Origin of the sequence: Kaistia soli DSM 19436 (genome assembly GCF_900129325.1) — a bacterium.
Lineage (GTDB): Bacteria > Pseudomonadota > Alphaproteobacteria > Rhizobiales > Kaistiaceae > Kaistia > Kaistia soli.
Map to the genome: position 1 here is coordinate 359,556 of NZ_FQUP01000002.1, position 55,628 is coordinate 415,183.

The window sequence follows — 55,628 nt, forward strand, 5'->3', positions numbered from 1 at the left end:
GTTGCCGCCATCTCGCCGAAGCTGCGCTCATGCCCTTCGGGCAGGAACATCGGATCATAGCCGAAGCCGAGCGAGCCGCGCGGCGGCCAGATCATCGTGCCTTCGATTTCGCCGCGATAATAGCGCAAAGTTCCGTCTGGAAAGGCGAGGCAGAGCACGGCGACGAAGCGGCCGGTGCGCTGCTCAGGAGTGTGGGCACCCGCCTGATGAAGCTTCTCCTCGACATTACGCATCGCGCGCGAAAAGTCCTTGTCGGGCCCGGCCCAATCCGCCGAATAGACGCCCGGATCGCCATCAAGCGCATCGACGCACATCCCGGAATCATCCGAAAGCGCGGGAAAGCCCGAAGCGGTCGTGGCGGCGATCGCCTTGATCGCGGCGTTTTCCTCGAAGGTCGTACCGGTTTCGGCCGGCTCAGGCAGGCCGAGTTCGCCGCCCGAGACGGTCTTGAGGCCGAAGGGCGCGAGCAGATCGGCGAACTCGCGCAGCTTGCCCTTGTTGTGGCTGGCGATGACGAGCGTATCGCCGCGCTTGAGGCGGTGGGTCATGGCGTCCTCTGCCAGCGTCTCAAGCCAGCGTCTGCTTCTGCAATTCGACGAGCTGGCCGATACCGGCCTTGGCCAAGCCGAGCATCGCAGTGAGTTCGGCCTCGTCGAAGGGCTTGCCCTCGGCGGTGCCCTGGATCTCGACGATGCCGCCCGAGCCGGTCATGACGAAATTCGCGTCGGTTTCGGCTTCCGAATCCTCGGCATAATCGAGATCGAGAACCGGCTTGCCACGATACATGCCGACGGAGATCGCAGCGACATGGTCGCGAATCACCTTCGGGCCGACCATGTCGCGCGCCTTCATCCACTGGACGCATTCATAGAGCGCGATCCAGCCGCCGGTGACCGACGCGGTGCGCGTGCCGCCATCGGCCTGCAGGACGTCGCAATCGATGGTGATCTGCTTCTCGCCGAGATGGACGAGGTCGACGACCGAGCGCAGCGAGCGGCCGATCAGCCGCTGGATTTCCTGCGTCCGGCCGGATTGCTTGCCGGTCGCGGCCTCGCGCCGCATGCGATCGCCCGTCGAACGCGGAAGCATGCCATATTCCGCGGTAACCCAGCCCTTGCCCGAGCCGCGCAGCCAGGCCGGCGGCTTTTCCTCGAGGCTTGCGGTGCAGAGGACATGGGTATCGCCGAAGCGGACGAGGCAGGAACCTTCGGCATGCTTGGCGACGCCCCGTTCGAACGAGACCGAACGCATGGCGTCTGCAGCGCGCTTGGAGGGTCGCATGGGCTATCCTTGTCGAGTGTGATGCGACAGCTTGTAGCCGTCACAAGGCGTTGACGCAAAGCCCCGCTTGAAGCCGGCTCGAAAATCGACACTTAATCTCGATGTGCATCGAGCGATCGCGCTGGTGCCGTGACAGAGGACTCACCTAACCTGACCGGCGAACGACCCACCTCCGATAGTTCGGCGTCGACCTTGGCGCGGCTCGACCGCCGCTCGCGCGAGATCTTCCGGCGTATCGTCGACACTTATCTCGAAACGGGCGAGCCGCTTGGGTCGCGCAACCTGTCGCGCATCCTGCCCATGGCGCTGTCGCCGGCCTCGATCCGCAATGTCATGGCTGATCTCGAATATCTCGGGCTGATCTATTCGCCGCACACTTCGGCAGGGCGCTTGCCGACCGAGAGCGGGCTCCGCCTTTTCGTCGATGCGATGCTGGAGGTCGGTGATCTCACGGCCGATGAGCGCCGCGACATCGAAAACCGCGTCGCAGCCGGAGGTAGTGGTCGCCCCGTCGACGAGTTCCTCGCCGATGCGAGCCGCATGCTGTCGGGCCTCTCGCGCGGTGCCGGCGTCGTGCTCGCCTCGAAGATCGACCAGCGCCTGAAGCAGGTCGAATTCCTGCGCCTTGAACCGACACGGGCGCTGGTCGTGCTGGTCGGCGAGGATGGTTCGGTCGAGAACCGCCTGATCGATATCGAGCCGGGCACCAGCCCCTCGGCGCTGATCGAGGCGTCCAACTACATCAATGCCCACCTCCGCGGTCGCAGCCTCTCCGAGGCGCGCACGGAGCTTCTCCATCGGCAGACCGAGATGCGTGCCGAGCTCGATCAGCTGACCGCGCGCCTTGTCGATCAGGGGCTGGCGAGCTGGGCGGGCAAATCCGCCGGGCGGCTCGAAACACTGATCGTGCGTGGCCAGGCCAACCTGCTCGAGGATGTCCGCGCCGCCGAGGATCTCGAGCGGATTCGCCTGCTTTTCGACGATATCGAGACGCAGCGCGAACTGGTCGAGCTGCTCGGCAGCGCCGAGGCCGGCGATGGCGTGCGCATCTTCATCGGGTCGGAGAACAAGCTGTTCTCGCTCTCTGGTTCCTCGCTGGTCGTCTCGCCCTATCGCGACCAGGAAAACCGCGTCGTCGGCGTGCTCGGTGTCATCGGCCCGACGCGGCTCAACTATGCCCGCATCGTGCCGATGGTTGATTACACCGCCAAGCTGGTTGGCCGGCTGATCCGCTGACGTTCCGGCCGCTTCCGCGACCGGATGGCGCCTGTACACGCCCCGCGCCAGCCAGTATGGAAAAGCACCACAGAAGGCAGGAGACAGGCATGACGGCGGACAGGGGCAAGCTGGTCACGATCTTCGGCGGCTCGGGCTTCATTGGCCGGCACGCCGTTCGGGCGCTCGCCAAGCGCGGCTGGCGTATCCGCGTCGCGGTCCGCAGGCCCGATCTCGCCGGTCACGTGCAGCCGCTCGGCGCCGTCGGTCAGATCATGCCGGTCCAGGCCAATCTCCGCTATCGCTGGTCGGTCGACCGCGCCGTCGAAGGTGCCGATGCGGTGGTCAACCTCGTCGGTATCCTCTCCGAGAGCGGCCGACAGACCTTCGGGGCCGTGCAGGGCTTCGGCGCCCGCGCCGTCGCGGAAGCGGCCCGCGGCGCCGGCATTTCGAACCTGATCCAGATGTCCGCCCTTGGCGCGACGGCGAATTCGGAATCGCTCTATGCGCGCAGCAAGGCCGAAGGCGAGGCGGCTGCGCTTGAGACCGTGCCCGGCGCGGTCGTCTTCCGGCCGTCGATCGTGTTCGGCCCCGAGGACCAGTTCTTCAATCGCTTCGCCAATCTAACGCGCTTCATGCCGTTCCTGCCGCTGATCGGTGGCGGCACGACCCGGCTGCAGCCGGTCTTCGTCGGCGACATCGCCGAGGCTATCGCGCGTGCCGTCGACGGCGCCGTGCCGGGTGGACGCGTCTATGAGCTCGGCGGGCCCGAGGTGAAGACCTTCCGCGAATGCCTCGAACTGATGCTGAAGGAGATCGAGCGCAGCCGTCCGCTGCTGCCGCTGCCCTGGAGCGTCGCCCGCCTGCAGGCCTCGATCATGGAGTGGCTGCCGAACCCGATGATGACGCGCGACCAGCTCAAGCTGCTCGAGGTCGACAATGTCGTTTCGCACCACGCCATTGCCGAGGGCCGGACGTTGCAGGGGATCGGCATCACGCCGACCAGCCTCGCAGCCGTGCTGCCGTCCTATCTCGTGCGGTTCAAGCCGCACGGCCAGTTCAACGACAAGCGCGTCGCCTGATCGGCCTGATAATCGGATAGAATTGTGCGGCGGGGCCTCTCGGCCCCGCTTTTCTTTTGCGCGTCAGCCGAAGGTGATGACCGCGGCGAGCGCGATCGCGCCGACGACGATGCGCCAATAGGCGAAGGGCGCGAAGCCGCGCTGGCTGACGAAGTCAAGCAGGTGGCGGACGACGAACACGCCGGCGATGAAGGCCGCGATGAAGCCGACGGTAATGTTGAGCCAGGCGGCCCCCGTCAGCGCATCCTTGTTCTTGTAGAAGTCATAGGCGAAGGCGCCGACCATGGTCGGCATGGCGAGGAAGAACGAGAATTCCGCCGCCGCCCGCTTGTCGCTGCCGAACAGCATCGCCGCCACGACCGATGAACCGGAGCGCGAGACGCCGGGGATCATGGCCAGGCACTGCGCGATGCCGATGCCGAGATAGACATGAAGCGGATAGTCCATCGCGTCACGATAACGCGGCTTGAGGTCCAGCCGGTCGACGATCAGCAGGATGAACCCGCCGATGATCAGCATCACCGAGATCAGCATCGGGCTTTCGAACAGCACGCGCTTGATGAAATCATGCGCTATGACGCCGATCACCACGGCGGGCAGAAAAGCGAGCAGAATGCCGAGCACGAAACGCCGCGTGCGTGGATCGCTTGGCAGGTCCTTCGCCATCTTGATGAGCCGCGCCGAATAGACCGTGAGGATCGCGAGAATGGCACCGAGCTGGATCAGAACCTCGAAGGCGCGACCGGGGCTCTCGAAGCCGAGAAAGTGGCCGGCCAGCAGCAGATGGCCGGTCGAAGACACAGGAATGAACTCTGTGAGGCCTTCGAGCAGGCCGAGGATGAGCGCGTCCAGCACACTGTGCAGATCCATAAGGGAACCCTTGGACAGGAGAAGCGGGGATGCGCCGCGAATCGGCTTGATCCCCATTGCAATGGCAGCCTATATGCGGGCCGCAAAGCTCCGGGAGCAATTGGACGAACTGCCGCAAAATCGCTTCGATTGCCCGCCACACCTCGCCGCGTGACAATGCCCAAGCTTCACCATCACCCGTTTTCCGCCGCGTCCCGCTATGTCCGCCTCGTTCTGGCGGAATATGACGAGACGGCCGAGTTCATCGAGGAAAAGCCGTGGCTGCGCGTTCCAGCGCTGCTGCAGCTCAATCCGGCTGGCACGCTGCCGATCTTCATCGATGATAACGACACGGTTGTGAGCGGCGGCGCGGTCGTCGCCGAATATCTGCTCGAGACCAAGGGCGCGCGCATGGGCGAGGTTCGCCTGATGCCTGAGCACGCTGCTGATCGCGCCGAGGTTCGCCGCCTCGTCGAATGGTTCTCGCAGAAGCTTCATGGCGAGGTGACGAATTATATGGTCACCGAGAAGGTCTACAAGCGCCGCATGGGCGCCGGCGAGGGCAACAATTCGCCCGATCCGGCCGCGATCCGCGCCGCCCGCGCCAATATCCGCTATCATCTGCAATATATCGGCTATCTGGCTGGCCGCAGGAACTGGCTCGCCGGCCGTGAACTCTCGCTGGCCGACTTCGCGGCGGCGGCGGAGCTGTCCTGCATCGATTATCTCGGCGAGGTGCCATGGGAGGCCGACGAGAGCGCGAAGGCCTGGTACGCACGGGTGAAGTCCCGCCCGTCCTTCCGCTCGCTGCTGAGCGACACGCTGCGCGGCGTGCCGGCCTCGACCCATTACGCGGATCTCGACTTCTGAACGAGGCCGGCCTCCTGGCCGAAAAGGCGCGGCTCGTCGCCGACGCCGCCGGCGAGGGCTTCGATGCCCTGCGCATCACCACGCCGGACGCGATTCCCGAGGCCGCTGGCCGTCTTTCGACCTTTCTCGCCGACGGCCATCACGCCAGCATGGACTGGATGGCGGAAACCGAAGCGCGCCGCGCCGATCCCCGCATTCTCTGGCCCGATGTGCGCGCCGTGATCATGCTCGGGCTCAACTATGGTCCCGAGAGCGATCCTCGTGCCATCCTGGAGCAGCGCGATCGCGGCGCGATCTCGGTCTATGCGCAGAACCGCGATTATCACGATGTCATCAAGGGCAAGCTGAAGCTTCTGGCCGGCCGCCTGGCGGCGCGTACGGGCGCCGAGGTGAAGGTGTTCGTCGACACGGCACCGCTGATGGAAAAGCCCCTCGCCGCTCGCGCCGGCCTCGGCTGGCAGGGCAAGCATACCAATCTGGTGTCGCGCGAATTCGGCTCCTGGCTGTTTCTGGGCGCCATCCTGACGGCGTTGCCGCTGCCGCCGGATAGTTCCGAGCGCGATCACTGCGGCTCCTGCCGCGCCTGCCTCGATGCCTGCCCGACATCGGCTTTCCCGGCCCCGTACCGGCTCGATGCGCGCCGCTGCATTTCCTATCTCACGATCGAGCATGCCGGCCCGATCCCGGAGGAATTCCGCGCCGCGATGGGCAATCGCATCTATGGCTGCGATGATTGCCTCGCCGCCTGCCCCTGGAACAAGTTCGCCCGTGCCGGCGCCGAGATGAAGCTGAAGGCGCGGCCCGACCTGCAGGCTCCCCGCCTTGCCGACCTCGCCGCGCTCGACGATCAGGCCTTTCGCGCTCTCTTTTCGGGATCGCCGGTGAAGCGCATCGGTCGTGACCGGTTCGTTCGCAACGTGTTGATCGCCATCGGCAATTCAGCCGACAGCAGCCTCGCGCCCGCCGTTCTCGCCCGCCTCGACGACGAGGCGGCCGTGGTTCGCGGCGCAGCGGTCTGGGCGCTCGGACGGCTGTCGCCGGAGCGGGCGAGGGAGGAATGGATGACGAGGAAGGGGCGAGAGAGAGACGCGGCGGTGATCGACGAGTGGATCGCCCTCAGCCGGCTCGCCGCAGATGACGCGACGGAGCAGGAACGGCATGACCAAGATCCTGCGCCGCCTCGATCCAGCTGACGATGGCATCCTGAACATTGGCCACGGCTTCTTCGGGTGAAGCGCCGTCGCTCATGCAACCCGGCAGGTCGGGGACCGTCGCAAGAAAGCCGCCACCGTCTTCGTCGGAGAGCGGCTCGATCACGATCGGATAGAGAAGAGCGGTCATGCGGAAGCCCTCAGTCGATCGATGAATGCCACCAAGCTTCGAACATATATGGGCTTTATCGGTCTCTTGAAAGGAATGGTGAGCTTCTCGGCCAAAGCAGCGTGACCGATCTTGTAATGCGAGCCACCACCGCGCGGCGGCTCGCACAAAGCGCCGAACTCCCGGCACAAGGCTGCGACGTCGCCGATTGTCCAGCCTCCTGCCGGGTTCCGACGCATCGCCTCCAGCCGTTTGCTCATCTACCCCTTCAGAACCTTCTTCTCGGCGACTGTCGTGTCGGCGTTGAGACGGTAGAGGATCGGCACGCCGGTCTCGAGTTCCTGCTTCAGGATTTCCTCGGGCGAAAGGCCTTCCAGCGCCATGATCAGCGCGCGCAGCGAATTGCCATGTGCAGCGACCAGCACCTTCTCGCCGCGCATCACGGGGGGGAGGATGTTGAAGAGATAATAGGGCCAGACGCGGGCGCCGGTATCCTTCAAGGATTCGCCGCCGGGCGGGGGCACATCATAGGAGCGGCGCCAGATATGGACCTGCTCCTCGCCCCATTTCGCGCGGGCGTCGTCCTTGTTGAGGCCGGAAAGCTCGCCATAGTCGCGCTCGTTGAGCGCGACGTCGCGGACCGTCTGAAGATCGGGCTGGCCAACCTCGTCGAGGATCAGCTTCAGCGTGTGCTGGGCGCGCGTCAGTTCGGAGGTGAAGGCGAGGCCGAAGGAAAGGTCGAGCGCCTTCAGCCGCTTGCCGGCCGCGCGCGCTTCCTCGACGCCCTTCGGCGTCAGGTCGGGGTCGCGCCAGCCGGTGAAGAGGTTCTTCAGGTTCCAGTCGCTCTGGCCGTGGCGCACGAGCACGAGGAGGCGGTCCATGCGGGGTCCTTTGGATCGGGGGTCAGGTTGTGGTGAAGCCGAGCACGTCGGCCATGGAATAGCGCCCGGGCTTGCGACCGCGCGCCCACAGCGCGGCCTTCACGGCACCTCGAGCGAATATGGTGCGATCGGCCGCGTGATGCGAGAGCGTGATCGTTTCACCCTCGCCGGCGAACAGCACGGAATGATCGCCTGCGACCGAGCCGCCGCGTAAAGTCGCAAAGCCTATGGCGCCTTCCGGGCGCGGGCCGGTATGGCCGTCGCGCGTGCGGACCGCCGCCTCGGCAAGCGCGATGCCGCGGCCTTCTGCGGCGGCCTGGCCGAGCAGCAGCGCGGTCCCCGAGGGCGCATCGACCTTGTGGCGATGGTGCATTTCGGCGATCTCGATATCGAAATCAACGTCGAGCGCGCGCGCGGCCTCGCGCACCAGCAAGGCCAGCAGATTGACGCCGAGGCTCATATTGCCGGATTTGACGATCACGGCATGGCGCGCGGCGGCATCGATCGCTGTCTCGTCTGCCACCGAAAGTCCGGTCGTTCCAACGACATGAACGATGCGGGCCTGCGCCGCGATTTCGGCGAAGGCGAGCGTCGAGGCCGGCGTCGTGAAGTCGACGACGCCTTCAGCCCGGGCGAACAGCGGCAACGGGTCATCCGACACTGTGACGCCGAGCGACGGCAGGCCGGCCAGCGTGCCGGCATCGCTGCCAAGCGCCTCCGAGCCGGCGCGCTCGACAGCTCCGACGAGATGGACACCGTCCGTCTCGGCAATGGTGCGGATCAGCGTGCGGCCCATGCGGCCGCCTGCTCCGACGACGACGAGGCCCATATCGGTCATGGCGTGCGTTCCAGCTTGTCGGCGCCATATAGCAGGCGCCCGGTCGCGGCGGAAAGGGCTGCTAGCGCGAAAGCGCCAGCTCGATCTCGGAGAGGATCGATTTGGCGACGCTGCGCGGGTTCGATGCCGCGATGACGGGCCGGCCGACGACGAGATGATCGGCGCCGGCGCGAATGGCATCGGTCGGCGTCGCGACGCGCTTCTGGTCGCCGCTCGCGCTGCCGCGTGGCCGGATGCCCGGCGTCACGATGGTCATGCCCGCGCCGACGATGGCCCGCATCGCGCTGGCCTCCTCCGGCGAGCAGACGATGCCATCCATGCCGGCGACCCGTGCATCGGCGGCGCGCCGGGCGACGAGTTCGGCGATGCTGCCGCCATAGCCGGCATTCGCGAGATCAGCCTCGTCCATCGACGTCAGCACGGTGACGGCGAGCAGGCGGAGATCATTCATGCCCTTGCCAGCGACAGCGGCGCGCATCGCCTTCGGATAGGCGTGGATGGTGCAGAAGGTCATGCCGAGCTTGGCGATGTTCTCGGTCGCATGCGTCACGGTATTGTCGATATCGAGCAGCTTGACGTCGAGGAACACCTTCTTGCCGCGATCGCGAAGCCGGCGGGCGAAATCGAGGCCGCCGGCGAAATGGAGCTGCAGGCCGACCTTGTAGAAGGTCACGTCGTCGCCGAGTGTCGTCACCATCGCCTCGGCGTCGGCAACGGTCGGAAGATCGAGGCCGACGATCAGTCGGTCGCGCATGTCGAGGAATGGCATCGCTTCGAAATACCCCCTGTTTAACGTCGGCGGATCAAATTTCGGGTGCGAGCCGGCGGCTCGCATGAACGAGTTCGCGCGCCAGCGCCTGCAGCGCGGCAGCGAGGTTGGGATCATCGAGGCGCCCCTGCGCATCGAAGGCCAGCGAGGCTTGCCCGACGGCGAGCCCGCCACCGACGAGCGTCGCGCCGAAGCCGCGCGCTATGATGCGTTCGAGATCGGCAAGGGCCGCGGCGGCACTGATATCGTCGTCCGAGGCAGCCGCAAGCGCGAAGAGCGGCGCCGCTTCGCCGCGCGGCCGTCCGCCGAGGGGTCGAAGCCATTCGAGCGCGTTGCGCAAAAGCGCGGGCATGCCGCCGGCAAGACTGGGCGTCGCCAGGAAAACCGCGCTATGGCCGCGCAGCAGCCCGCGCAGCTTCTGCACCGCGCCGGGCAGTGACGTCTCGGCGCGGTCGGCATCGAATTGCGGCAGCGGATAGTCGGCCAATGCGATCAGCGTCGCCTCTCCATCGAGAAAAGCGATCTCGCGCGCAAAGGCCGCCGTGAGCCGGCTCGCCGGCGAGGCGGGTGCGGTCGAGCCGGCAAGAAGGAGAATGCGGGGCGGCGCCATCGGAATCCTATCCTGGCGAAGCTCTATCAGGCTGCATGGGCCATTGGCCAGCCGCCGCATGGGGTGGCGGCTAGAAAGCCCTGCGAGAGCCGGCATCCTCCATGGATTGCCAGGGGCTGACCAGCCGAAACGGCGGATGCTCGAAGACGAAGACATTGCCGCCGCCGCCAGACTGGTCGTGCTGGCGACCGATGGCATGGCCTGCGCAATGGCAGAGCAGCAGCGTGCCGACACCGCCGTGACCCACAAACAGCGTCACTCCGGCATCCTCAGGCGGCTCATCCAGAATGGCGCTGACAGCCACCACGATCCGGCGCTGCGCGTCGGCCGCCCGTTCCCAGCCGCGGATGCTCGTGTGTGGCGCGGCGAAGAAGCGGTCGGCCGTCGCCTCGAATTCATCCGGTGGTAGGAAGCCGGTCGCCGAGCGGTCGTTCTCGTGCAGATCGTCGCGGATCTCGACCGACAGTCCGTGCGCATCGGCAATGATCGCGGCTGTTTCGATCGCTTTCCGTTCGCGGCTCGCAACAATCCGGCTCACCCGAGAAAGAACCGAAAGGGTAGCGAATGCCTCGGTGCGGGCCCTGCCGAGCGGCGACAGTCCCCAATCCGGCACCGGCACGGCGGGATCGATGGCGACCTGCGGGTGCGAAAGGTAGATGACCCGCATCATCGTTTCAGCCGGTGCGGCGGTAGAGCCAGACCCGGGCCGGCGGCAGGTTCATCACCACCCAATGGGTGTGTTCGACGGTGAAGCGGCCGGGCTCGGCCGGAACGGGCGGCACCAGAGCATAGGAGAACTGGATCAGCGGCCGTCCAATCGGCATGCGTTCCAGCGCCTCGATGATGAGCTGGCGACGCGCTTCGGGCGGCCGCGTGAATAGCGGCAGGCTCGAGACAACCGCAGAAACCGGCCCCTCGACGGTGCCGAGCAATGTTCTGTTGAAGCTGTACGCGTCGCCCTGGATGATCCGGACACCGGGAAAACGGCGACGCAATAGGCCGCAGAAATCGGGATTGAATTCGATGGAGGCGATGCGGCCGGGTGCGACACCGCGTTCAAGCAAGGCTTGCGTCACGACGCCGGTGCCCGGTCCGAGCTCGACAACGGGCAGGTCGTCAAGGGGGTCGACGAAGCTCGCCATCAGCTTGGTGAGGGCCTTTCCCGACGGGCTGACGGCGCCTGTGGTCAGCGGGCGGCCGATCCAGTTTCGCAGGAAGCGGACCTCGTCAGCGACCATGGCCTTCAGCTTGCGCTTCTCGATCGACGACATGGCGCCCCCTTGATGTCGTGTCACGCACGGCGGGCAATCTTGCCGCCGATTTCAAGGCAATCCTGTGACAGAGCCGCTCAGGCGCCGCCGAAGAAATCACGGATACGCGCGAAGAAGCCGGCCGATTCCGGGTTGTTCTCCTCGGAGGAGGCCTGCTCGAACTCCTCAAGGAGTTCGCGCTGCCGGCGGGAAAGGTTGCTCGGCGTCTCCACGACGACCTGGATATACATGTCGCCCATCTGCGCCGAGCGCAGCACAGGCATGCCCTTGCCCTTGAGGCGGAACTGCTTGCCTGTCTGGGTTCCGTCAGGAACCTTGACGCGCGTCTTGCCGCCCTCGACCGTTGGCACGTCGAACTGCCCGCCGAGCGCCGCGGTGGTGATCGAGATCGGCACGCGGCAGAAGATGTCCGCGCCCTCGCGCTGGAACAGCTGATGCGGCTTTACCGACAGGAAGAGATAGAGATCGCCGGCCGGACCGCCACGCAGCCCCGCCTCGCCTTCGCCGGACAGGCGGATGCGCGTACCATCCTCGATGCCGGCCGGGATATTGACCTGGAGGGTGCGCTCCTGGGTCTGGCGGCCCGAACCGCCGCAGGTCTCGCACGGATCGGAAATGATCTCGCCGCGGCCACCGCAGGTCGGGCAGGTCCGCTCAATCGAGAAGAAGCCCTGCGCCGCACGCACGCGGCCATGGCCGTCGCAGGTGGTGCAGATCTTGGGATGCGAGCCTGGCTTGGCGCCGGTGCCCGCACAGGCCTCGCAAGCGATCTTGGTTGGGACGCGGATTTCGGCCGTCTTGCCCGAATAAGCCTCTTCGAGCGTGATTTCCATGTTGTAGCGCAGGTCCGCCCCGCGCTCGCGGCCACCGCCGCCCTGGCGCTGGCCGCGCCGCCCGCCCATGAACTCGCCGAAGATGTCGTCGAAGATATCCGACATCGAGGAGCCGAAATCGCCTGAAAAGCCCTGCGGACCGCCACCGCCGCCATCAAAGGCCGCATGGCCGAAGCGGTCATAGGCGGCGCGCTTCTGCGGATCGCGCAATTTCTCGTAGGCTTCGTTGATTTCCTTGAATTTCGCTTCGGCGCCGTGATCGCCCGGATTGCGGTCCGGATGAAACTGCATGGCAAGCTTGCGGAACGCCGCCTTCAGCGTCTTGTCGTCGGCGTCGCGCGCGACGCCCAGCACTTCGTAATAGTCGACCTTGGCCATGGACGCTCGTGGTGGTGTGCTGGACGGAACTAGTCTGAAGAGATGAGAGACGACATCATCGAAGACCCGGCGCGTTGCCGCGCCGGGTTCGAAGTGCAGTTATGCAGGACTATGCCGACTTCTTCTTGTCGTCGTCGACTTCCTCGAAGTCGGCATCGACCACATCATCCTTCTCAGCGGTGGCGTCGGTGCCTTCGCCATCCTCGGACTGCGAGGCGGCGTACATCGCCTCGCCCAGCTTCATCGAGACCTGCGCAAGGGCGCCGACCTTCTGCTGGATCGCTTCCGCGTCGTCACCCTCGAGCGCGGTCTTGACGTCGGCAATTGCGGTCTCGATCGCCGAGCGGTCGGCGGCCGAAATCTTCGAGCCGTAATCGGCCAGCGACTTCTCGGTCGAATGAACGAGGGCCTCGCCCTGGTTCTTCGCCTCGACGACCGCGCGGCGCTTCTTGTCCTCGGCGGCATGCGCCTCGGCGTCCTTGACCATCTTCTCGATATCCGCGTCGGAAAGGCCGCCGGAGGCCTGGATGCGGATCTGCTGCTCCTTGCCCGTGCCCTTGTCCTTGGCGGAGACATTGACGATGCCGTTGGCGTCGATATCGAAGGTGACTTCGATCTGCGGCACGCCGCGCGGCGCCGGCGGCAGGCCGACGAGGTCAAACTGGCCGAGCATCTTGTTGTCGGCCGCCATCTCGCGCTCGCCCTGGAACACGCGGATCGTCACAGCCGACTGCGAGTCCTCGGCGGTCGAGAAGACCTGGCTCTTCTTGGTCGGGATCGTGGTGTTACGCTCGATGAGGCGCGTGAACACGCCGCCGAGCGTCTCGATGCCGAGCGAAAGCGGCGTCACGTCGAGCAGCAGCACGTCCTTGACGTCGCCCTGCAGTACACCCGCCTGGATGGCGGCGCCGGCAGCCACGACTTCGTCCGGATTGACGCCCTTATGGGGCTCCTTGCCGAAGAACTGCTTCACGATCTCCTGGATCTTCGGCATGCGCGTCATGCCGCCGACCAGAACCACTTCGTCGATCTCGCCCTTGGCGAGGCCGGCATCCTTCAGCGCCGCAATGCACGGCGCCACCGTCTTCTGGACCAAATCATCGACCAGCGCCTCGAACTTCGAGCGCGTCAGCTTGATGGCGAGGTGCTTCGGGCCCTTGGCATCGGCGGTGATGAAGGGGAGGTTGATCTCGGTCTGCTGCGAGGAAGAAAGCTCGATCTTGGCCTTCTCGGCCGCTTCCTTGAGGCGCTGCAGCGCGAGCTTGTCGCCCCGGAGGTCGATGCCCTGCTCGCGCTTGAACTCGTCGGCCAGATAGTTGACGAGGCGCATGTCGAAGTCCTCGCCGCCGAGGAACGTGTCGCCATTCGTCGACTTCACCTCGAAGACGCCGTCGCCGATCTCGAGGATCGAGATGTCGAACGTGCCGCCGCCGAGGTCATAGACCGCGATCGTCTTGCCGTCGTTCTTGTCGAGGCCGTAGGCGAGCGCCGCTGCCGTCGGCTCGTTGATGATACGAAGGACCTCGAGGCCAGCGATCTTGCCGGCATCCTTGGTCGCCTGACGCTGAGCGTCGTTGAAATAGGCCGGGACCGTGATGACGGCCTGATCGACTGTGGTGCCCAGGAACGCCTCGGCGGTCTCCTTCATCTTCTGCAGGATGAAGGCGGAGATCTGCGCCGGCGAATACTTCTCGCCATCGACCTCGACCCAGGCGTCGCCGTTCGGACCCTTCACGATCTTGTAGGGAACGAGATGCTTGTCCTTCTCGACCATCGGGTCGTCATAGCGGCGGCCGATAAGGCGCTTCACCGCGAAGAAGGTGTGCTCGGGATTCGTCACCGCCTGGCGCTTGGCCGGCTGGCCGACGAGCTTCTCGCCGCCATCGGTGAACGCCACCATCGACGGCGTCGTCCGCGCGCCTTCGGCGTTCTCGATGATCTTCGGCGCTTTGCCGTCCATGACGGCAATGCAGGAATTGGTCGTTCCGAGGTCGATACCGATGACCTTAGCCATTATGCTCTCTCCTTTTCGGCGGGCCGTGCGGACCCTCAAGAGGCGTCCGCGAAACCGGGCCGGAATTCCGAACGGCCCCCATCGACAGATTTGATACGAAGCTGCTGCCTACGGGCGGTAGCCTCGGGTTCTGCGCGTATATAAGAAGATGCGGAAAAGGCCGCAAGGCGGCAGAGAACTTGAACTTGCGACGCTTTGGCCGAGTCTGGCAGCTGAAAGCCTCTGCCCAGGACCCCGAATGAAGAACGCTCCGCTCCCCGAAGGGATCCGACTGATCGACGGTTGGTTCGACCGCGACGGCCAGGTGGCCCTTATCGCGGCGATCCGTGCCGTTGTCGCGGAGGCTCCGCTTTATCGGCCGGAGATGCCGCGCACGGGCAAACCGTTTTCGGTGCGGATGACCAATTGCGGGCCGCTCGGCTGGGTCTCCGACCGTGCTGGCTACCGCTATCAGCCACTCCATCCGGTCACCGGATGCCCGTGGCCCGCCATTCCCGAGGTGCTGCTCGCGCTTTGGGGCGAGGTCGCGGACTATCCGCATCCGCCGGAGGCGTGCCTCGTCAATTTCTACGACGAGACGGCGCGGATGGGTCTGCATCGCGACGAGGACGAGGCGGCGCTGGACGCGCCCGTCGTCTCGGTGTCGCTTGGCGACAGCTGCCTGTTCCGTATCGGCGGGCGCGAGCGCAGCGATCCCACCCGCTCCTTTCGTCTCGCCTCAGGCGATGTCTTCGTCCTCGGCGGTCCATCGCGTCTCGCCTTTCACGGCGTTGACCGCATCTATCCCGGCAGTTCGACGCTGCTCGAACGGGGCGGGCGGATCAATCTGACGCTCCGCCGCGTGACCTCGCCGGGTTGACGCCCGGACAACGCGGGGCTTTGATCAACTCTCCAGCAGAAAATGAGGCGCGCCTTGACGGATTCGACCAGCGTTCTGATCGTCACTGACATTCAGAACGACTTCCTGCCCGGCGGCGCGTTGGCGGTGGCCAACGGCCACGAGATCATCCCAGCCGTCAACGCCGTCGCCCGCCGCTTCAAGAATGTCATCATCACGCAGGACTGGCATCCGGCCGGGCACATCTCCTTCGCCTCGACGCATGCAGGCCGCGCGCCTTTCGAGGTGATCGACCTTCGCTACGGCCCGCAGGTGCTGTGGCCGGACCACTGCATCCAGGGCACGTCCGGCGCGGCGCTTGCCGATGGGCTCGACATACCGCATGCGCAGATGATCATCCGCAAAGGCTATCACGCCCATACGGACAGCTATTCGGCCTTCTTCGAGGCCGACCGCAAGACGCCGACAGGTCTCACCGGCTACCTGTTCGAGCGCGGTATAGAGACGGTCTATGCCGTCGGCCTCGCTACCGATTTCTGCGTCAATTGGACGGCGCTCGACGCGCGCACGCACGGCTTCGAGACGGTGGTGATCGAGGATCTCTGCCGCGCTATCGACACCAGTAATTCGCTCGCCGCCGCCATCGCACAGATGGACGCCGCCGGCGTCCGCAGGATCCAGTCCGCCGCGCTCTGACGGCAACCTTCTGCGCCCCCGAAGGGCCGGACGCGTTATGTCATCGCAGCCGGGACCATCCAGCCCTGCATCGCGCCGCCGGGAATCGTGACGATCGCGATCATGCCGACGCCCGGCACCTCGAAGGGCGGCTGCGTGACCGTCCCACCCTCGGCTGTCAGCAGTGCCAGTCGCTTGTCGAGATCATCCACCTCGATATAGCTGAACCAATGGTCGGGCACGCCTTCGAACATCGGGCCCGACATCTCCATGATGCCGCCGACCATGGTCTCGCCCATCATGGCGACGTGGTAGTCGCCCATTTCGCCCATCGGCATGGAGTTGAAGCTCCAGCCGAGCGTCCGCGTGTAGAAATCCATTGCCCGCGCGGCGTCGCGCGTCATCAGTTCGTTCCAGTAGAACGTTCCGTTTCCGGCCATGGTCGCCTCCTCCGCTCAATGGCGAGCGAAGGCTATCACAATCCGGCGGGCCGGGGCATCCGCCGTTCGGCCGGATCAGCCACCCACATTGAAGGCAGCAAGCGCTGCCATGTTGACGATGTCGCTGTCGCGCGCGCCGAGCGAGAGTATCTGCACCGGCTTGTCGAGGCCGACAAGAAGCGGTCCGATCACCGTCGCCCCGCCGAGCTCCTGCATCATCTTGGTCGAGATCGAGGCGGAGTGGAACGCGGGCATGACCAGAACGGTCGCCGGCCCCGAGAGGCGGCAGAACGGATAGGCCGCCATGACTTTCGGATTGAGCGCGACATCGGCTGCCATCTCGCCGTCGAACTCGAAATCGACGCGCCGCCGCTCAAGGATTTGGACCGCTTCGCGTACATGCCGCGACCGCTCGCCCTCGGGCTGTCCGAAGGTCGAATAGGCGAGCATCGCGACGCGCGGATCATAGCCGAGCCGCTTGGCGAAGCTCGCGGCTTCCTCGGCGATATCGGCCAGCTCCTCGCCGGAGGGCATGTCATGCACCGCGGTGTCGGCCACGACGACGGTGCGGCCGCGCACGAGCACGATCGAGACGCCGATCACGCGGTGTCCCGGCCGCGTATCGATGACCCGTCGGACATCGGTGAGTACGGTCGAATAGTTGCGCGTGACACCGGTCACCATCGCGTCGGCATCGCCGAGGGCGACCATGGTGGCGCCGAAATAGTTGCGATCGGTGTTGATGAGGCGCTGGCAGTCGCGGAAGAGCAGACCCTTCCTCTGCAGCCGGGCATAGAGGAAGTCGATATAGTCGGCGTTGCGGCGCGACAGGCGGGCGTTGTGGATCTCGATGCCGTCGCGGATCTCGATGCCGGCATGCGCCGCCGTGTCGCGCACGATGTCCTCGCGGCCGATGAGGATCGCCGTGCCCAGCTTCTGCGCGGCGAAGCTTGCCGCGGCGCGGATCACCTGTTCCTCCTCGCCCTCTGCGAAGACGACGCGCTTCGGATTGCGGCGCACACGCTCATAGATGCGGGCGAGCGTGCCGACGATCGGATCGCGCCGCGCCGACAGCTGGATCTTGTAGGCAGCCATGTCGGCAATCGGCTTGCCGGCGACGCCCGAATCCATCGCCGCCTGCGCCACCGCCGCCGGAATCTCCGACAGGAGACGCGGATCGAACGGCACCGGGATGATGTAGTGAGCCCCGAAGCGCGGCCGCACGCCCTGATAGGCGGCGGCGACCTCGTCCGGCACGTCCTCGCGGGCGAGGGCGGCCAGAGCCTTGGCGGCGGCAATCTTCATCGGCTCGTTGATCGTCCGCGCCCGCACATCGAGCGCGCCGCGGAAGATGTAGGGGAAGCCAAGGACGTTGTTGACCTGGTTCGGATAGTCCGAGCGTCCCGTCGCCATGATCGCGTCGTCGCGCACCTCGGCGACCTCTTCCGGCGTGATCTCGGGATCGGGATTGGCCATCGCGAAGATGATCGGTCGCGGCGCCATCGAGCGCACCATGTCCGGCGTCAGCGCGCCCTTGGCGGAAACGCCGAAGAAGATGTCAGCGCCCTTCATGGCGTCTTCCAGCGTGCGGGCGACTGTGTCCGTCGCATGCGCCGTCTTCCACTGGTTCATGCCTTCGGTGCGGCCCTGATAGACCACGCCCTTTGTGTCGCAGAGCAGGACGTTCTCGGACGGCATGCCCATCGCCTTGACCAGCTCGATGCAGGCGATGCCGGCTGCGCCCGCACCATTGCAGACCAGCTTGGTGGTCTTGATGTCGCGTCCAGTCAGATGCAGTGCATTGATCATTCCCGCTACGGCAATGATTGCGGTGCCATGCTGGTCGTCATGGAAGACGGGAATGTCCATCAGCTCGCGCAGGCGGCTTTCGATGATGAAGCAGTCCGGCGCCTTGATGTCCTCGAGATTGATGCCTCCGAAGGAGGGTCCGAGATAACGAACCGAATTCACGAAGGCGTCGACATCCTCCGTGTCGATCTCGAGATCGATCGAATCGACATCGGCGAAGCGCTTGAAGAGGACGGCCTTGCCTTCCATCACCGGCTTGGACGCGAGCGGCCCGAGATTGCCGAGGCCGAGAATGGCCGTGCCGTTCGAGATAACGGCGACGAGATTGCCACGCGTCGTATAGTCGAAAGCAAGGCTCGGATCGGCGGCAATCGCCTTCACCGGCACCGCGACGCCGGGCGAATAGGCGAGCGACAGATCGCGCTGCGTCGCCATCGGCTTCGTCGGGGTGATTTCGAGTTTGCCCGGCCGCCCGCGGGCGTGGAATTCCAGCGCCTCCTGGTCCGTGACGGCGGGACCGCTGCGCGCGGGCTTCTTCACTTCGGTCATAGGTGACGGCTCTGGGTCAGGCGTTTCCGAAAGGTGGACGGCTCTTCAGGGCCGTCTCGAAGGCGGAGGGCGACGATAGCATTGGATGACTGAATGTGAAGCGGCGAGATTGATGCCGGACGGGTGAAACAGCTTTCGCGCTTTGCTAGGGTCAGGCCATGTTGGACAATGCCAAGACGGATCCGGCGAGCGCCCGCGCGACGCCCATGATGGAGCAGTATCTGGAGCTGAAGGTCGCCCATCCGGGCACCCTTCTCTTCTACCGGATGGGCGACTTCTACGAGTTGTTCTTCGGAGACGCCGAAATCGCATCGCGCGCCCTCGGCATCACGCTGACGAAGCGCGGCAAGCATCTCGGCGAGGACATCCCGATGTGCGGCGTGCCGATCCATGCCGCGAACGACTATCTGCAGAAGCTGATCGCGCTCGGCCACCATGTTGCCGTCTGCGAGCAGACCGAGGATCCCGCCGAAGCGAAGAAGCGCGGCGGCCGCTCCGTCGTGAAGCGCGACGTCGTGCGCATCGTGACGCCGGGCACTATTACGGAAGAAACGCTGCTGCGTTCCGGCGAGAGCAACTATCTCGCGACGCTGGCGCGCGGCCGCGGCGTTGGGCCGGGCGGCAGTGATCGCTGGGCGCTTGCCTTCATCGATATCTCCACCGGTGAATTCCGCGTCGTCGAGACCGATCGCCAGCGTCTTGCCGCCGATGTTGCGCGTATCGATCCGCGCGAACTGCTGGCGCCGGATTCCCTCTTCGCTGACGAGGAGGCCGGCGCCCTGCTACGCGGTTTGCCGTTGCAGCCGAGCCCTCTTCCCGCCGCCTTCTTCGACGGCTCGACCGCCGCGAGCCGGCTCGCGGGCTATTTCGGCGTCGGGACGCTCGATGGCATCGCAGCATTTTCGCGGGTTGAGCTGGCGGCCGCCGCCGCTGCGCTTGCCTATGTCGAGAAGACCCAGATCGGCGCGCGCGTGCCGCTTGGCCGGCCGCTTCGCGAGACCGAAGGCGGGCTGCTGCTGATCGATGCGGCGACGCGCGCGAATCTCGAACTGACGCGCACCTTAACCGGTGAACGGCGCGGCAGCCTGCTCGCCGCGATCGACCGCTGCGTCACCGGTGCCGGCAGCCGCATGCTCGCGGCGCGCCTCGCCGGCCCGATTACCGATCCGGACGAGATCGGCCGCCGGCTCGATGCGATCGACTGGCTGATCGCCGCCCCCGATCTTCGTCGCCGGCTGCGCGAGCAACTGGCGGCCTGCCCGGATCTCGCCCGCGCGCTCTCGCGCCTCGCGCTCGATCGCGGCGGCCCGCGCGACCTGGCCGCCATCGGTGCGGGGCTCTCCGCCGCCGCGGCGATCGCGGAGCTGCTCGGCGACGCCGAGGGGCTGCTGCCCGACGAGATCGCCGAGGTGGCCACGGTGCTCGTCGCCTTGCCGCCCGGCTTTGCCGAGCGCATCGGTGCCGCGCTCGATGACGAACTGCCGCTTTTGAAGCGCGATGGCGGTTTCGTCCGGCCCGGACATGATGGCGAACTCGACGCCACGCGGGCGCTCCGCGATGAAAGCCGACAGGTGATCGCGGCGCTGCAGGGCCGCTACGCCGCAGAGACGGACGTCAAGACGCTGAAGATCCGTCACAACAACGTCCTCGGCTATTATATCGAGGTGCCGCAGCTTCATGGCGAAAGGCTGCTCGGCGCCGATTTCGCGGGACGCTTCATCCACCGCCAGACGATGGCGGGCGCGATGCGCTTCGTCACCACCGAGCTCGCCGGCCTCGAAGCGCAGATCGCCTCGGCTGCCGACAGGGCGCTGCAGCGCGAGCTCGGCGTGTTCGACACGCTTGCCGTCGCCGTGAAGGATGAGGACGCCGCGATCCGGGCGGCGGCCGGGGCGCTCGCCCGCCTCGATGTCGCGGCTGGCCTTGCGACCCTCGCCGAAGCGGAGGGCTGGTCACGGCCGCTTGTCGATGGCTCGCTTGCCTTCGAGATCGAGGGCGGCCGTCATCCGGTCGTCGAGCAGGCCCTGAAGCGGGCCGGCGAAAGCTTCGTCCCGAACGACAGCCGTCTCGGGGATGCAGGCGCCGAGGCTGGCCGCATCTGGCTCATCACCGGGCCGAACATGGCCGGTAAATCGACGTTCCTGCGCCAGAACGCGCTTATCGCCGTGCTGGCGCAGATCGGCAGCTACGTGCCGGCGCGGCGGGCGCAGATCGGCGTCGTCGACCGCCTGTTCAGCCGCGTCGGCGCCGCCGATGATCTTGCACGCGGCCGCTCGACCTTCATGGTCGAGATGGTCGAGACCGCGGCGATCCTCAACCAGGCGACGGCGCGCTCGCTCGTTATCCTCGACGAGATCGGACGGGGCACCGCGACCTTCGACGGTCTTTCGATCGCCTGGGCGGCGATCGAGCATCTGCATGAGGTCAACCGGTCCCGCTCGCTGTTCGCGACGCACTATCATGAGCTGACGGCGCTGGCGCAGCGGCTGGACCGTCTCGAAAACGCCACCGTCCGCGTGCGCGAATGGCAGGGCGACGTTGTCTTCCTGCACGAGATCGTGCCCGGTGCGGCGGATCGCTCCTATGGCATCCAGGTGGCGAAGCTCGCGGGCTTGCCACCATCCGTGGTGGCTCGGGCCCGCGCGGTGCTTGAGCGGCTGGAGGAAGGCGACAGAAAGTCGCCGGCGACCACCCTGATCGATGACCTGCCGCTGTTCGCGGCTGCTCGGGTCGCCGAGATGCCGAGCGTTCCGGCCGTCGAGGATCCGCTCGGGCCGGCGCTCGATGCGCTTCTTCCCGACGAGATGACGCCGCGCGACGCGCTCGAGGCGCTCTACCGGCTCAAGGCGTTGCGGGCGCGCCCGCAGCGCATCTGACCGCACAGAGCCGCTGCGTTGGATCGCCAGCATGGCGCCGTAAAGCGAAGTGGATTAGCCTTCTCCGTCAAACGCCGTATCCGGATGCCGTCCCCTTGATGAACCGTTCCGAATCCGCCCTCATCGATGGGCGCAAGCTCTCATCCGAATTGCAGGCGCTGGCCACCGCCGAACAGGATGAGGGCCGCCGCAGGCCACTCGTGCTCGCGCGCCTGAAGGAAGTCCTGCGCGAGGGTCGCGCCCGCGCCGAGGAGCGGCTTCTCGCCGGGCAGCAGGGATCCGCCTGCGCCCGCAGCCTCTCCGACATGATGGATGAGATCATCCGCGCGACTTATGATGTCGGCGCTCATGTCGTCTATCGCGTCGACAAGCCCTCAACGGCGGAGCGGATGGCGGTCGTCGCGGTCGGCGGCTATGGCCGCGGGATGCTGGCGCCCGGCTCCGACATCGATCTCCTCTTCGTGCTGCCCTACAAGCAGACGCCCTGGGGCGAGAGCGTGGTCGAGTTCATGCTCTATATGCTCTGGGATCTCGGTCTCAAGGTCGGCCATGCGACGCGCAATGTCGACGAGTGCATCCGCCTGTCGCATGGCGACATGACCATCCGCACCGCCATCCTCGAGTCCCGCTTCCTCTGGGGCGAGGAAAAGCTCTTCGCCGATCTCGAACAGCGTTTCGACAACGAGGTCGTCAAGGGAACCGGGCCGGAATTCATCGCCGCCAAGCTTGCCGAGCGGGACGAGCGCCATCGCCGCCAGGGCGCCTCGCGCTATCTGGTCGAGCCGAACGTCAAGGAAGGCAAGGGCGGCCTCCGAGACCTGCACACGCTGTTCTGGATCGCCAAGTATTTCTATCGCGTCCGCTCAGGAGATGCGCTGGTCGAGGCCGGCGTGTTCTCGCGCAGTGAACTCGCGCTGTTCCGCAAGGCGGAGAACTTTCTCTGGTCGGTCCGCTGCCACCTGCATTTCCTGACAGGACGCGCGGAGGAGCGGATCTCTTTCGACGTGCAGCGGGAAATGGCGGTACGGCTCGGCTACACCTCACATCCCGGCATGAAGGATGTCGAGCGCTTCATGAAGCACTACTTCCTTTACGCGAAGGATGTCGGCGACCTGACGCTGATCTTCTGCTCTGCCCTCGAGGAAGAGCATGCCAAGCAGACGCCGCTGCTCAATCGTCTCTTCGGCGTCTCGCCGCGCCGCCGCCGCCGCAAGATCGCCGGCACGACCGATTTCGTCGTCGAACACGATCGCATCAACATGGCGGACCCCCATGTCTTCGTGCGCGATCCGGTCAACCTGATCCGCCTGTTCCACCTCGCCGACAAGCATGACCTCGCCTTTCATCCCGACGCGATGAAGGCCGTAACGCGGTCGCTGAGGCTGATCGATGCCGATGTGCGCGAGGACAAGACCGCCAACCGCCTGTTTCTCGACCTGCTCTCCTCGCGCAACCAGCCGGAGATCGTTTTGCGGCGGATGAACGAAGCCGGCGTGCTCGGCCGTTTCGTGCCGGATTTCGGCAAGATCGTCGCGATGATGCAGTTCAACATGTATCATCACTATACGGTCGACGAGCACCTCATCCGCTCGATCGGCGTTCTCGCCGGGATCGATCGCGGTGAGCGCAGCCAGGACCATCCGCTCGCGAATTCGCTGATCGCGACGCTGCAGGATCGCACCGTGCTCTATGTCGCGATGCTGCTGCACGACATCGCCAAGGGACGGCCGGAAGATCACTCGATCGCCGGTGCGCGCGTCGCCCGCAAGCTCGGGCCGCGTTTCGGTCTGACGCCGGCCGAAACCGAGACGGTGGCGTGGCTGGTCGAGCATCACCTCCTGATGAGCATGGTGGCCCAGTCGCGCGATCTCGGCGACCGCAAGACGATCCAGGATTTCGCCGCCGTCGTGCAGAGCCTCGAACGGCTCAAGCTGCTTCTGATCCTCACCATCGCCGATATCACGGCGGTCGGGCCGGGCGTCTGGAATGGCTGGAAGGGCCAGTTGCTGCGCACACTTTATTACGAGACCGAGCCACTGCTCACCGGTGGCCACAGCCAGATCTCGCGCGACAAGCGGGTCGCCGCCGCCAAGGCGGAGCTCGATCAGGCACTGGCCGGCTGGCCGGACGCGGAGCGGGAGACCTATCTCGAGCGCCACTACCCAGCCTATTGGCTGCGTGTCGACCTCGCCCGCAAGATCGCCCATGCCGAGCTGATCCGGGAGGCCGATGCGACCGGCAAGTCGCTGGCGACCGCAGTGGCGGTCCGCTCTTTCGAGGGCGTCACAGAGATTACGGTTCTAGCGCCCGATCATCCCCGGCTTCTGTCGATGATCGCCGGCGCCTGCACGGCGGGCGGCAGCAATATCGTCGATGCGCAGATTTTCACGACGACGGACGGACGCGCCATCGACACGATCTTCATCGCGCGCGAGTTCGAGACCGACGAGGAGGAGACGCGGCGCGCGCTGAAGGTCGGCGCCTTGATCGAGGACGCGCTGTCCGGCAGCGTCGCTTTGCCCGAGGCGATCGCCCGCAAGGCCAAGCCGCGCGCCCGCATCAAGGCTTTCACCGTGGAGACGCGGATCCTCTTCGACAATTCCTGGTCGAACCAGTTCACGGTTATCGAGGCCTCCGGCATCGACCGGCCGGGCCTGCTCTATGATCTGACGCGCTCGATCTCCGATCTCAACCTCAACATCGCCTCGGCCCATATCGCGACCTTCGGCGAGCGCGCCGTGGATGTGTTCTATGTCACTGACCTCATGGGTAGGAAGGTGACCAATGCCGGGCGCGAGGCCGGGATCCGCCGCCGCCTCGCGGAAGTATTCAACGGTGCGATGGCAACTGAGAAGTCGCCCTTGAAGAAGGTCGGATGACGCCCGCATGTCGCTGATGCGGAACTTCATGACCGTGGGCGGCTCGACGATATCGAGCCGCATCCTCGGTTTTGTCCGCGACATGTTCATGGCGGCGGCGCTCGGGACCGGGCCGGTTGCCGATGCCTTTCTCGTCGCCTTCCGTTTTCCGAACCTCTTCCGCCGTCTCTTCGCCGAAGGCGCCTTCGCGTCCGCCTTCGTGCCGCTCTTTGCCCGGACGCTGGAGGGCGAAGGCGTCGACGCGGCCCGGCGCTTCGGTTCGGAAGCCCTGTCCGCCCTGTTGGCGCTGCTGATTGCGATCACGCTTGTCGCCGTGATCGGCATGGTGCCGCTGATGTATGTGATGGCGCCGGGATTCGTGTCAGATCCGGCGAAGTTCGACCTGACGGTCATGTTGACGAGGATTGCCTTTCCCTATCTGACGCTGATCTCGTTGCTGGCCCTCTATAGCGGCGTGCTCAACGCCCGTGGGCGCTTCCTCGCCGCCGCGATGGCGCCAGGACTTCTCAACGTGGCCCTCGTGGCGGCGCTCGCCTTCATCCTGCTCTCGCACCACGACACCACGGCCGAAGCGGGGATTCTGCTCGCCTGGGCGACGCTGGTCGGCGGCGTATTGCAACTTGGGCTGGTCGTTGGCGCTGCCTGGCGCGACGGCATGGCGCTCCCGCTCCGCTGGCCGCGGCTGACGCCGGGTGTACGGCGGCTGACGGCGCTGGCGGTCCCCGGCCTCATCGCCGGCGGCGCCACGCAGATCAACATCGTCATCGGCACAATGATCGCCTCTTTCGCGCCAGGTGCGATCGCGGTGCTCGGCTATGCCGACCGCCTCTACCAGCTGCCGCTCGGCATCGTCGGGGCCACCATCGCGGTGGTGATGTTGCCCGATCTCTCGCGGCATCTGCGCGCCGGGCGCGCCGATCTTGCCGATCACACCCAGAACCGCAGTCTCGAATTCGCCATGGCGCTGACATTGCCGGCGGCGATCGCGCTGTTCGTGCTGGCGAAGCCGATCGTGCAGGTCATCTACCAGCGCGGCGCGTTCGGTCCTGACGATACGCTGGCGACGGCGGAAACGCTGATGGGCTTCGCGGTGGGGCTGCCCGCCTTCGTGCTCATCAAGGTTTTCTCCCCCGGCTTCTTTGCCCGCGAGGATACCAAGACGCCGATGTGGTTCGCGGCGGTCGGCGTCGCGGTCAACATCGCGCTGTCGCTGGCGCTCTTTCCGAGGTTCACTTATGTCGGCATCGCTGTCGCCACCAGCGTCTCCGGCTGGCTCAATGCCGGCCTGCTCGGCTGGATGCTGCACCGGCGCGGCCACTTCCTCTTCGACGCAAAAGTCAGGCGCAGCCTGCCTCTGTTGCTCACCGCCGCGCTCGCCATGGGCGTTGGCGTCTTCTTCGCCGCCTGGTGGGCCGAGCCCTTTCTCGCCGATCGCCGCGTGCTGATGCGTGCCGGCGCCATGGCGGCGATCTGCCTTGCGGGGCTGCTGCTCTTCGCCGCCTTCTGCCAGGCTGTCGGAGTCGTCGATTTTCGCGGCCTCGTCGCGACGCTCAGAAAACGCAAGGGCTGAGCCGTCCGCCGCTTGCGCGCCACGCCTCACCGCGCGATAAGGCGCCCGCGCAAAAAGGGTGCCCCATGACCGAATTCCAGCCGCGTGTCTTCTCCGGTGTCCAGCCGACCGGAAATCTCCATCTCGGCAATTATCTCGGCGCGATCGTCAATTTCGTCGCGCTGCAGGACAGTCATGACTGCATCTATTGCGTGGTCGACATGCATGCCATCACCGTCTGGCAGGATCCGGCCGAGCTTTCGCGCCAGATCCGCGAGGTGACGGCCGCCTTCGTTGCCGCCGGCATCGATCCGGTGAAGCACATCGTCTTCAACCAGAGCCAGGTCTCGGCCCATGCCGAGCTTGCTTGGGTCTTCAATTGCGTCGCGCGCATCGGCTGGATGAACCGCATGACGCAGTTCAAGGACAAGGCGGGCAAGGACAAGGAAAATGCCTCGCTCGGCCTGCTCGCCTATCCGAGCCTGATGGCGGCCGACATCCTCGCCTACAAGGCGACGCATGTTCCCGTCGGCGAGGACCAGAAGCAGCATCTGGAGCTGACGCGCGATATCGCGCAGAAGTTCAACAACGACTATGCCGGATCGATTGCCGGACATGGCTATGGCGACGCCTTTTTCCCGCTGACCGAGCCGCTGATCACCGGACCGGCGACGCGCATCATGAGCCTGCGCGATGGCACCAAGAAGATGTCGAAGTCCGATCCATCCGATTACTCGCGCATCAACCTCACCGACGATTCGGACCAGATCGCCCAGAAGATCCGCAAGGCCAAGACCGACGCCGATGCGTTGCCCGGCGAGACGGAGGGCCTCAAAGGTCGTCCGGAGGCGGACAATCTCGTCGGCATCTATGCAGCTCTCGCCGGGCTCTCGAAGCAGGCTGTGTTGGACCAATTCGGCGGCCAGCAATTCTCGGCGTTCAAGCCGGCTCTGGCCGAGCTCGCGGTGCAGAAGCTCGGGCCGATAGGCGCCGATATGCGCCGCCTGATGGCCGATCCGGGGCATATCGACCAGATCCTCGCGAACGGCGCCATCCGTGCCGATGCGATCGCGCGGCCGATCCTCGACGGCGTCAAGGACGTTGTCGGCTTCATCCGCCGCAATTGACCCGCCGCTTGCCGTCCGTCCGGCGCGGTGGCAGCATCGCGCCATGCTGAAACGGCGCAGCACAGAGGCCGGTCACCGGCGCAAATTCCTGGCGGTCCTCGATGACACGCCGGAATGTTCGCGCGCGGTGATCTATGCCGCCCGCCGCGCCGAACGCACCGCGGGCGGTCTCACCATGCTCTATGTGATCGAGCCGTCGGGTTTCCAGCACTGGATCGGCGTCGAGAACATCATGCGCGCCGAGGCGATGGACGAGGCCGAGGCGACTTTGGCCCGTTTCGCCGATATCGTCCGCCGTCATTCCTCGGTCGAGCCGGAACTCGTCATTAGAGAGGGCAACAGGGCCGAGCAGATTACCGGCTTGATCGCCGATGACGAGGATATCGCGATCCTCGTGCTCGCTGCCGGTACCGACAAGGACGGTCCGGGTCCGCTCGTGACCGCGATGGCAGGCCGCCATGTCGCGCATTTTCCCGTGCCGATCACCATCGTGCCAGGCACGCTGACCGACGACGACATCGCCGCGATCGCCTGAACGAAAAAGGGCGCCCGAAAGCGCCCTTCACGATGTCGATCGTAATCGGCTTACTTCGCCGGTTTCGCCTTGGCAGCCGCCTCGACGATCTCGAAGGTGATGTTGCGGCCGTGCTGGCGGGTATAGAACACGCGCCAGCCATTTTCGAACGGGGTCGGCACGGCCGTGCCGATCAGGCCCTCGACGGTCGGGTCGCCGTTCGAGACGTGGATGCCGGTGATTTCGTTGTCGCCGTCATTCTGGAAGCCATTGTCGGCATTGCCGATCGACGCGTCGATCGTCGCCATGTCGTCGCGGGTCTGCGACAGGAAGCGGATCGGATCGGGTGTCGATGCCTTGGCATAGTCGGCCGTCACGTCGGCGATATAGCCGGAATCGACCGCATTGCGCTGGCCATGCAGCTTGTCGCCACCATCCTCGACCACCATCAGTTGGGTGTCGTTGAGGAAGGAGAGATTGTCGAAGCCGGTATGGGTGACGTCGCCGCGCCAGATGATGGCGAGGCGTCCCTTTTCGGCCGAAGGCGAAGCCTGCGTCACGCGGAACACGCCGCCGAAGCCGCCGAACTCGGCACCGGCCTCGGTCTTGGCGTTGGTGTCGCCCGTGGCGGTGAAATAGAACTCCTCGAAGCCGGTGCCGGGCCGGAACTGACCGTTCTCGGGCCGCTTCATCGGCGTCGCCTTCGCCTGCTTGGCGAGCTCGTTGGCGTCGAAGGTCTCCGTCGCGCCGGCGGCTGTTTCCTTCAGCGTAATCCAGCGCGTCGGCAGTTCGTTGCCATAGGCGTAGATCAGCTTCTGTTCGGGCGCGAGGATGTCCTGATCGGTCTGGCCGTCATGGAAGACGATCGGATTGTTGTACGCGTCGAGAACCTGCAGCGCCTGGAGCTTGCCGCCCTTGGTGAGGTCGCTCTTGTCGGCCGGCACAAAGCGATAGACGAACGAATTCGGCTGCTTGGCATTCTTTGTCTTGGAACCGCCCTTGCCGCCCTCATCCTCGACCAGCCAGAGATTGCCGTCCGAATCGACTTCGACGCCTTCGTAGGAGGCGCGGCCGGTGAATGCCGAGATGTCGGTCACCTTGGACGGGAAATCCGCCGTGGCGATCCAGACTCCGCCATCCTTGCCTTCCTCGGAGGTCAGCAGAAGCATTTTCGCGAAGGGGTCCCAGGCCGAACCGTCGATGAGCGGCAGCGCCTTGCCGTCGACATCGGTCGAGGCCATCAGCGTGACGCGGTGGGCCTTGGCGGCGTCGAGATTGATGCGCGTCAGGCCGCCATGGATAACGCCCTCGGCGTCCTTCGGGCCGTTCTCATGGCCCTGAAACAGGAAATGCGTACCGTATTTCACGCCCTTCGCCGGACCTGTCGCGCCCGACATGACCAGATAGGTGTTCTTGTCAGGCTCGGTCTTGGTCGCCTCGACATTATGGCCCGGCGACTGCACGGCGCCCTTGGCAGGAGCCAGCGGGCCGTCCTTGCCATAGCCGTAGTAGCCGAGATCCTTCGAGGGATTCTCGAGCTTGAAGGCGCCTTCCGCGACGGGAACCTCGGCAAGGCCAGGCGCGAGCACATCCTCGGCCGGCTTGACGACGGCTGAGGGAAGCTTGACCGGGTCGGCGAGAGCGGGAAGCGACAATGCAAGGAGTGCACTGGACGTCAGAAGGATGCGTTTCATAATCGGTAGCCCCGTGGTGATGAGGGAGCTTTCCGTTAGGCCCGGCCGATTGCGTTTCGATGACAGCCTTTCGCTGCAACCTGCCGGCAACAGGCGCTTGAATCATGACTGTCAAAGTACGATTTCTACAGCGACGGGCGTGATTCCGCTTGAAGCGGCCCCGCCGATCGCCCACAACACTCTTAGAAGAATTCCAATTAAGCTTGCGGCGAGGCCCCCCGATGTTCATACAGACCGAAGCGACTCCCAATCCAGCGACGCTGAAGTTTCTCCCCGGACGCCCTGTGCTCCCCGAGGGAACGGCGGAATTCCGCGATCCGGCCGAGGCCGGTCGTTCGCCGCTCGCCGAGCGGCTGTTCTCGGTCAACGGCGTGTCCGGCGTGTTTCTCGGCCACGACTTCATCAGCGTGACCAAGGCGAATGGCGAGTGGCAGCATCTGAAGCCGGCGCTGCTCGGTGCCATCATGGAGCATTTCATGGCCGGCGTTCCGGTCATGGTGCAGGCTGGTCCTGCCCAGGCGGCGGCTGGCGAGGCCGGCGCCGAGTTCTTCGAGGAGGCTGACGGCGAGATCGTCGAGACCATCAAGGAGCTGATCGAGACGCGTGTTCGCCCGGCTGTGGCGCAGGATGGCGGCGACATCACCTTCCAGGGCTTCCGCGACGGCATCGTCTATCTGAACATGCGCGGCTCCTGCTCCGGCTGCCCGTCCTCGACGGCGACGCTGAAGAACGGCATCCAGAACCTGCTGCGCCACTTCATCCCGGAAGTGCGCGAAGTTCAGGCGGTCAACTGAGCCCGCCACTGCTCCGAATGAAATGAGAGCCCGCCTTTGGCGGGCTCTTTTGTTTCAGGATGGCGGTGTCGCCTGACGTTCAGGGACGGATCAAGCGCCGCCTACCAGCGCTGGTGTACGTGCGGCCGGATATCCTCGTCATAGATCGTCTTCAGAGCCGCCATGGTCGCAGCGTCGAGAGGCGCCAGCGTTGCGGCCTCGGCATTGGCGCGGGCCTGTGCCTCGTTCTTGGCGCCGGGGATGGCGACCGTTACCGCGTCGAACATCAGGATCCACTTCAGCGCGAACTTGGCCATCGTTGTGTCGCCCCCGACCAGCGGCCGAATGCGTTCGACCGCCGCGAGACCCGCTTCATAAGGAACGCCCGAGAAAGTCTCGCCGACATCGAAGGCCTCGCCATGGCGGTTGAACTGGCGATGGTCGGAACCGTCGAAATGCGTGTCCGCCTTCATCTTGCCGGTGAGCAGGCCGCTCGCGAGCGGCACGCGGGCGATGATCGCAGTCTCGCTTTCCAGCGCGCGCTGGAAGAGCCGCTCGATCGGGCGCTGGCGGAAGATGTTGAAGACGATCTGGATGGAGACGACGCCGGGATATTCGAGTGCCTTCAGCCCTTCCTCGACCCGCTCGACGCTGACGCCGTAATTCGCGATCTTTCCGGCCGCGACGAAGTCGTCGAGCGCAGCAAAAACCTCGGGGCGGTAATAGACATCGGTCGGCGGGCAATGAAGCTGGACGAGATCGAGCGTCTCCATTTCCAGATAGTCGCGGCTGCGATCGATGAAGCCTTCAAGTGCCTCGGCGGTATAGCCGGCGGCGACATGCGGCTGCAGCCGGCGGCCGGCCTTGGTGGCGACGAACGGCCGCGCGCCGCCGCGTTCGCGCAGGACGCGCGCAATCAGCTTTTCTGACCGGCCGTCGCCGTAGACATCGGCGGTGTCGATGAAGGTCACGCCCGCGTCGAGGGCGGTGTTGAGCGCGGCGATCGCATCGCTCTCGTCGACATGGCCCCAACTGGCGCCGATGGCCCAGGCGCCGAAGCCGATCTCGCTGACCTGTCGGCCGGTTCGTCCGAATGTCCGCGCGCGCATGTCTCAACCTCCAAACTGTCTGTCGCGGAGGTTATCGGTCTCCGGCCGCCTCCTGACAAGGGCGGGCCGGCGGCGAATGCGCGGTCAGTCCGGCTCGAACAGGGGCACGAGCGCCATGGCGGGCACGGTGACGAGGCCGCGATCGGTGATGCGAATCTCGGGGATGACCGAGAGCGGGATGAGATTGAATCCCATGAACGGTATCGAGCAGCCGGCCTCGGCCCAGGCGGCTTTCAGCGCCCGCAATTCCTCGGCGACCTCCGGCACGCGCTTGTCGGACAGAAGCCCGGCGATAGGCAGCGCGATATGCGCCTTGACGACGCCGTCGGCGACGACGGCAATGCCGCCTTCCGTCTCGGCGACCGCAGCGAGCGCGAGGCGCATATCGGCCTCGTTGGTACCGGCGATGATGATGTTGTGCGCATCATGCCCGACACTCGAGGCCACAGCGCCGCGCTTGAGGCTGAAGCGTGACAAGACGCCGTGGCCGACATTGCCATCGCTCTTGCCATGCCGCTCGACGACGCTGACGAAGCAGAGGCCGTGCCGATCGAACAGTGTCGACCAGTCATTGGCCGGCTCGATCGCAATCCGGTCATGCGTCAGCGTGATGCCGGGCAGCTCGGTGCGGATGGCGTTGAGGATCCCGGGACCCGCCGGAAGATCAGGCGTCAGCTTGAGCGCGGCGGGAAGATGGACCGTGTGATAGGCCGCGTCCGGATAGCGATAGCGATCGGAAAGCGCGGCATCGAGCAGTGGCGTTATGCGACGCCCGTCGACGACAAGCGCACCGCCATACCAGGTCGATTGCGGCTCCAGCTCATCGTTCATCAGGACAAGATCGGCCCGCCGGCCACCCCCAAGTCCGCCTATTTCTCCGTCCTGCCCGAAACGCGTCGCGCCATGCAGCGAGCCCATTGCCCAGGCGGTCTCGGGTTTCACGCCGGCGCGCACGGCCTCGCGCACGACGAAGTCCAGCCCGAAATCGGCGAGGTCGTCAGCGTCGCGATCATCGGTACAGACGGCAATGCGCTTGGTCGAGGCACCAAGTTCCGTCACGGTCTTGATCGCCTCGGGCAACGAATGCCAGGCGGTGGTCGGCGGCCCACCGCGCAGGAAGATCCAGATGCCGGCTTCCAGAAGGTCGTCGGCAATGTCACGGTCGATCGCCTCATGCGTGTCCGTGATGCCGCTCGCCGCATAAGCGGCGACGAAGTCGCGGCCATAGACATGGCCCGAGACGGGACGGCCGCGCTGGAGCGCCGCCTTGAGGATCGCATGGCTGCGCTCGTCGCCCATCGTGACCGGGACGAAATCCATCTTCTCGCCGAGCGCGACCGCCTCCGGCCAGCGATCGAACAGGCCGGCAATTTTATCGGGCGTCAGGTCGCCGCCGGCCGTTTCCAGCTCGGGCGAAGTCGCGGGGACGGTCGAGGGCACGGTGAGGAAGATGGAGAGCGGCGCGGCGCGCGCGTCCTCCAGCATCGCCTCGATGCCGGCGACGTCCATGACATTGCCGATCTCGTGGCTGTCACAGAAGATCGTCGTCGTCCCGTTGAGCAGCGCCGCCTCGGCATAGGCCGACGCAGTCACCATCGCCGATTCGATATGGATATGCGGGTCGACAAGGCCCGGCCCAATGATGCCGCCACGCGCGTCATAGCGCACCGCGTCGCCCCGATAACTGCCGGAAGGCTTTACGGCGGCGATGCGGCCACCCGAAATCCAGATTTCCCGTTCCGGCAAAATGCGCTCGGAATAGGTCGAGAGCACGCGCGCTCCGGTGATGACGAGGTCGGGCGCCGCACGCGCAGAGGCGACGGCAGCAAGCTGGCGCGTCATGCCTGAAAGCGGCGCCACGGAAAATCGGGTCAGCCGCGTCATCGCGCCCTCCTCAGTGATAATCCGGAATGCCCGGCATCGTGATAAAGCCCGGGATCGTGCGCATGCGTCGCATCCAGCGGCGGAGCGCGGGATATTCGTCATGGTCGATACCGAAATCGCGCGACAGCGCAATCGGTGGGAACAGCGCGATATCGGCGAGCGTCGGGCGGTCGCCAACGAACCACGTCGCGCCGGAAAGATGCCGCGTGGTCATGTGATCTTCCATGACGCGAAAAGCGGCGCGGGCCTGTCGCTCGAGGGCCTCCGGATCGCCGGGCGCCTCCAGCATCGCCGTCAGCCGCGCCGCAGTCGCCGCGCCGAGCGGCCCCCGCACGAAGAACAACCAGCTCACTACCTGCCCGAATTGGGCGGCTTCTTCCGGGAGGAAGGCGCCGCCCGCGGGTTCGGAGCGGGCGAGATAGCAAAGGATCGCTTCCGCCTCGGCGAGCACGAGGTCGCCGTCGACGAGGATCGGCAGGCTGCCTCGCGGGTTGAGCGCCAGATAGGTCGGCGACCGCTGCTCATGGCCGGGATGCACATCGACAGCGATCTTCTCGGCTGTGATGCCGAGGATCGAAAGCAGCAGGCGCACGGTGTAGCAATCGGCGTCCAGCTCGTAATCATGCAGGGCGAGGCTCATTCTGCAGCCTCCAACACGCTGTGGGGCGCGGCTTCGAAGCTGTTGCGCAGCGCCTCGCCGGCAGCGGAGACGGCAACCGCATCCCCCGGACCGGCCAGAACCAGATGCAATGCAGTCCGAGATGCGGTGAAGGGCTGCAGGAATATGAGGACCGGCACGCCGGCGAGGGTTCCGGCATAGCTGCCATCGTCCTGTCTCGTGAAGCCTTTCGATAGCTCCGCAGCGACCGATCGCAGCGGGAGATCGACATAAAGGCTGCGAAGGGCGCGGCCGGACGGCACTGGCGCAGGCGGGGGCGGTGCCTCGGCGCCGAGGGCAGAGTGAACGAAAATAAGGCCGGCCGCCTCGGCGGCGTGATAGGTCGCGACCTTGATCGTCTCGGGCACGGCGAGATCCGGATGAGCCGGAATGGCGCGGCACTGGCCGGCGGTGTCATAGGCCCAGCCATGATAGAGGCAGGCGATGTGGTTGCCGCGCACGAAGCCGAAGGAAAGCCGCATGCCACGATGAGGGCAGCGGTCCTCCCAGACATGGCTGACCCCGGCGAGGTCGCGCCAGACGACCAGCTCCTGGTCGAACAGCCGTGTGCCGGCCGAGGTGCCGGGCTCGATATCGTCGGCGACCGCGACGGCGTACCAGCCTTCCGCAAGGCTCATGATCAAAGTCCCCGATTGAACAAAGATGAGACCGACATCAGCGGCCTTGCTCCAGGCGATAGGCCTCGCGGACAAGGCAATCGATCGGCCCGAGGCTGCACGCCATCTCGAACATGTCGACGAGCGCCGGCTCACCCTCCACCGCAACATCGACGCGGGTGGCGTCGATGCGTCTGGCATCAGCTGAGATCGACAGGCGGCGGGCGCGATGGCGCATGAATTCGGCGAAGCTGTCGGGTTCGAAGTCGCCGAGAAACACCATCTCCACCCGCTCCCGCATACGCCTTATCCCGCCTGAACGTTCTCGCCGCGCCCATCCGGTCTTGCGCGTCAGCCCAACAATCAGGCATGTCTAGCGTCTGGGCAACGCGACATCAACACGCGGTGGATCGGAGAACGGTGACATGGCAAGACCGGCGGAAAAGGCTTCGCTCGACAATTGGTATGTGATCGACGCGCTGGCCGACATCCCGGCCGAGCTGCGACCGAACCGCCTGCTCGGGCGCGATCTTGTCGTGTTCCGGGACGGTGACGGCGTTCCGGTGGTGCGCGAGCGCCTTGCAGACGGCTCACTCGGGGCGCCGCTGCCAACCCGCGAGCGCTGGGGCTATCTCTGGACGACGCTGGGCGCGCCGCCGCGCGAACTCTTTGATATCCCCGAAGCCGATGAGCCGGACCGCCGCCATGTCGTCTGTGGCTCGGTCGCCGTGCGCGCTTCCGGCCTCCGGATCGTCGAGAATTTTCTCGATATGGCGCATTTTCCGTTCGTCCACACCGATATCCTCGGTGCCGAGCCGCATACGGAGGTGCACCACTACACGACCGAGATCCGCCGCGACGTGGACGAGGTCTGGGCGACCAATTGCGAGTTTTTCCAGCCGCAAGCGGCACTCTCGGCGCAGGGCGGCATCATGACGCAATACATGTATCGCGTCGCCGCGCCGTTCCAGACGCTGCTCTACAAGACCTGCCCGGCGGCGGCGAACCGCTGGGACGTTATCTGCCTGTTCGTGCAGCCACTGGACCATGATCGCTGCCGCGCGCATCCGGTGATGTTCATCGTCGATGACGAGAGCACCCTCACCAGCATGATCCATTTCCAGCAGCTGATTTTCCTGCAGGACCGCATCATCCTCGAGAACCAGCGGCCGCGCCTCTTGCCGCTGGAGCCGCGCGCCGAAATCCCGACTCGCGCCGACATCTCCTCCGTCGCCTATCGGAGATGGCTGAAGGAGAAGGGCGTCACATTCGGAACCGCGGAGCGCGCGGCCTGAGCGATCGAAGGTTTTGCCTCAAGGCTCGATCTCGATCACGCATTCGATCTCGACCGTCATGTTGCCCGGCAGGGTCGACATGCCGACAGAGGAGCGAGCATGGCGCCCCTTTTCGCCGAAGACCTGCAGGAAGAGGTCGGAACAGCCATTGATGACGCCGGGCGTATCGCCGAACTCTGGCACGCAGTTGACCATGCCGAGCACCTTGCCGATGCGCTTGACGCGGTCGAGATCGCCGAGCGTCTCCTTCATCACGGCAATCAGATAGAGCCCCGTGAGCCGCGCGCGGTCGTAACCCTCAGCGACGGAGACGCCGTCGCCGAGCTTGCCAAGGGCATTCTCTCCTGTGGGCAGCAATGGCCCCTGCCCGCCGAGAAACAGCAATCCGCCCATCTGCACGGCGGGAATATAGGTTCCAACGGGCGTTGGAACCTTCGGCAGGGTGATGCCGAGGTCTTCGAGGCGTTTTTCGATCAGCATGGAGGTCGTTCCAGAGCGGGTCATCGGCCCGGGTCCGGGCGCGTCGGCGGTCAGCAAAGCGGCTCGGCGTTAAGAAAGCGCCAAGGCCGCGCACCGAGCCCCAGCTTGCGCACCGTTCGCCGCCATTGTAAGGCCGGACGGCGGGAACGGACGAGACTATGGCTGAAGCGGTGACCGAGGATGCGGCGCGGACGGCGAAACCGGAAACGGGGCGCGGTTTCGGCGTGCAGTTCATCTATGACGCCCTGAAGCGCGACATTCTTGAGATGCGCCTGCCGCCGGGTTCAGGCCTTGACGAGACACGGCTCTCCGAACGCTTTTCGATGTCGCGCACGCCTGTCCGAGAGGCGCTGGTCCGGCTGGTGGCGGAAGGGCTCGCGACGACGCTCCCCAATCGCAACACCATCGTCTCTTCGATCGACTTCGCCAATCTGCCGGTCTATTTCGACGCGCTGACGCTGATGTACCGCGTCACGACGCGGCTCGCGGCACTGAAGCGGACCGAGGCCGACATTGCACGGCTGAAGGCGGAGCAGGTCAAGTTCGCGGCAGCGGTGCGCGCGGCCGACGCCCTCGCGATGATCGGCACCAACCGCGACTTCCATGTCATCATCGCTGAAGCCGGGCGCAATCGCTACTACACCGAGCTCTTCACGCGCCTGCTCGACGAAGGCAGGCGCATCCTGCGCGTCTATTATTCATCCTTCGATGATCACCTGCCCGATCCCTATGTCGCCGAGCACGACCTGATGATCGCTGCGATCGAGAACCGCGATGCCGACGAAGCCGAGCGGCTCGGCGGGCGCCATGCCCGCCAGATCATCGCGCAGCTCCAGGCTTTCCTCGCCTCGGGCGCCGGCGCGGCGATCGCGCTCGGCGGCGAGAATTGAGGCGGGGTCGGACTAGCCGCCCGCCGCCGACAGGAACTTCTGATAGACGAAGCCGCGCTTGTCGCCGGCGACGACTTCGCACCAGCCCTTGCAAGAAACGATCTGGACAGCCGTGCCCTGGCCGAGCACGGCGATCACCGGCGCGCCGTTGTCAGGATTGGTCCGGAGCTTGACGCCGCTGGCAATGCGGCCGGCACCCGGCTTGACCGAACCGGCGCTCACGCCACCAACAGACGCAGGCTTCGGCGTGGCGACGGTTTCGGAGGGCGTCGGAGCGGCAGGCGCAGGATCCATGGCGGCTAGATCAGCGACCGGCGTTTCGCTCGGCGTCTCGCCGGACGGAAGCGGCGCGGTCGGCGAGAGAGACGGCGTCACCTGCATGACCGTCGGCTGCGTCATTTCGGCGGGAACCGTATGCTGCGCGGTGTTGTCGACGGCAGCGCGGGCCGGTGCTTCTACCTCCGGCGTGGCCGCCATCGGCTGCGTCTCAATCTTGGCAATCGTCGTCGGTGCGGATCCGGTGTCAGTCGCAGCGGGTTTGTCGTCGACCTTGGCCGGCTCTGCTGCGGCGACGGCGGCGGCGGGCGCCGCTGTCGCGGGAGCCGCTGTGGCCTCGGAGGGCGCAGTATCGTTGCGCGCCGTCAGCGCCCGGATCGTCATCCCAGCGCCCACGGTCGCAAGGAGGATCAGCAGCGAAACGGCGATCACCGGTTTCACATAGGCGCGCCGGGCGCCGGGCATGGGAAGGCGCAGCGCCGGGACCGGCTCGGACTTGCTGGCGATGCGCGACGCCGCAGCAGGGCTCGCGGCCGCCTTGCGAGCCCGCGGCAGGGGCGAATTGAGGCGGTCTTCGCGGCCGCCGGGACGCGGCGAGTTCGGATTGCGCTTCGGCATTGGTGCTTCGGTAGCCGGGGAGCGCGCAACAGCGCTTCCCGCGACGGGGACATATGCAATGGGCTCGCTGCCGATATCGTCTTCGTTGAAGCTGCCGCGCGGAAAATCCGGGTGGTCGAGATCAGGCTCGGGGACGGCGGGCGCCGCCCGGCGTGCGTCCCGGTCGCTCTGGCGGATGCTCGCAAGAAGGCGGTCGAGCGCTTCCTGATCAGGCTCGGAGGCCTCGGGCGGCAGGGCGGCCGCCGGTGGAGGGCTGGCTGCCGGCGCTTGAGGTGCTGGTTCCGTGGGCGTCCGCGCGACCTCGTCGAAGAGTGCCACCATCGACTGCAGATCGCTCATCAGCGCGGCTTCAAGCTCGCCGCCGAGATCGGGCGCAGCTTCGGATGCTTGGGCGGCGGGCTGAGACGGTTCAAAGCCAGGAAAGGCCACCAGCTTATCGCGAGCGCCGTCTGCGGAACGTGGCCTCAGGCGTGCGGCGGCGGCATTGCGCACGGCCGCTTCAAATCCGGCGGCGCCGGTATCGGCGCTCGCCGAGCGCAGCGGAACTCGCAGTGCTGCCGATTTTCCAGGTGGTGTCATTCCAGAATCCTTCGAATGATGCCGAGCCCACAGATATCGAACCGCTTACCCACCAGTCGGCTCGCGCCGTAGCCCTGCATTCTGCACGGCGCCGGCTGCAGCCAGGACGGTCGGTGCGAAGACCATCATGGCTAAAATTTTATTAAACCGCGCTTGATCTCAAGACCCGCGGCGTCTTTCTCGGTCCGGCCAGCATGCTGGTTGCACGGCCGGGCAGAAGTCGTGATCGCTAATTGAGGCGAGACTTAGGGCATTGTCGAGCGGCTTCGCCGCAGACGGCGCGCAAAGACCATCAGGAAATGCCTCGGGGCGGGCTCAGCTACGCTGTGGCGCCTGCCGGACCCGGTGACTGCGCGGGTCGAGCGTTCTCAGCGTGAAGACATAGACCGGGACGCCAGAGATCACGACCAGCGCCGCGGCGAAGGGCGCCGCCGCGGCATAGGCGCCATCGCTCGTCAGCGACCAGACCTCGGTGGCGAGCGTCGCGACGCCGGTAGGCGCAAGGATCAACGTGGCGGTCAGTTCGCGCATCAGTTCGAGCGCGACGAGGGCGAGGCCGGCGCCGAAGCCGGGCGCAAGCGCCGGCAGCGTCACGGAGACGAAGGCGGCGAAGGCGCCGCGGCCGAGCGTGCGGGCGACATCCTCCATTTCCGGCGAGACCAGCTCGGCCGAGGCGCGCAGCGCCGATTGAGCGAGCGGCATGAAGAGGATGGCATAGGCGGCGAAGAGCACCGCTCGCGTCTGGTAGACCGCCGGCAGCAGGCGGATCGACGCATAGACGAGCGCGAGCGCCACCACGAGCCCGGGCAATCCGTGCACCACATAGGGAAGGCGCTCGGCGAGGCGCGCGAGGCGCCCGCCGCCGCGAAGCGCCACCAGCACGAGCGGCAGCGCCACCAGCGTGGTGACGAAGGTGCCGGGGATGGCGAGAGACAGCGATCCCCACAGCGCCGGACCGATCGCCTCTAACCCGCGCCCGGCGGACACGCCGCGCAGCAGCCAATAGCCGAGCCGGCCGAACGGCACACCGAGCGAGATCACCGCAATGAGCGCGAAGAAGGCAATCGCCGGCAGCGTCCAGCTTCCAAGCTTTGCCAGACGTCGGCCGCGCACCGCGCTGCGGCCGACCTTGTCGCGGCGTTGGCTGCCGCGCAGATAGATCTCGCCAAAGGCCACCGGCAGGCAGAACAGCATCAGCATCGCCGAGAGGACAGCAGCGCTGGCATTGTCGAATTGCAGTTCATATTGCTGGAAGATCGCCGTCGTCAGCGTCTGCACGCGCAGAAGCGACAGCGCACCGAACTCCGACAGCATATGCGCCGCAACCAGCAGCGCGCCGCCGCCGGCCGCTGGCAAAGCCCGCGGCACGATCACCTTGAGGAAGGTGGCCCGGGGACCCTGCCCGAGCGAACGGGACACTTCCTCGGGCCCCGGATCCATGCTGCGCAGCGCCGCCGCGACGGGCAGGAAGACGAGGGGAAAACTCTCCATCGAGAGGATCAGGATAGCGCCGGGAAGGCCCTGGAAGGCTGGACCGATCGACTTCCAGGCGAAGCTCGCGACGAAGGCCGGCATGGCGAGCGGCAGGCAGAAGAGGATGCGCCAAAGCGCCCGTCCGGGCAGGTCGGAGCGCTCGGTGCACCAAGCGCCGGCAAAGCCGATCAGGAGAGCGAGAATGGTCACCGAGAAGGTGAGCACGCTCGTGTTCCAGAACAGCATCAGCGTGCGCTGGCGGAAAAGCTCCTCGGCGATGCCAGCCCAGCCCGCATCGACAGAGCGGATCAGCACATAGATGATTGGGAGCGCGATCAGCGCTGTCGGCACAAGCGCGGCGAGGACAAGAAAGGGCGGCAACGTACGCCGCCTGCGGCCGCGGCGGGGACGCGGCGAGGCGATGACGCCGGCCAGATCGCCGAAGCTCTCGCTCAAGCCAGTTCCGCCTCACGCAGCAATTCGAGTGCCGCACCGGCATCGCCGAGCTGGTTCGGCGTCACGGGAGCGGGATCGAGCGTCTCGAAGGGTGTCAGCGGAAAAGGCGAGACGACGCCGGGCCGCAGCGGATATTCCGCGATCGCGCCGACGATGGCCGCCTGGCCCTCGGCGCTGACCATGTAGGCGACGAAGCGCTGGGCAGCTTCCGCGTTCTTCGCCGATTTGAGGACGCCGGCGCCGGAAACGGTGATCAGCGTGCCGGGATCGCCATGGCCGATATTGTAGATCGCGGACTGGACATCCTCGGCTCCGATCTCGCGGGCGAGCGCATGCCAATAGTAGTTGTTGGACAGCGCGATGGGGATGTCGCCGCCTTCGACCGCTTCGACCGCCGCGGAATCGGAATTATAGACCCGGCCATACTGCTTGAGGCCCTTCAGCCAGGCGAGCGCGGCCTCCCGGCCTCGGAGGATCATGACCGCCATGATCTGCTGCTGGAAGGCGCCGCTCGCCGGCGCGAAGGCGACCTTGTCGGCATAGGCTTCGCTTGCGAAATCGAGCACGGATGGCGGCAGTGTCTTCGGATCGACGGCCGCCTTGTTGTAGACGACGACGCGGCAGCGCGCGGTGGCGCCGATCCAGGTGCCGTCCTTGGCGGAATAATTGGCGGGGACCGACGCCAGCGTGTCGCTCTTCAGCGGCGCCAGGAGACCCTTCTCAGACAGGGCGAACAGCGAGGGGCTTTCCTCCGACCAGAAGAGATCGGCCGGGGAATGGTCTCCCTCCTCGATCAACTGGCTGGCAAGCTGCGCGCTCGATCCGTGGCGGACGGAAACATCGATCCCGGTCGCTGCCGTGAAGGCGGCGATGAGCGCCTCGACGGGCGGCCGGTGCTGTCCGTTATAGACCGCGAGCGTGGCGCCTTCCGCCCGGGCTGGGCGAGCCGCGCCGGCAACAAGCGCGGGACTGCCGATCAGGGCGGCGCCACCAAGAACGGCTCGCCGAAGGAACGCGCGGCGCGAAACGGGATACATTAGAATAACTCTATGTTATTGCACGCAATTCGGCCTGACGAACACCCGTATTCCCAAGCTGTCAAGCGACCGGATCAACTTCAGGCGCGAATCTTTTCGCCCTTCGGGTCATAGAGCGGATCGAGATGAGCGGTCGCGGCAACGCGCTCTCCGGCGACTTCGAGCTCGTAACGACCGGAGAGCACGAAGTCGCGATCGACGCCTTCGGGGCGGCGCACATAGCCATAGCCGACGGGCTTGCCGATCGTGTAGCCGAAGCCGCCGCTGGCCAGCCAGCCGACGCGGACACCGTCGCGATAGATCGTCTCGCGGCCGAGCAGGACGATGTCGGGATCCTCGGTGGTGAAGGCGGCGAGGAGGCGGGGCAATGGCTTCCTGGCCTGAGCCTCTATCGCGGGGCGACCGCGGAAATCGATCGGCTTCTTCAGTTTCACGAAGGCACCGAGCCCGGCGACCAGCGGCGAATGGTCAGGCCCAATCTCCGCGCCCCAGGCACGGTAGCCCTTTTCGAGCCGCAACGATTCGATCGCCCGGTAGCCGGCGAGCGCAAGACCGTGCGGCACACCGGCGGCGGTCAGCGCGTCGAACAGCGTCAGCGCGAACTCGGTCGGCACATGCAGTTCCCAGCCGAGCTCGCCGACGTAAGTGACGCGGAGTGCCAGGACGGGGCAGCCGCCGGCTGAAATCCAGCGGGCGCGGCCGAACGGGAAGGCGGCACAGGAGAGGTCGTCACGGCTGATCGTGGTGAGGATCTCGCGCGCCTTCGGTCCCATGAGGACGAGCGTCGCATAGGCCGAGGTGACGTCGGAGAGTCGCGCATCCATGCCGGAGGGAATGCCGCGCGCAATCCAGTGGAAGTCATGCGTCGCGAAGCCCGTGCCCGTGACGATGTAGTAGCGATCTTCAGCAAGGCGGGAGACGGTCAGGTCGCATTCGATGCCGCCGGCATCGTTCAGCATCTGCGTATAGACGAGATGCCCGACGGGCTTGGCGACGTCGTTGGCCGCGATATAGGAGAGCGCACTTTCGGCGTCTCGGCCGGAAAGCTCGAACTTGGCGAAGGACGTCTGGTCGAACAGCACCGCCGCCTCGCGTGCCGACCGGTGCTCGCGCCCGACCGCCGCGAACCAGTTTGGCCTTTCATAGCTGTAGCGGTCGCGCGGCTCCTCGCCGAGGCCGGCATCGGCGAACCAATTGGCGCGCTCGAAGCCGAGCTTTTCACCGAACACGGCGCCGGCAGCCTTCAGCCGGTCATAGAGCGGCGAACGGCGTAGCGGCCGGCCCGCCTCGGTCTCCTCGAACGGCCAGGCCATTGTGTAGTGCCGGGCATAGGCTTCCAGCGTGCGAGCGCGGATGAAGCCTAGATCGCGGTGATTGCGGCCGAAGCGGCGGATATCGACGGGCCAGAGATCGAAGGGCGGCGCGCCCTCCGCGACCCATTCGGCCAGTGCCATGCCGGCGCCGCCGCCCGATGCGATGCCGAAGGCGTTGAAGCCGGCACCGACGAAGATGTTCTTCACCTCCGGGGCCTCGCCGAGGATGAAATTGCCATCCGGCGTAAAGCTCTCGGGGCCATTGATGAACTGGCGGATGCCTGCTTCGGCCAGCGCCGGAACGCGTCCAAGCGCCTCGCCCATGATCGGCTCGAAATGATCGAGATCGTTTTCGAGCAGCTGGAATGCGAAGTCGGCCGGCGGCGGGTCTACATCCCACAGCTTCGGGTTCGGCTCATAGCCGCCCATGACGAGGCCGCCAACTTCTTCCTTCCAGTAGGTCAGGCGATCGGGGTCGCGCAGTGTCGGCAGATCCGAGGTGACGCCGGGGATCGGCTCGGTGATGAGATATTGGTGCTGTACCGAGACGAGCGGAATGTTCACGCCGGCGAGGCGGCCGAGTTCGCGCGACCATTGCCCGGCGCAGATGACAAGCTTGTCGCAGTCGATGCGGCCCTGGTTGGTCTCGATGCCGGTAACGGCACCGTCCTCGACCTTGATGCCGGTGACGCTGACGCCCTCGCGGATGGTGACGCCTTTCATCCGTGCGCCCTTGGCCAGCGCCGCGGTGATGTCGGAGGGCGAGGCTTGTCCGTCTGTCGGCAGGAAGGCAGCGCCGACGACGTCGTCGACCTGCATCAGCGGCCAGAGATCCTGCGCCTCCTTTGGCGAGAGCAGTGCCATTTCGAGCCCGAAGGACCGCGCAGTCGTCGCCTGGCGCTTCACCTCGGTCCAACGCGCCGCGTTGCAGGCAAGCCGCAGGCCGCCGTTGCGCTTCCAGCCGGTCGCCTGTCCCGTCTCGGCCTCGAGCCGGTCATAGAGGGCGACCGAATAGCCAAGCAACTGCGTGATATTGGCCGAGGTGCGGAGCTGGCCGACGAGCCCGGCCGCATGCCAGGTCGAACCAGAGGTCAGCCGCCCTCGCTCAATCAGCAGCACGTCGGTCAGCCCCATCGCGCCGAGATGGTAAGCGACCGAGGCACCGACGATGCCGCCGCCGATGATGATGATCTTGGCCGAGGCGGGAAGGTCGCCCTGCGCGAGGTGCTGCATGGTGATGTCCTGGATGGTGAGACCCTGGCGCCTCAGCGCGGCTGCGCGTCGAAGGCGGCGAGCGCCGCCTCGAAGCGGCGGTGATTTTCGGCCGTGTAGGGTTCGTAGTCGATCGGCAGGCTGCTGTGGATCTCCGAGACCATGCTCCACATTGTCTCGCGCAGCAGCGAGGCGGCCTGCATGGCCAGCGCCTTGCGGCGCAGGGTGTTATCGAGCGGCCGCTGGAAATAGAGCTCCAAGAGCGTTTCGGTCTCGGCCGGGCCGAGCAGGTTGTTCGAGGCGAGGCCGCCGAGATCGAACAACGGTGAATTGAAGCCAGCATAGTCCCAGTCGACCAGCCAGAGCCTTGTGCCGTCATCGATGAAGTTGGCAGCGAGCAGGTCGTTGTGGCCGAAGACCAGTTCGATCGGGCCGACCGCGGTCTCCAGCCGGTCGGCGGCGTCAAGCAAGCGCACCAGCATCGGCAGATAGTGGCTCTCGCCCTCCTCGAGCGTGTGGGTGTAGTCGCGGATCACCTGGAACGGCCAGAACATCGGCGCAGGGCCGCGGAAATAGCGCGGTATGTCGCGATGGGCGTGGCGGATCAGCTGAACGAGGCGCGAGAGGTTGCGCGGGTTCTGGATGTCGGCGGCCGTCAGCGTCTGCCCCTCGATGTAATCGAGGACCATCGCGCCTGGCTCGGCATGGACGACGATTGGCGAGATGCCCGCAGCGGCTGCCGCCCGGCTCGCCGCGAGTTCGATCGCCCTGACGATGCCGTGCACGGCCATGTCGCCGCCGATGCGCACGACATAGGTGCGTCCGCGATCCTTGACGACGAAATTGGTGTTGGTGAGTCCGCCCGGCAGAGGAACTGGATCGACCTTGCCAGCCCAACAGGATAGCGAGGCCGCGATGTCCAGCGGATCGCGCGAATGAGGCATGGGCAGGACGCTCCCCGGAACGGCTGGGACAGGCCTGATGCCCGTCATATCCAGTCAATCCGCTGCCGATGTCCGATGCAAGGGGAGGCGAGAGTGACGACGGAGCGGAGAGGGGGTGCCGGGGGTCAACAGTCCCCCTCTCCGTCCGGGTCTTAGCTGATTACGCAAAACCTGAAGATCAGCCTGCGATCTCTGTCGCAAGCGGCTTGCCAGCCAGCGATAGGCCATAACATCACAAGATATGGTTCAAATTGTGCCGATCTCGCCAAGATATCGTTAGGCTTAACGACTCGTTCACGTCTGGCGCATCGCATTTTGCAAGCGGAGTCGCAGTTTGCGAGACTTGGCCCGGCTTGTAGCCGCCTAGGCTGGGACGGCGCGAGGGAGATCGAGCCACATTCCGAGGAAGCGGTCGAGAAAGGCCGAGCTTTCGGCGTCGTAGAGCGCCCGCCCCTCGAGATGTGCGCCACGGTCCTGCGCGCCCGGAAGGGTGAAGCGCTCGGCGCCGCGCACCGTCCAGCGGTGCATCATCATCAGCGTCAGCTCGATATGGAACTGGAAGCCGAAGGCGGCCGGCCCATAGCGGAAAGCCTGGTTGGCGAAGAGCTCGCCCGAGGCGAGCAGCGAAGCACCGGCTGGCAATTCGAAGCCTTCGCCATGCCACTGATAGACTTGGCTCGGCCAGGGCAGCAGCGCATCCCCGTCCGGCGTCGCCTTCAGCGGATAATATCCGATCTCGACGAGGCCATCCGCCCGGCGGCCGACATCCGCGCCGAGTTGCTTCGCCAGCATCTGCGCGCCGAGGCAGATGCCGAGCAGCGGCGCGCCCTCCGCCAGTGGCACGGACAGCCAGTCGATTTCGCGGCGGACATAATCTTCGTCGTCATTGGCACTCATCGGGCCGCCAAAGACGATCGCGCCAGCGTGATCCGCCAGCGTCGTCGGCAATGGATCGCCGAAGCGTGGACGGCGGATGTCGAGCGAGAGGCCGCGCTCCTTGAGGCGGAGACCGACGCGGCCAGGGGTTGAATGTTCCTGGTGGAGGACGATCAGGACCGGTGGCTTCATGAGCGCCGACAGACCTCCCTCGGAGCATGCAACTTCAGGAAAAGGCTAACCGCTGCCGCACAGCGCCGCCAGCACAGTTTCCCGTCAAATCGCCGACTTTCGCAGCGCCGCTCAGCCGGCCGTGCGTGCAGACTGCTCGCGCACCGTGCGTTTCAGCCGAAGCCGCGCCTCGCTTGACACGCCGAGCAGCTCGGCGACGCGCCAGATCGTGTTGTCCTCGAACTCGTGCAGCGTGCCGTCCTGGAAGACGAGATCCCACATCATCGCGATGATCGCCTCGCGGTCCTTCTCGTCGAGGCGTTCCTTCAGGACATGCGTGAAGCGGAAGAGATCGACGGCCTCCTGGTCGGCGAGTTCCGCCTCATGCATCAGCGTCTCCGTTGACGTCTCGTCGAGACCGTAGCGCTGCTGGAGCAGATCATGCAGTCGCTGCCGCTCGGTCACCGCAACCGTGCCGTCGATGGCGATGACGTGAAACAGCAGCGCCGCCGAGGCGAGCCGGTGATCGTCGGGACTGAATTGACGGCGCTCGCCATCATCGCCCGTCAATTCGGCGAGGAAGCTGCGAAGGGCATTCAGCATCGGATCTCCTGGCGGATCGTCGTGGAGTGGTTTGCCTTGCCGGCGCGCCCGCTGCTCGCGAAGCTTGGCGACGCGAAAAAGGGGCCTCACAAAAACAAACCGCCGGCTTGAGGACCGGCGGCGATCAGAAAACTGCTTGTAGAAATGGGGCTCGGAACAACGACATCCGAGCTCATGAATGGCGATAGAATCAGGTCTCAAATAACCATTTGCGAACTACCGAAGGCCTCGCGGCGATCGAGTGGCACGCATTATTAAAACAACGCTAGCGAAATCGTCGCTGCGCCGCAAGGCTGTCGCAACAGAGCCGGCGCGCTGCGAGCCAAAAAGAAAACCGGCGCAATCGCTCGCGCCAGTTCGTTTTATCGAGGCGTCGGAATCAGCGTCGCCGCGCCGCACCGCCACGGAAGGGTGTCTTGGACGATGGTGGAGCCATCGAGTCACCCTTATGCCGGAAGACCAGCCGTGCACGATCGAGATCGTAAGGCGTCATCTCGACCGTTACGCGGTCGCCCGCCAGGGTCTTGATACGATTCTTCTTCATCCGGCCCGCCGTATAGGCGACGACGACATGCCCGTTCTCGAGTTCCACGCGGAACTTGGCGTCGGGCAGAACCTCGACCACCATACCCTCGAATTCGAGCGCTTCTTCCTTCGCCATGGGATTCCTCAGGAGACCTTCAGATTGGTCGCCGAGGTCTTGCCACGACGATCGGTCTCGAGCTCGTAAGAGATCTTGGCGCCGTCGCGAAGCGTCGACAGACCAGCGCGCTCAACGGCGCTGATGTGAACGAACACGTCCTGACCACCCTGATCGGGCTGGATGAATCCATAGCCCTTCGTCGCATTGAACCACTTCACAGTACCCGTCGCCATGGAAATCTCCTTCAGTCTGGCGGTAGAACTTTGCTAACGACGCTTCCGTCGTCAAGCCGCGCGGCGGCGTTGTTGGTTGCGCCACCGGTTTTTCTTGCTCTTTTGCTGCATGGGCTGTCCCTCACGGCCGGCCAATTCACCACGCTGCGTATCGGCAGCGGGGCGGGCGATCGGCGTCTGGGCCTTGAAATGCGTCGCGACCTGGGGGATCGGCCGGCGGATGAGCCGTTCGATCGCCTTCAGGCGCGCAGATTCGCCAGCGTCGAAGAGAGAGTAGGCAATGCCTTCCCGACCGGCACGTGCCGTCCGTCCAATGCGATGGACATAGGCCTCCGGTTCGTCCGGCAAGTCGAAGTTGACGACATGAGTGATATCGGCGACGTCGATGCCGCGAGCGGCAATGTCGGTCGCAACCAGCACGCGGAGGCTGCCGTCTTTGAACCCCGCGAGGGCCTTCTGACGCGCACCTTGGGACTTGTTGCCATGCAGCGCCAAGGTTTCGATGCGCGCCTTCTGCAGATGTTGCGCAACGCGGTCGGCGCCGTGCTTCGTCCGCGTGAAAACGATCACGCGCTGCATCTTTTCATCGGCCAGGAGATCGACGAGGAAGCCGCGCTTCTCTCCGGTCGGAACGGGATAGAGCCGCTGGTCGATCCGCTCGACCGTAACGACTTCGGGTGTCACTTCGACGCGCATCGGATCCTTGAGGATCTTGCGCGAAAGGACAGCCACTTCGGCCGGCATCGTGGCCGAGAACAGCAGCGACTGGCGGGCGACCGGCAGCAGCGCGACGATCTTCATCACGTCGCGCACGAAGCCCATGTCGAGCATGCGGTCGGCCTCGTCGAGGACGAGATGCGTCACGCGGTCGAGCTTGACCGCGCCAGCCTGCATATGATCCAGCAGCCGGCCCGGCGTCGCGACCAGAATGTCGACGCCCTTTTCGAGGGCGCGGATCTGCGGCGTGTGGCCGACACCGCCATAGACGAGCGCATGGCGCACGCCCATGAAGCGACCGTATTTCCGCAGCTCGGCATCGATCTGGATCGCGAGTTCGCGCGTCGGGGCGAGAATGAGAGCACGCACGCTCTTCGGCTCAAGCCCTTCCGGGCGACGCGAGAGCTGCTGCAGGAGGGGGAGCCCGAAGGCTGCGGTCTTGCCCGTTCCGGTCTGCGCGATGCCAAGCATATCGCGACCTTCGAGAAGGGCAGGGATGGCTTCTGCCTGGATCGGCGTCGGGGTCACGAGACCAGCCTGGCCGAGCGCACGCAGCAGCGGTTCGGCAAGTGCCAAATCCGCAAAAGAGTTCAATTGATTCAAGAAAAAGGCCTAACTTCGCGGATGCTTTTCGCATCCATCTGGTGTCTTAACCCACGCGCGAAGGGGCCAGAGGACTGGGTCGTGCCCGCACCTGGCGGGTGGAACCACGGGAAATTTCCACATGGCACAGCGCGATCACGATGATCGTCAAGCGCTATATGCCGACTCGGTGCCGAAAATGCAACCGAAATCTCGGAGGACACCTGCATTCGGCAGCAAGCGCCCCCGCCCATCCGATGGCCGGCAATTGCGTTCGCTGGGCTTCCATGCAAACTCCGCCTTCCGCGAACGCCCCGACCCGCCCCATGCCCCCTTCCCAGAACGCTCCAGCCTCTCCCGGCACCCCGCGCCGGCTGTCAGGACCGATTCTCGGCATCCTCCTGATGATGCTGGGAATCTTCCTGTTTTCCGTCAATGACGCGCTCGGCAAGTGGCTGGTCGGAACCTATTCGGTCAGCATGGTGCTGCTGTTCCGCTCCATTGCTGCTCTGGTGCTGCTGGCGCCGTTTATCCACCGCGACGGCGGATTTGCCGGGCTGCTGGCAGCGCCGAAGCCGTTGCTGCAATTGACGCGTGTCATGCTCGCGACCATCGAGGTCGGCTGCTTTTACTGGGCGGTTCGGTCGCTGCCGCTCGCGGATGTGATGACCTATTATCTCGCCGGCCCGATCTATGTCGCGGCGCTCTCCGCCACGGTGTTAAAGGAGCGCATCGACCGGCAGCGCTGGATCGCCATCCTTATCGGGTTCATCGGCGTCGTCTTCGTGCTCAAGCCGTCGGCCGCGAGCCTGACGCCGCCGGCGCTGGTGGCCATCGCCGGCTCGATGATCTTTTCGGTGCTGATGATCGTCACGCGCCAGCTGCGCGGGACCAAGGACAGCACGCTGCTCGCCTTTTCGACCACGGCGGCCATGACGGCCGGCGCCGTGACGGCGCCGTTCGCATGGGTCATGCCCGGGCTGCGCGACTTCGCACTGCTCTCGTTGGTGGGAATCGTGGCGCTGGTCGCAAGTCTCTGTGTCAACCGTTCGCTGAAGCTCGCCCCGGCTTCTGTCGTCGTGCCCTACCAGTACACGATGATCCTGTGGGCGGTTCTGTTCGGCTGGCTGTTCTTTGGCGACGGCCTCAAATGGAATGTCATCGTGGGCGCCGCCATCATCGTTGCCTCTGGCCTCTTCATCTTCCTGCGCGAACAGCGCGACGCTCGGGCAAAGCCGGGCGAGACGGTGGCCGAGGAAGTCGGGCAGACCATGTCCGCCCAGCCCTGAACTCCATCAGACGAAGACGAAATAGATGATCGCGAACGCGACGATGACGCCGACTAGGCCGATCGCCAGCATGTAGCGAAGCGTATGCGGCGCGACGGCCTGCCTTGCATCGTCCGTCGACTTGCGCGGCGCGTTGCGGATTTCTTCGGGTTCGTTGCGGATTGCCATGCGTGATCTCCTTTCGAAGACAACGCATGGGCGGCGCAAAGTTCCCTTAAGTGCGCGGACGACCCTCTTCACGCGTCTCCACGACGCGGTAATCGGTCTCGATCGTCACCGTCCCGGTCGGCGCCGGTCGGCGCGGCTCGCCATCGGGGGCGCCGGTCGGCGGAGGGGTTCCCATGCTGCGGCTTGCCTGGCGGAAGAGGGCGCGCAGCAGGGGCCGACGGAAGAGATAAGCGACGAAGCCGAGCGGGATCAGCACCAGCGCCAGACCGAGGGACAAAATGACGGCGGCGACGAGAACGGCACCGCCGGCAAGCGCCAGAAGAGCCAGCTTGAGCTTGTCCTGCCAGCTCGCGCTGCGACCGCCGATCATGAACACCCTGTAGCTCTGCATCGTCTCCCGCCTTTCCATACGGCAGAAGATGTGGCCATTCGGCCCCGCCGATGCAAGCCGGCTTCGTGCGTAACCGCAGGGCGCGCCGACCGGGAGTTCCAGGTGATCCCGCGCGATGAGCTTTGGAAACGAAAAAGCCGCCCCGAGGGCGGCTTGTCGCGTCGTTTCGCGGAAGTGGTGGAGCCAATCGGAATCGAACCGACGACCTCTTGAATGCCATTCAAGCGCTCTCCCAACTGAGCTATGGCCCCGCCTTTTCCTGCGGAGAGGTTGGGGCCCCTCCGGCGCGGCGCGATACTTAGGCCGCGTTCATTTTCAAATCAAGCCACAATCGACATACCCACAGGGGAGCGTGGCGACGGGGCTTTTTGCCGACTACGGCTCCTCGTCGTCGACGCCGCCGATGATGTCGGCCACGTCGTCGCCTTCCTCTTCTTCCTCCTCGATGAAGACATCGCCTTCGTCGTCTTCGATCACGACGTCGTCGTCATCGGTTTCGGCCTCGACGGCGCCGGCATCGGCTGTTTCCGAATCGGCTTCCTCGAGGCTGATGAACTCGGCGGTGTCGGCAACCTCCTCCTCCGCCTCGTCCTCCTCGACGGCGCGCGCCGCGACCGGCCGTGCCTTGGCGGGGCCGCTCTCGAAATAGGACCGCGGATAGGACTGGCCCGTGAAGGGCGATACAATCGGATCCTTGTTCAGGTCGTAGAACTTCTTCCCGGTTTCGGGGTCGACACGTTTGGTGCCGAGTTCCGCTTTCGCCACGTCGTGCCTCGCTGGTTCATGGAGCGCGGCCCCCATAATGCTTTGTCCGGGCGCTGTCAAAACGAAATCACCTGGGCAAGGCGCGAAACCCGTCGCCGGAGGCGGCGAAGGGCAGGTGGCGGGCCGTCGGGACCCATGCTATCCGACCTCAGGCAAAGATCCCAACCGGCGCACCCGCGCCAGGCCAGAGGAGCCGATCATGTCGACAGCCGCCGGCGCGACCGCCGGGCCGCTCAAGGCCTTCGCCTCCGGCCCGCTGACGGGCCGTGTCCGCATGCCCGCCGATGCCTCGATTTCACATCGCGCCCTGATATTGGGGGCGCTCGCGATCGGCGAGACGGTGATCGAGGGCCTTATCGGCCGCGAGGACATCGCGGCGAGCGTGCGTGCCATGCAGGCCTTCGGGGCCACCGTAGCGGTCGATCCAGCCGGGACAATCCGCGTCAAGGGCGTCGGCGTCGGGGGCTTTCTCGAGCCTGAGGACGTGGTTGAATGCGGCCATTCCGGCACGACGGTCCGCCTTGCGATCGGACTGGTCGCGAGCCAGGCGATTGCGGCCACCTTCAGTGCCGGTGCCACGCTCCGCGCGCGCCCCATGGGGCGCGTATTGGAGCCGCTTCGGCGGATGGGCGCGCAGGTTGTCGCCCGCTCGCGCGATCGGCTGCCCCTCACGATCCGGGGCGCCGATGTTGCCCTGCCGATCGATTATCGCCTTCCGGCGGGTTCGGCGGAGGCCAAGTCGGCGGTGCTCTTCGCCGCGCTCAATACGGCCGGCGTCACCAGCATCATCGAGCCCGTGGCCACCCGCGATCACAGCGAGCGCATGCTGGCCGCATTTGGGGCGGCGCTCGAAATCGACCGCGATGGCGAGGGAGCCCGTGTCATCCGTGTCGAAGGCCGGCGGGATCTGAAGCCGCAGCGCCTTGTCGTTCCAGGCGACCCCGGCGCGGCTGCGTTTGTCATCGTCGCGGCGCTCGTCATCGAGGGTTCGGATGTCACGATCGAGGGCGTCCTCGTCAATCCGTTGCGGATCGGCCTGATCGAGACGCTCGTCGAGATGGGTGGCGACATCGCGTTCGACAATCATCGCATGGTGGCCGGCGAACCGGTTGCTGATCTCCGTGTCCACGCCAGCCGCCTCAAGGGGATCGTCGTGCCCCCGGCCCGTGCCGCGGCGATGATCGATGACTATCCGGTGCTCGCGGTCGCCGCGGCCTTTGCGGAAGGCAAGACGGTGATGGACGGGCTCGGCGAATTGCGACAGCAGGACACGGACCGCCTCTCGGCCCTCGCCGCGGCGCTCGCGGCCAATGGCGTCGAGCATGAGGAAGGCCCGGAATCGCTGACCGTCACCGGCAGCCTCAGGCCGGCCGGTGGTGGCCGCGTCGCGGCCGGTGCCGACCCGCGCATCGCCCTGAGCGCGCTCGTGCTCGGCCTCGGCGCCGCGAACGGTGTCCTGGTCGAAGACGCGCGCACCATCGCGATGCCGTTCCCCGGCTTCGCGGCGCTGATGGGCGGGCTCGGCGCCCTTTTCGAAACTCCGGAGCCTGCAGCCTGATGATCATCGCCATTGACGGGCCGGCCGGCGCCGGCAAGGGCACGCTGGCGCTGCGGCTCGCCGCGCATTATGGCCTGCCATACCTCGACACCGGCCTGCTCTACCGTGCCGTCGGCCGCCTGATGGCTGAGCGCGGCCTTGATCTCGACGATTCCGTGGCCGCCGGGGCTGTCGCCGAGGCGCTCGATCCCTCGCATATTGTCGATGGCGATCTGCGCGGCCGCGAAGCCGGCGAACTCGCCTCGCGCGTCGCCGTTCATCCCGAGGTGCGGGCCGCGCTCATCGCTTTCCAACGCGATTTTGCCCGTCGACCGCCGGGGGCTGTCCTCGATGGCCGCGATATCGGCACGGCGATCTGTCCCGATGCCGAGGTCAAGCTCTTCGTCACCGCGTCGCCCGAGGTGCGGGCCCGTCGGCGCACCGACGAGTTGAACGCCAAGGGCCGCCACGTCGACTATGAGCGCATTCTCGAGGAGATTCGCGAGCGCGACGAGCGCGATGCCGGACGCGCCTCGGCGCCGCTGCGGCAAGCCGAGGACGCGGTGCGGATCGATACCAGCGCCCTCGATATCGACGGCGTCTTCGACCTGGCGCGGGCGGTCATCGATGCCAAGCGCGGCTGACTAAGGCTGAAAAGGCGGCGAAACGCCACGAAAACTGCCATTTGTGGCTTGCCGGCTGGCGGCCAGCATTATATAGAGCGCGGGTTCCACGCGACAGGCAGGCAAGGGTCGCCGCCCGCCCGTGGTCCGAAACCATCGAGTTCCAGTCCGGAAGCGTCGGTCCGCCCTTAAAGAAGGGCAGCCCCGGTCCCTACCGCGGGCAGGTCCGGAATTCGATCCCGAAACACGAACCGCCGGCGCATGCCAGATATGGCACCAGGAGTTTTCATGGCTGTTACCAATCCGTCCCGCGAAGATTTCGCCACCCTGCTCGAGGAATCGTTCCAGAACGAGGACCTCTTCGAGGGCAGCGTCGTCAAGGGAACCGTCGTCGCGATCGAGAAGGATCTCGCGGTCATCGACGTCGGGCTGAAGACCGAGGGCCGCGTTGCTCTCAAGGAATTTGCGGGCCCCGGCCGCGACCAGCCGATCAAGGTCGGTGACGTTGTCGAGGTCTATCTCGAGCGCGTCGAAAACGCCCTCGGCGAAGCCGTTCTCTCGCGCGACAAGGCGCGCCGCGAGGAGAGCTGGGTCCGCCTCGAGGAGCAGTTCAACAAGAACGAGAAGGTCACGGGCGTCATCTTCAACCAGGTCAAGGGTGGCTTCACCGTCGATCTGGACGGCGCCGTCGCCTTCCTGCCGCGCAGCCAGGTGGACATCCGCCCGGTTCGCGACGTCGGCCCGCTGATGCATACCCCGCAGCCGTTCCAGATCCTCAAGATGGACAAGCGCCGCGGCAACATCGTCGTGTCGCGCCGCACCGTTCTCGAGGAAACCCGCGCCGAGCAGCGTTCGGAGCTGGTGCAGAGCCTCGAGGAAGGCCAGATCATCGAGGGCGTCGTCAAGAACATCACCGATTACGGTGCGTTCGTCGACCTCGGCGGTATCGACGGCCTGCTGCATGTCACCGACATCGCATGGCGCCGGATCAACCACCCGACCGAAGTGCTCTCGATCGGCCAGACCGTCCGCGTGCAGATCATCCGCGTCAATCACGAGACGCACCGCATCTCGCTCGGCATGAAGCAGCTCGAGGCCGATCCGTGGTCGGGCATCGAGGCGAAGTATCCGGTCAACGCCAAGTTCTCGGGCCGCGTCACGAACATCACCGACTACGGTGCGTTCGTCGAGCTGGAGCCGGGCATCGAAGGCCTGATCCACGTCTCCGAGATGTCCTGGACGAAGAAGAACGTCCATCCGGGCAAGATCGTCTCGACCTCGCAGGAAGTCGAAGTCGTCATCCTCGAGGTGGATCCGGTCAAGCGCCGTATCTCGCTCGGCCTGAAGCAGACCCTCGCCAATCCGTGGGAGAGCTTCCAGGACAAGTATCCGATCGGTTCGATCGTCGAGGGCGAGGTCAAGAACAAGACCGAGTTCGGCCTGTTCATTGGGCTCGACGGCGATGTGGATGGCATGGTCCATCTTTCGGATCTCGACTGGAACCGTCCGGGCGAGCAGGTCATCGACGAGTACAATCGCGGTGACATCGTCAAGGCGCAGGTGCTCGACGTCGATATCGACAAGGAGCGCATCTCGCTCGGCATCAAGCAGGTTGGCGGCGATCCGTTCGTCGAAGCCTCCGGCGAACTGCGCAAGGGCGCCGTGGTCACCTGCGAGATCCTCGCGGTCAACGAGGGCGGCCTCGAAGTCCGCATCGCCGACAGCGACCTGACGACCTTCATCCGTCGCGCCGATCTCTCGCGCGATCGGTCGGAGCAGCGTCCGGAGCGGTTTGCCGCTGGCGAAAAGGTTGATGCTCGCATCACCAATTTCGACAAGAAGGCTCGCAAGGTCTCCGTCTCGATCAAGGCGCTTGAAATCGCCGAAGAGAAGGAAGCCGTGGCCCAGTTCGGCTCGTCCGACTCGGGCGCTTCGCTCGGCGACATTCTCGGTGCGGCTCTCAAGGCCCGCCAGACCGACGAGTAAGCGTCCAGCTCAGCGACAAGGAAACGCCCCGGCCATCGGCCGGGGCGTTTTCGTTTTGGGGTGAAGCCGAGAAAATCGAAGCGTTGCAAAGCCTTGCAGGGGCGAGGGCGTTTGCGTCCGGTCGCCAAAGCCGCTAACTCATCTCCCGGGGATCCGGTAACGGCGAGGGAAGATGCGATGGCTCTCACGGCGGACGATATCATTGAGCGGCGACGCCTCAGGCGTAAGCTGATCTTCTGGCGCGTCCTGGGCGTGGTGGCTTTCCTGGT

General features: G+C 65.7%; 53 protein-coding genes and 1 tRNA gene (2 of these 54 cut by a window edge). 19 read left to right on the top strand and 35 right to left on the bottom strand.

Annotation, left to right across the window (positions count from 1 at the left end; all coding sequences use genetic code 11):
- Nucleotides 1-548, bottom strand: the 5' portion of a protein-coding gene (locus tag BUB39_RS11215) for a non-canonical purine NTP pyrophosphatase (RefSeq protein WP_073053226.1). 94 nt of this gene lie to the left of the window's left edge; the window shows 548 of its 642 coding nt (coding positions 1-548); it begins with the start codon at nt 546-548; the stop codon falls past the left edge of the window.
- 19 nt (nt 549-567) lie between these two features.
- Nucleotides 568-1,281, bottom strand: a complete 714-nt coding sequence (rph, locus tag BUB39_RS11220) for a ribonuclease PH (RefSeq protein WP_073053227.1) — start codon at nt 1,279-1,281, stop codon at nt 568-570.
- 129 nt (nt 1,282-1,410) lie between these two features.
- On the opposite strand from rph, the gene hrcA reads away from it, so the two are divergent.
- Entirely contained in the window at nt 1,411-2,517 is a 1,107-nt protein-coding gene (hrcA, locus tag BUB39_RS11225; protein ID WP_425292905.1) for a heat-inducible transcriptional repressor HrcA, read from the top strand.
- Nucleotides 2,518-2,606: 89 nt separating this feature from the next.
- Nucleotides 2,607-3,578 carry a complex I NDUFA9 subunit family protein gene (locus BUB39_RS11230; protein WP_073053228.1) on the top strand — a complete coding sequence of 324 codons (972 nt, stop codon included), beginning with the start codon at nt 2,607-2,609 and terminating at the stop codon, nt 3,576-3,578.
- A 63-nt stretch (nt 3,579-3,641) separates the two neighbouring features.
- On the opposite strand, the gene BUB39_RS11235 is transcribed toward BUB39_RS11230, so the two are convergent.
- Nucleotides 3,642-4,448 (bottom strand): undecaprenyl-diphosphate phosphatase, encoded by an 807-nt coding sequence (locus BUB39_RS11235; protein WP_073054164.1) that lies wholly within the window; start codon nt 4,446-4,448, stop codon nt 3,642-3,644.
- 156 nt (nt 4,449-4,604) lie between these two features.
- Between BUB39_RS11235 and BUB39_RS11240 the strand changes: the two genes are divergently transcribed.
- Together BUB39_RS11240 and queG are read left to right on the top strand one after the other, a co-directional pair.
- Nucleotides 4,605-5,297, top strand: a complete 693-nt coding sequence (locus BUB39_RS11240) for a glutathione S-transferase family protein (RefSeq protein WP_073053229.1) — start codon at nt 4,605-4,607, stop codon at nt 5,295-5,297.
- A 14-nt stretch (nt 5,298-5,311) separates the two neighbouring features.
- Nucleotides 5,312-6,490 (top strand): tRNA epoxyqueuosine(34) reductase QueG, encoded by a 1,179-nt coding sequence (queG, locus tag BUB39_RS25770; protein ID WP_244540245.1) that lies wholly within the window; start codon nt 5,312-5,314, stop codon nt 6,488-6,490.
- On the opposite strand, the gene BUB39_RS11250 is transcribed toward queG, so the two are convergent.
- The 9 genes from BUB39_RS11250 to dnaK form a co-directional block, all read right to left on the bottom strand.
- Nucleotides 6,414-6,638 (bottom strand): type II toxin-antitoxin system HicB family antitoxin, encoded by a 225-nt coding sequence (locus tag BUB39_RS11250; RefSeq protein WP_073053230.1) that lies wholly within the window; start codon nt 6,636-6,638, stop codon nt 6,414-6,416. The two genes, queG and BUB39_RS11250, sit on opposite strands and share 77 nt — an antisense overlap.
- A 239-nt stretch (nt 6,639-6,877) precedes the next feature.
- The gene (locus tag BUB39_RS11260; protein ID WP_073053232.1) at nt 6,878-7,498 is read right to left on the bottom strand and encodes a 2,3-bisphosphoglycerate-dependent phosphoglycerate mutase; all 621 of its coding nucleotides are present in this window, start codon (nt 7,496-7,498) and stop codon (nt 6,878-6,880) included.
- A gap of 22 nt (nt 7,499-7,520) precedes the next feature.
- Nucleotides 7,521-8,336, bottom strand: a complete 816-nt coding sequence (gene dapB / locus BUB39_RS11265; RefSeq protein WP_073053233.1) for a 4-hydroxy-tetrahydrodipicolinate reductase — start codon at nt 8,334-8,336, stop codon at nt 7,521-7,523.
- Between the two features lie 61 nt (nt 8,337-8,397).
- Complete coding sequence (gene pyrF / locus BUB39_RS11270) at nt 8,398-9,105, bottom strand: orotidine-5'-phosphate decarboxylase (RefSeq protein ID WP_084527247.1); 708 nt, start codon at nt 9,103-9,105, stop codon at nt 8,398-8,400.
- Nucleotides 9,106-9,139: 34 nt separating this feature from the next.
- Nucleotides 9,140-9,715, bottom strand: coding sequence for an NADPH-dependent FMN reductase (locus BUB39_RS11275; protein WP_073053234.1), 576 nt, complete (start codon nt 9,713-9,715; stop codon nt 9,140-9,142).
- Between the two features lie 70 nt (nt 9,716-9,785).
- On the bottom strand, nt 9,786-10,385 hold the full coding sequence (locus tag BUB39_RS11280) for a histidine phosphatase family protein (protein ID WP_073053235.1): 600 nt from the start codon (nt 10,383-10,385) through the stop codon (nt 9,786-9,788).
- Nucleotides 10,386-10,389: 4 nt separating this feature from the next.
- Nucleotides 10,390-10,986 carry a class I SAM-dependent methyltransferase gene (locus BUB39_RS11285; protein ID WP_073053236.1) on the bottom strand — a complete coding sequence of 199 codons (597 nt, stop codon included), beginning with the start codon at nt 10,984-10,986 and terminating at the stop codon, nt 10,390-10,392.
- 77 nt (nt 10,987-11,063) lie between these two features.
- Nucleotides 11,064-12,197 carry a molecular chaperone DnaJ gene (gene dnaJ, locus BUB39_RS11290; protein WP_073053237.1) on the bottom strand — a complete coding sequence of 378 codons (1,134 nt, stop codon included), beginning with the start codon at nt 12,195-12,197 and terminating at the stop codon, nt 11,064-11,066.
- 109 nt (nt 12,198-12,306) lie between these two features.
- Nucleotides 12,307-14,211, bottom strand: a complete 1,905-nt coding sequence (dnaK, locus tag BUB39_RS11295) for a molecular chaperone DnaK (protein WP_073053238.1) — start codon at nt 14,209-14,211, stop codon at nt 12,307-12,309.
- A gap of 238 nt (nt 14,212-14,449) precedes the next feature.
- On the opposite strand from dnaK, the gene BUB39_RS11300 reads away from it, so the two are divergent.
- Both BUB39_RS11300 and pncA read left to right on the top strand, forming a co-directional pair.
- Entirely contained in the window at nt 14,450-15,070 is a 621-nt protein-coding gene (locus BUB39_RS11300) for an alpha-ketoglutarate-dependent dioxygenase AlkB family protein (RefSeq protein ID WP_073053239.1), read from the top strand.
- A gap of 54 nt (nt 15,071-15,124) precedes the next feature.
- Nucleotides 15,125-15,745 carry a bifunctional nicotinamidase/pyrazinamidase gene (gene pncA / locus BUB39_RS11305; protein WP_425292906.1) on the top strand — a complete coding sequence of 207 codons (621 nt, stop codon included), beginning with the start codon at nt 15,125-15,127 and terminating at the stop codon, nt 15,743-15,745.
- Between the two features lie 35 nt (nt 15,746-15,780).
- Here the strand turns inward: pncA and BUB39_RS11310 are convergent, their stop codons facing one another.
- Together BUB39_RS11310 and BUB39_RS11315 are read right to left on the bottom strand one after the other, a co-directional pair.
- A complete protein-coding gene (locus tag BUB39_RS11310) occupies nt 15,781-16,164 on the bottom strand; it encodes a VOC family protein (RefSeq protein ID WP_073053241.1) in 384 nt (127 codons plus the stop codon).
- Nucleotides 16,165-16,239: 75 nt separating this feature from the next.
- Nucleotides 16,240-18,522: an NADP-dependent malic enzyme gene (locus BUB39_RS11315; RefSeq protein WP_073053242.1), complete on the bottom strand. Its 2,283-nt coding sequence runs from the start codon at nt 18,520-18,522 to the stop codon at nt 16,240-16,242.
- Between the two features lie 158 nt (nt 18,523-18,680).
- On the opposite strand from BUB39_RS11315, the gene mutS reads away from it, so the two are divergent.
- The 5 genes from mutS (at nt 18,681) to BUB39_RS11340 (ending at nt 27,488) form a co-directional block, all read left to right on the top strand.
- Nucleotides 18,681-21,398: a DNA mismatch repair protein MutS gene (gene mutS, locus BUB39_RS11320; RefSeq protein WP_244540228.1), complete on the top strand. Its 2,718-nt coding sequence runs from the start codon at nt 18,681-18,683 to the stop codon at nt 21,396-21,398.
- 98 nt (nt 21,399-21,496) lie between these two features.
- A complete protein-coding gene (locus BUB39_RS11325) occupies nt 21,497-24,277 on the top strand; it encodes a [protein-PII] uridylyltransferase (protein WP_073053243.1) in 2,781 nt (926 codons plus the stop codon).
- A 7-nt stretch (nt 24,278-24,284) separates the two neighbouring features.
- Complete coding sequence (gene murJ / locus BUB39_RS11330) at nt 24,285-25,847, top strand: murein biosynthesis integral membrane protein MurJ (RefSeq protein WP_073053244.1); 1,563 nt, start codon at nt 24,285-24,287, stop codon at nt 25,845-25,847.
- A gap of 65 nt (nt 25,848-25,912) precedes the next feature.
- Entirely contained in the window at nt 25,913-26,953 is a 1,041-nt protein-coding gene (gene trpS / locus BUB39_RS11335) for a tryptophan--tRNA ligase (RefSeq protein ID WP_073053245.1), read from the top strand.
- A 43-nt stretch (nt 26,954-26,996) separates the two neighbouring features.
- A complete protein-coding gene (locus BUB39_RS11340) occupies nt 26,997-27,488 on the top strand; it encodes a universal stress protein (RefSeq protein WP_073053246.1) in 492 nt (163 codons plus the stop codon).
- A gap of 50 nt (nt 27,489-27,538) precedes the next feature.
- On the opposite strand, the gene BUB39_RS11345 is transcribed toward BUB39_RS11340, so the two are convergent.
- On the bottom strand, nt 27,539-29,161 hold the full coding sequence (locus BUB39_RS11345) for an alkaline phosphatase PhoX (RefSeq protein ID WP_073053247.1): 1,623 nt from the start codon (nt 29,159-29,161) through the stop codon (nt 27,539-27,541).
- 221 nt (nt 29,162-29,382) lie between these two features.
- On the opposite strand from BUB39_RS11345, the gene BUB39_RS11350 reads away from it, so the two are divergent.
- Nucleotides 29,383-29,955 carry a NifU family protein gene (locus tag BUB39_RS11350; RefSeq protein ID WP_073053248.1) on the top strand — a complete coding sequence of 191 codons (573 nt, stop codon included), beginning with the start codon at nt 29,383-29,385 and terminating at the stop codon, nt 29,953-29,955.
- 101 nt (nt 29,956-30,056) lie between these two features.
- On the opposite strand, the gene BUB39_RS11355 is transcribed toward BUB39_RS11350, so the two are convergent.
- The 5 genes from BUB39_RS11355 to BUB39_RS11375 form a co-directional block, all read right to left on the bottom strand.
- Nucleotides 30,057-31,043: an aldo/keto reductase gene (locus tag BUB39_RS11355; RefSeq protein WP_073053249.1), complete on the bottom strand. Its 987-nt coding sequence runs from the start codon at nt 31,041-31,043 to the stop codon at nt 30,057-30,059.
- Between the two features lie 84 nt (nt 31,044-31,127).
- Nucleotides 31,128-32,927, bottom strand: a complete 1,800-nt coding sequence (locus tag BUB39_RS11360) for an adenine deaminase C-terminal domain-containing protein (protein ID WP_073053250.1) — start codon at nt 32,925-32,927, stop codon at nt 31,128-31,130.
- A gap of 10 nt (nt 32,928-32,937) precedes the next feature.
- Entirely contained in the window at nt 32,938-33,567 is a 630-nt protein-coding gene (locus BUB39_RS11365; protein ID WP_073053251.1) for a glutathione S-transferase family protein, read from the bottom strand.
- Nucleotides 33,564-34,223 carry a Rieske (2Fe-2S) protein gene (locus BUB39_RS11370; RefSeq protein WP_073053252.1) on the bottom strand — a complete coding sequence of 220 codons (660 nt, stop codon included), beginning with the start codon at nt 34,221-34,223 and terminating at the stop codon, nt 33,564-33,566. Before BUB39_RS11370 ends, BUB39_RS11365 begins: the two co-directional genes overlap by 4 nt.
- A 37-nt stretch (nt 34,224-34,260) precedes the next feature.
- Complete coding sequence (locus tag BUB39_RS11375; protein WP_073053253.1) at nt 34,261-34,503, bottom strand: hypothetical protein; 243 nt, start codon at nt 34,501-34,503, stop codon at nt 34,261-34,263.
- 124 nt (nt 34,504-34,627) lie between these two features.
- Here BUB39_RS11375 and BUB39_RS11380 point away from each other — a divergent pair, with 124 nt between their 5' ends.
- A complete protein-coding gene (locus BUB39_RS11380) occupies nt 34,628-35,497 on the top strand; it encodes an aromatic ring-hydroxylating oxygenase subunit alpha (protein ID WP_073053254.1) in 870 nt (289 codons plus the stop codon).
- An 18-nt stretch (nt 35,498-35,515) separates the two neighbouring features.
- On the opposite strand, the gene BUB39_RS11385 is transcribed toward BUB39_RS11380, so the two are convergent.
- Nucleotides 35,516-35,977 (bottom strand): RidA family protein, encoded by a 462-nt coding sequence (locus BUB39_RS11385; RefSeq protein ID WP_073053255.1) that lies wholly within the window; start codon nt 35,975-35,977, stop codon nt 35,516-35,518.
- A 158-nt stretch (nt 35,978-36,135) separates the two neighbouring features.
- Between BUB39_RS11385 and BUB39_RS11390 the strand changes: the two genes are divergently transcribed.
- Nucleotides 36,136-36,867 carry a GntR family transcriptional regulator gene (locus tag BUB39_RS11390; protein ID WP_073053256.1) on the top strand — a complete coding sequence of 244 codons (732 nt, stop codon included), beginning with the start codon at nt 36,136-36,138 and terminating at the stop codon, nt 36,865-36,867.
- A gap of 12 nt (nt 36,868-36,879) precedes the next feature.
- On the opposite strand, the gene BUB39_RS11395 is transcribed toward BUB39_RS11390, so the two are convergent.
- From BUB39_RS11395 to BUB39_RS11440, 10 genes are all read right to left on the bottom strand, one after another.
- Nucleotides 36,880-38,340: an SH3 domain-containing protein gene (locus BUB39_RS11395; RefSeq protein WP_073053257.1), complete on the bottom strand. Its 1,461-nt coding sequence runs from the start codon at nt 38,338-38,340 to the stop codon at nt 36,880-36,882.
- A 315-nt stretch (nt 38,341-38,655) separates the two neighbouring features.
- Complete coding sequence (locus BUB39_RS11400; protein ID WP_084527251.1) at nt 38,656-40,269, bottom strand: ABC transporter permease; 1,614 nt, start codon at nt 40,267-40,269, stop codon at nt 38,656-38,658.
- Nucleotides 40,266-41,306, bottom strand: coding sequence for an extracellular solute-binding protein (locus tag BUB39_RS11405; RefSeq protein WP_073053258.1), 1,041 nt, complete (start codon nt 41,304-41,306; stop codon nt 40,266-40,268). The genes BUB39_RS11400 and BUB39_RS11405 overlap by 4 nt, the downstream gene beginning before the upstream one ends.
- An 80-nt stretch (nt 41,307-41,386) precedes the next feature.
- Nucleotides 41,387-43,852 carry a GcvT family protein gene (locus tag BUB39_RS11410; protein ID WP_073053259.1) on the bottom strand — a complete coding sequence of 822 codons (2,466 nt, stop codon included), beginning with the start codon at nt 43,850-43,852 and terminating at the stop codon, nt 41,387-41,389.
- A 32-nt stretch (nt 43,853-43,884) separates the two neighbouring features.
- Entirely contained in the window at nt 43,885-44,775 is an 891-nt protein-coding gene (locus BUB39_RS11415) for a choline/ethanolamine kinase family protein (RefSeq protein WP_073053260.1), read from the bottom strand.
- Nucleotides 44,776-45,138: 363 nt separating this feature from the next.
- Nucleotides 45,139-45,843, bottom strand: a complete 705-nt coding sequence (locus BUB39_RS11420) for a glutamine amidotransferase (RefSeq protein ID WP_073053261.1) — start codon at nt 45,841-45,843, stop codon at nt 45,139-45,141.
- Between the two features lie 111 nt (nt 45,844-45,954).
- The gene (locus BUB39_RS11425; RefSeq protein WP_073053262.1) at nt 45,955-46,425 is read right to left on the bottom strand and encodes a tellurite resistance TerB family protein; all 471 of its coding nucleotides are present in this window, start codon (nt 46,423-46,425) and stop codon (nt 45,955-45,957) included.
- A 379-nt stretch (nt 46,426-46,804) separates the two neighbouring features.
- On the bottom strand, nt 46,805-47,086 hold the full coding sequence (infA, locus tag BUB39_RS11430) for a translation initiation factor IF-1 (protein WP_073053264.1): 282 nt from the start codon (nt 47,084-47,086) through the stop codon (nt 46,805-46,807).
- Nucleotides 47,087-47,094: 8 nt separating this feature from the next.
- Entirely contained in the window at nt 47,095-47,301 is a 207-nt protein-coding gene (locus tag BUB39_RS11435) for a cold-shock protein (protein ID WP_073053266.1), read from the bottom strand.
- A 51-nt stretch (nt 47,302-47,352) separates the two neighbouring features.
- Nucleotides 47,353-48,621: a DEAD/DEAH box helicase gene (locus BUB39_RS11440; RefSeq protein ID WP_244540229.1), complete on the bottom strand. Its 1,269-nt coding sequence runs from the start codon at nt 48,619-48,621 to the stop codon at nt 47,353-47,355.
- Between the two features lie 305 nt (nt 48,622-48,926).
- On the opposite strand from BUB39_RS11440, the gene BUB39_RS11445 reads away from it, so the two are divergent.
- Nucleotides 48,927-49,889 carry a DMT family transporter gene (locus BUB39_RS11445; RefSeq protein WP_280174647.1) on the top strand — a complete coding sequence of 321 codons (963 nt, stop codon included), beginning with the start codon at nt 48,927-48,929 and terminating at the stop codon, nt 49,887-49,889.
- Between the two features lie 6 nt (nt 49,890-49,895).
- Here the strand turns inward: BUB39_RS11445 and BUB39_RS25480 are convergent, their stop codons facing one another.
- From BUB39_RS25480 to BUB39_RS11460, 4 genes are all read right to left on the bottom strand, one after another.
- The gene (locus tag BUB39_RS25480; RefSeq protein WP_175561831.1) at nt 49,896-50,057 is read right to left on the bottom strand and encodes a hypothetical protein; all 162 of its coding nucleotides are present in this window, start codon (nt 50,055-50,057) and stop codon (nt 49,896-49,898) included.
- Between the two features lie 46 nt (nt 50,058-50,103).
- Complete coding sequence (locus BUB39_RS11450) at nt 50,104-50,448, bottom strand: hypothetical protein (RefSeq protein WP_073053270.1); 345 nt, start codon at nt 50,446-50,448, stop codon at nt 50,104-50,106.
- Nucleotides 50,449-50,623: 175 nt separating this feature from the next.
- Nucleotides 50,624-50,699, bottom strand: a tRNA-Ala gene (locus BUB39_RS11455).
- A 124-nt stretch (nt 50,700-50,823) separates the two neighbouring features.
- Nucleotides 50,824-51,213 carry a TIGR02300 family protein gene (locus BUB39_RS11460; protein ID WP_073054178.1) on the bottom strand — a complete coding sequence of 130 codons (390 nt, stop codon included), beginning with the start codon at nt 51,211-51,213 and terminating at the stop codon, nt 50,824-50,826.
- Between the two features lie 199 nt (nt 51,214-51,412).
- On the opposite strand from BUB39_RS11460, the gene aroA reads away from it, so the two are divergent.
- The 4 genes from aroA to sppA all read left to right on the top strand — a co-directional run.
- Nucleotides 51,413-52,771, top strand: coding sequence for a 3-phosphoshikimate 1-carboxyvinyltransferase (gene aroA / locus BUB39_RS11465; RefSeq protein ID WP_073053272.1), 1,359 nt, complete (start codon nt 51,413-51,415; stop codon nt 52,769-52,771).
- The gene (cmk, locus tag BUB39_RS11470; protein WP_073053274.1) at nt 52,771-53,394 is read left to right on the top strand and encodes a (d)CMP kinase; all 624 of its coding nucleotides are present in this window, start codon (nt 52,771-52,773) and stop codon (nt 53,392-53,394) included. The genes aroA and cmk overlap by 1 nt, the downstream gene beginning before the upstream one ends.
- A 267-nt stretch (nt 53,395-53,661) precedes the next feature.
- A complete protein-coding gene (gene rpsA, locus BUB39_RS11475; RefSeq protein WP_073053275.1) occupies nt 53,662-55,359 on the top strand; it encodes a 30S ribosomal protein S1 in 1,698 nt (565 codons plus the stop codon).
- A gap of 177 nt (nt 55,360-55,536) precedes the next feature.
- Nucleotides 55,537-55,628: the 5' portion of a signal peptide peptidase SppA gene (gene sppA, locus BUB39_RS11480; protein WP_073053277.1), read on the top strand. Its footprint extends 907 nt past the window's final position; the window shows 92 of its 999 coding nt (coding positions 1-92); its start codon is at nt 55,537-55,539; its stop codon lies off the right edge, out of view.

What these genes read in the sequence shown, in the direction of transcription:
- rph (WP_073053227.1), bottom strand. Translation starts at nt 1,281, where the DNA reads ATGCGACCCTCCAAGCGCGCTGCAGACGCCATGCGTTCGGTCTCGTTC.
- BUB39_RS11230 (WP_073053228.1), top strand. Translation starts at nt 2,607, where the DNA reads ATGACGGCGGACAGGGGCAAGCTGGTCACGATCTTCGGCGGCTCGGGC.
- BUB39_RS11235 (WP_073054164.1), bottom strand. Translation starts at nt 4,448, where the DNA reads ATGGATCTGCACAGTGTGCTGGACGCGCTCATCCTCGGCCTGCTCGAA.
- BUB39_RS11240 (WP_073053229.1), top strand. Translation starts at nt 4,605, where the DNA reads ATGCCCAAGCTTCACCATCACCCGTTTTCCGCCGCGTCCCGCTATGTC.
- BUB39_RS11250 (WP_073053230.1), bottom strand. Translation starts at nt 6,638, where the DNA reads ATGACCGCTCTTCTCTATCCGATCGTGATCGAGCCGCTCTCCGACGAA.
- BUB39_RS11260 (WP_073053232.1), bottom strand. Translation starts at nt 7,498, where the DNA reads ATGGACCGCCTCCTCGTGCTCGTGCGCCACGGCCAGAGCGACTGGAAC.
- dapB (WP_073053233.1), bottom strand. Translation starts at nt 8,336, where the DNA reads ATGACCGATATGGGCCTCGTCGTCGTCGGAGCAGGCGGCCGCATGGGC.
- pyrF (WP_084527247.1), bottom strand. Translation starts at nt 9,105, where the DNA reads ATGCCATTCCTCGACATGCGCGACCGACTGATCGTCGGCCTCGATCTT.
- BUB39_RS11275 (WP_073053234.1), bottom strand. Translation starts at nt 9,715, where the DNA reads ATGGCGCCGCCCCGCATTCTCCTTCTTGCCGGCTCGACCGCACCCGCC.
- BUB39_RS11280 (WP_073053235.1), bottom strand. Translation starts at nt 10,385, where the DNA reads ATGATGCGGGTCATCTACCTTTCGCACCCGCAGGTCGCCATCGATCCC.
- BUB39_RS11285 (WP_073053236.1), bottom strand. Translation starts at nt 10,986, where the DNA reads ATGTCGTCGATCGAGAAGCGCAAGCTGAAGGCCATGGTCGCTGACGAG.
- dnaJ (WP_073053237.1), bottom strand. Translation starts at nt 12,197, where the DNA reads ATGGCCAAGGTCGACTATTACGAAGTGCTGGGCGTCGCGCGCGACGCC.
- dnaK (WP_073053238.1), bottom strand. Translation starts at nt 14,211, where the DNA reads ATGGCTAAGGTCATCGGTATCGACCTCGGAACGACCAATTCCTGCATT.
- BUB39_RS11300 (WP_073053239.1), top strand. Translation starts at nt 14,450, where the DNA reads ATGAAGAACGCTCCGCTCCCCGAAGGGATCCGACTGATCGACGGTTGG.
- BUB39_RS11310 (WP_073053241.1), bottom strand. Translation starts at nt 16,164, where the DNA reads ATGGCCGGAAACGGAACGTTCTACTGGAACGAACTGATGACGCGCGAC.
- BUB39_RS11315 (WP_073053242.1), bottom strand. Translation starts at nt 18,522, where the DNA reads ATGACCGAAGTGAAGAAGCCCGCGCGCAGCGGTCCCGCCGTCACGGAC.
- mutS (WP_244540228.1), top strand. Translation starts at nt 18,681, where the DNA reads ATGTTGGACAATGCCAAGACGGATCCGGCGAGCGCCCGCGCGACGCCC.
- BUB39_RS11325 (WP_073053243.1), top strand. Translation starts at nt 21,497, where the DNA reads ATGAACCGTTCCGAATCCGCCCTCATCGATGGGCGCAAGCTCTCATCC.
- murJ (WP_073053244.1), top strand. Translation starts at nt 24,285, where the DNA reads ATGTCGCTGATGCGGAACTTCATGACCGTGGGCGGCTCGACGATATCG.
- trpS (WP_073053245.1), top strand. Translation starts at nt 25,913, where the DNA reads ATGACCGAATTCCAGCCGCGTGTCTTCTCCGGTGTCCAGCCGACCGGA.
- BUB39_RS11340 (WP_073053246.1), top strand. Translation starts at nt 26,997, where the DNA reads ATGCTGAAACGGCGCAGCACAGAGGCCGGTCACCGGCGCAAATTCCTG.
- BUB39_RS11345 (WP_073053247.1), bottom strand. Translation starts at nt 29,161, where the DNA reads ATGAAACGCATCCTTCTGACGTCCAGTGCACTCCTTGCATTGTCGCTT.
- BUB39_RS11350 (WP_073053248.1), top strand. Translation starts at nt 29,383, where the DNA reads ATGTTCATACAGACCGAAGCGACTCCCAATCCAGCGACGCTGAAGTTT.
- BUB39_RS11355 (WP_073053249.1), bottom strand. Translation starts at nt 31,043, where the DNA reads ATGCGCGCGCGGACATTCGGACGAACCGGCCGACAGGTCAGCGAGATC.
- BUB39_RS11360 (WP_073053250.1), bottom strand. Translation starts at nt 32,927, where the DNA reads ATGACGCGGCTGACCCGATTTTCCGTGGCGCCGCTTTCAGGCATGACG.
- BUB39_RS11365 (WP_073053251.1), bottom strand. Translation starts at nt 33,567, where the DNA reads ATGAGCCTCGCCCTGCATGATTACGAGCTGGACGCCGATTGCTACACC.
- BUB39_RS11370 (WP_073053252.1), bottom strand. Translation starts at nt 34,223, where the DNA reads ATGAGCCTTGCGGAAGGCTGGTACGCCGTCGCGGTCGCCGACGATATC.
- BUB39_RS11375 (WP_073053253.1), bottom strand. Translation starts at nt 34,503, where the DNA reads ATGCGGGAGCGGGTGGAGATGGTGTTTCTCGGCGACTTCGAACCCGAC.
- BUB39_RS11380 (WP_073053254.1), top strand. Translation starts at nt 34,628, where the DNA reads ATGGCAAGACCGGCGGAAAAGGCTTCGCTCGACAATTGGTATGTGATC.
- BUB39_RS11385 (WP_073053255.1), bottom strand. Translation starts at nt 35,977, where the DNA reads ATGCTGATCGAAAAACGCCTCGAAGACCTCGGCATCACCCTGCCGAAG.
- BUB39_RS11390 (WP_073053256.1), top strand. Translation starts at nt 36,136, where the DNA reads ATGGCTGAAGCGGTGACCGAGGATGCGGCGCGGACGGCGAAACCGGAA.
- BUB39_RS11395 (WP_073053257.1), bottom strand. Translation starts at nt 38,340, where the DNA reads ATGACACCACCTGGAAAATCGGCAGCACTGCGAGTTCCGCTGCGCTCG.
- BUB39_RS11405 (WP_073053258.1), bottom strand. Translation starts at nt 41,306, where the DNA reads ATGTATCCCGTTTCGCGCCGCGCGTTCCTTCGGCGAGCCGTTCTTGGT.
- BUB39_RS11410 (WP_073053259.1), bottom strand. Translation starts at nt 43,852, where the DNA reads ATGCAGCACCTCGCGCAGGGCGACCTTCCCGCCTCGGCCAAGATCATC.
- BUB39_RS11415 (WP_073053260.1), bottom strand. Translation starts at nt 44,775, where the DNA reads ATGCCTCATTCGCGCGATCCGCTGGACATCGCGGCCTCGCTATCCTGT.
- BUB39_RS11420 (WP_073053261.1), bottom strand. Translation starts at nt 45,843, where the DNA reads ATGAAGCCACCGGTCCTGATCGTCCTCCACCAGGAACATTCAACCCCT.
- BUB39_RS11425 (WP_073053262.1), bottom strand. Translation starts at nt 46,425, where the DNA reads ATGCTGAATGCCCTTCGCAGCTTCCTCGCCGAATTGACGGGCGATGAT.
- infA (WP_073053264.1), bottom strand. Translation starts at nt 47,086, where the DNA reads ATGGCGAAGGAAGAAGCGCTCGAATTCGAGGGTATGGTGGTCGAGGTT.
- BUB39_RS11435 (WP_073053266.1), bottom strand. Translation starts at nt 47,301, where the DNA reads ATGGCGACGGGTACTGTGAAGTGGTTCAATGCGACGAAGGGCTATGGA.
- BUB39_RS11445 (WP_280174647.1), top strand. Translation starts at nt 48,927, where the DNA reads ATGCCCCCTTCCCAGAACGCTCCAGCCTCTCCCGGCACCCCGCGCCGG.
- BUB39_RS25480 (WP_175561831.1), bottom strand. Translation starts at nt 50,057, where the DNA reads ATGGCAATCCGCAACGAACCCGAAGAAATCCGCAACGCGCCGCGCAAG.
- BUB39_RS11450 (WP_073053270.1), bottom strand. Translation starts at nt 50,448, where the DNA reads ATGCAGAGCTACAGGGTGTTCATGATCGGCGGTCGCAGCGCGAGCTGG.
- aroA (WP_073053272.1), top strand. Translation starts at nt 51,413, where the DNA reads ATGTCGACAGCCGCCGGCGCGACCGCCGGGCCGCTCAAGGCCTTCGCC.
- cmk (WP_073053274.1), top strand. Translation starts at nt 52,771, where the DNA reads ATGATCATCGCCATTGACGGGCCGGCCGGCGCCGGCAAGGGCACGCTG.
- rpsA (WP_073053275.1), top strand. Translation starts at nt 53,662, where the DNA reads ATGGCTGTTACCAATCCGTCCCGCGAAGATTTCGCCACCCTGCTCGAG.